This window comes from Aliivibrio fischeri (assembly GCF_009727955.1).
GTDB lineage: Bacteria > Pseudomonadota > Gammaproteobacteria > Enterobacterales > Vibrionaceae > Aliivibrio > Aliivibrio fischeri_A.
On the sequence record NZ_WOBR01000013.1, the window covers coordinates 1 to 57,671 of the forward strand.

At 36.7% G+C, this 57,671-nt stretch carries 49 protein-coding genes and 1 riboswitch (1 of these 50 running past the window's edge); of the genes, 26 read left to right on the plus strand and 23 right to left on the minus strand.

Annotation, left to right across the window (positions count from 1 at the left end; all coding sequences use genetic code 11):
- Positions 1–170: 170 nt before the first annotated feature.
- The 5 genes from GNP81_RS16975 to yjjG are packed head-to-tail and all read left to right on the plus strand — an operon-like array spanning position 171 to position 4,882.
- Complete coding sequence (locus GNP81_RS16975; protein ID WP_155670060.1) at positions 171–1,658, plus strand: cobyric acid synthase; 1,488 nt, start codon at positions 171–173, stop codon at positions 1,656–1,658.
- A gap of 11 nt (positions 1,659–1,669) precedes the next feature.
- A complete protein-coding gene (gene modA / locus GNP81_RS16980) occupies positions 1,670–2,404 on the plus strand; it encodes a molybdate ABC transporter substrate-binding protein (RefSeq protein ID WP_155670049.1) in 735 nt (244 codons plus the stop codon).
- Positions 2,404–3,093, plus strand: coding sequence for a molybdate ABC transporter permease subunit (gene modB, locus GNP81_RS16985; RefSeq protein ID WP_005422234.1), 690 nt, complete (start codon positions 2,404–2,406; stop codon positions 3,091–3,093). The genes modA and modB overlap by 1 nt, the downstream gene beginning before the upstream one ends.
- A gap of 3 nt (positions 3,094–3,096) precedes the next feature.
- Positions 3,097–4,191, plus strand: a complete 1,095-nt coding sequence (modC, locus tag GNP81_RS16990; protein WP_155670047.1) for a molybdenum ABC transporter ATP-binding protein ModC — start codon at positions 3,097–3,099, stop codon at positions 4,189–4,191.
- A gap of 10 nt (positions 4,192–4,201) precedes the next feature.
- Complete coding sequence (yjjG, locus tag GNP81_RS16995) at positions 4,202–4,882, plus strand: pyrimidine 5'-nucleotidase (RefSeq protein WP_155670045.1); 681 nt, start codon at positions 4,202–4,204, stop codon at positions 4,880–4,882.
- 82 nt (positions 4,883–4,964) lie between these two features.
- On the opposite strand, the gene GNP81_RS17000 is transcribed toward yjjG, so the two are convergent.
- Together GNP81_RS17000 and GNP81_RS17005 are read right to left on the minus strand one after the other, a co-directional pair.
- Complete coding sequence (locus GNP81_RS17000) at positions 4,965–5,141, minus strand: DUF2986 domain-containing protein (protein WP_155670043.1); 177 nt, start codon at positions 5,139–5,141, stop codon at positions 4,965–4,967.
- Positions 5,142–5,145: 4 nt separating this feature from the next.
- The gene (locus tag GNP81_RS17005; RefSeq protein WP_012535642.1) at positions 5,146–5,664 is read right to left on the minus strand and encodes a DUF2058 domain-containing protein; all 519 of its coding nucleotides are present in this window, start codon (positions 5,662–5,664) and stop codon (positions 5,146–5,148) included.
- An 83-nt stretch (positions 5,665–5,747) separates the two neighbouring features.
- Between GNP81_RS17005 and GNP81_RS17010 the strand changes: the two genes are divergently transcribed.
- The 8 genes from GNP81_RS17010 (at position 5,748) to GNP81_RS17045 (ending at position 16,982) form a co-directional block, all read left to right on the plus strand.
- The gene (locus GNP81_RS17010) at positions 5,748–6,056 is read left to right on the plus strand and encodes a cysteine-rich CWC family protein (protein ID WP_196584515.1); all 309 of its coding nucleotides are present in this window, start codon (positions 5,748–5,750) and stop codon (positions 6,054–6,056) included.
- 331 nt (positions 6,057–6,387) lie between these two features.
- Entirely contained in the window at positions 6,388–6,564 is a 177-nt protein-coding gene (gene torE / locus GNP81_RS17015; RefSeq protein WP_005422244.1) for a trimethylamine N-oxide reductase system protein TorE, read from the plus strand.
- Positions 6,565–6,621: 57 nt separating this feature from the next.
- Positions 6,622–7,800 carry a pentaheme c-type cytochrome TorC gene (gene torC / locus GNP81_RS17020; RefSeq protein WP_005422246.1) on the plus strand — a complete coding sequence of 393 codons (1,179 nt, stop codon included), beginning with the start codon at positions 6,622–6,624 and terminating at the stop codon, positions 7,798–7,800.
- Positions 7,801–7,822: 22 nt separating this feature from the next.
- Positions 7,823–10,285 carry a trimethylamine-N-oxide reductase TorA gene (gene torA, locus GNP81_RS17025; protein WP_065594864.1) on the plus strand — a complete coding sequence of 821 codons (2,463 nt, stop codon included), beginning with the start codon at positions 7,823–7,825 and terminating at the stop codon, positions 10,283–10,285.
- 237 nt (positions 10,286–10,522) lie between these two features.
- Positions 10,523–12,508: a methyl-accepting chemotaxis protein gene (locus GNP81_RS17030; RefSeq protein ID WP_155674038.1), complete on the plus strand. Its 1,986-nt coding sequence runs from the start codon at positions 10,523–10,525 to the stop codon at positions 12,506–12,508.
- Between the two features lie 402 nt (positions 12,509–12,910).
- Positions 12,911–14,647: a glycoside hydrolase family 36 protein gene (locus tag GNP81_RS17035; protein ID WP_419465709.1), complete on the plus strand. Its 1,737-nt coding sequence runs from the start codon at positions 12,911–12,913 to the stop codon at positions 14,645–14,647.
- Between the two features lie 219 nt (positions 14,648–14,866).
- Positions 14,867–16,846, plus strand: a complete 1,980-nt coding sequence (locus GNP81_RS17040) for a methyl-accepting chemotaxis protein (RefSeq protein ID WP_155674036.1) — start codon at positions 14,867–14,869, stop codon at positions 16,844–16,846.
- A complete protein-coding gene (locus GNP81_RS17045) occupies positions 16,836–16,982 on the plus strand; it encodes a hypothetical protein (protein WP_155674035.1) in 147 nt (48 codons plus the stop codon). The genes GNP81_RS17040 and GNP81_RS17045 overlap by 11 nt, the downstream gene beginning before the upstream one ends.
- A gap of 47 nt (positions 16,983–17,029) precedes the next feature.
- Here the strand turns inward: GNP81_RS17045 and GNP81_RS17050 are convergent, their stop codons facing one another.
- From GNP81_RS17050 to pspF, 7 genes are all read right to left on the minus strand, one after another.
- Positions 17,030–18,157 carry a winged helix-turn-helix domain-containing protein gene (locus GNP81_RS17050; RefSeq protein WP_155674034.1) on the minus strand — a complete coding sequence of 376 codons (1,128 nt, stop codon included), beginning with the start codon at positions 18,155–18,157 and terminating at the stop codon, positions 17,030–17,032.
- Between the two features lie 9 nt (positions 18,158–18,166).
- Positions 18,167–18,991 (minus strand): peptide ABC transporter ATP-binding protein, encoded by an 825-nt coding sequence (locus tag GNP81_RS17055; protein WP_005422269.1) that lies wholly within the window; start codon positions 18,989–18,991, stop codon positions 18,167–18,169.
- Positions 18,975–19,988 (minus strand): peptide ABC transporter ATP-binding protein, encoded by a 1,014-nt coding sequence (locus GNP81_RS17060; RefSeq protein ID WP_005422271.1) that lies wholly within the window; start codon positions 19,986–19,988, stop codon positions 18,975–18,977. Before GNP81_RS17060 ends, GNP81_RS17055 begins: the two co-directional genes overlap by 17 nt.
- Positions 19,988–20,875, minus strand: a complete 888-nt coding sequence (gene sapC / locus GNP81_RS17065) for a putrescine export ABC transporter permease SapC (protein ID WP_155674033.1) — start codon at positions 20,873–20,875, stop codon at positions 19,988–19,990. The genes GNP81_RS17060 and sapC overlap by 1 nt, the downstream gene beginning before the upstream one ends.
- On the minus strand, positions 20,862–21,824 hold the full coding sequence (locus tag GNP81_RS17070; RefSeq protein ID WP_155670023.1) for an ABC transporter permease: 963 nt from the start codon (positions 21,822–21,824) through the stop codon (positions 20,862–20,864). The genes sapC and GNP81_RS17070 overlap by 14 nt, the downstream gene beginning before the upstream one ends.
- Positions 21,824–23,449, minus strand: a complete 1,626-nt coding sequence (gene sapA, locus GNP81_RS17075) for an ABC transporter substrate-binding protein SapA (RefSeq protein WP_155674032.1) — start codon at positions 23,447–23,449, stop codon at positions 21,824–21,826. The genes GNP81_RS17070 and sapA overlap by 1 nt, the downstream gene beginning before the upstream one ends.
- 77 nt (positions 23,450–23,526) lie before the next feature.
- A complete protein-coding gene (pspF, locus tag GNP81_RS17080) occupies positions 23,527–24,546 on the minus strand; it encodes a phage shock protein operon transcriptional activator (protein WP_155670019.1) in 1,020 nt (339 codons plus the stop codon).
- Positions 24,547–24,721: 175 nt separating this feature from the next.
- On the opposite strand from pspF, the gene pspA reads away from it, so the two are divergent.
- From pspA to thiD, 6 genes are all read left to right on the plus strand, one after another.
- Positions 24,722–25,387: a phage shock protein PspA gene (pspA, locus tag GNP81_RS17085; RefSeq protein ID WP_155674031.1), complete on the plus strand. Its 666-nt coding sequence runs from the start codon at positions 24,722–24,724 to the stop codon at positions 25,385–25,387.
- Positions 25,388–25,450: 63 nt separating this feature from the next.
- Positions 25,451–25,675 (plus strand): envelope stress response membrane protein PspB, encoded by a 225-nt coding sequence (gene pspB / locus GNP81_RS17090; RefSeq protein ID WP_005422281.1) that lies wholly within the window; start codon positions 25,451–25,453, stop codon positions 25,673–25,675.
- On the plus strand, positions 25,675–26,061 hold the full coding sequence (pspC, locus tag GNP81_RS17095) for an envelope stress response membrane protein PspC (protein WP_155670015.1): 387 nt from the start codon (positions 25,675–25,677) through the stop codon (positions 26,059–26,061). The genes pspB and pspC overlap by 1 nt, the downstream gene beginning before the upstream one ends.
- A 95-nt stretch (positions 26,062–26,156) precedes the next feature.
- On the plus strand, positions 26,157–27,554 hold the full coding sequence (locus tag GNP81_RS17100; RefSeq protein ID WP_155674030.1) for a YcjX family GTP-binding protein: 1,398 nt from the start codon (positions 26,157–26,159) through the stop codon (positions 27,552–27,554).
- Positions 27,551–28,582 (plus strand): YcjF family protein, encoded by a 1,032-nt coding sequence (locus GNP81_RS17105; protein WP_155674029.1) that lies wholly within the window; start codon positions 27,551–27,553, stop codon positions 28,580–28,582. The genes GNP81_RS17100 and GNP81_RS17105 overlap by 4 nt, the downstream gene beginning before the upstream one ends.
- A 53-nt stretch (positions 28,583–28,635) precedes the next feature.
- A riboswitch (TPP riboswitch) is annotated at positions 28,636–28,733 on the plus strand.
- 101 nt (positions 28,734–28,834) lie between these two features.
- The gene (gene thiD, locus GNP81_RS17110; RefSeq protein ID WP_155674028.1) at positions 28,835–29,689 is read left to right on the plus strand and encodes a bifunctional hydroxymethylpyrimidine kinase/phosphomethylpyrimidine kinase; all 855 of its coding nucleotides are present in this window, start codon (positions 28,835–28,837) and stop codon (positions 29,687–29,689) included.
- Here thiD and GNP81_RS17115 read toward each other — a convergent pair.
- Positions 29,682–30,473: a GGDEF domain-containing protein gene (locus GNP81_RS17115; protein ID WP_155674027.1), complete on the minus strand. Its 792-nt coding sequence runs from the start codon at positions 30,471–30,473 to the stop codon at positions 29,682–29,684. The genes thiD and GNP81_RS17115 overlap by 8 nt on opposite strands.
- Positions 30,474–30,849: 376 nt before the next feature.
- Between GNP81_RS17115 and GNP81_RS17120 the strand changes: the two genes are divergently transcribed.
- Positions 30,850–32,511 carry a methyl-accepting chemotaxis protein gene (locus GNP81_RS17120; RefSeq protein ID WP_196587384.1) on the plus strand — a complete coding sequence of 554 codons (1,662 nt, stop codon included), beginning with the start codon at positions 30,850–30,852 and terminating at the stop codon, positions 32,509–32,511.
- Positions 32,512–32,568: 57 nt separating this feature from the next.
- Here GNP81_RS17120 and GNP81_RS17125 read toward each other — a convergent pair whose 3' ends face one another.
- The gene (locus GNP81_RS17125) at positions 32,569–33,267 is read right to left on the minus strand and encodes a metal-dependent hydrolase (RefSeq protein WP_155674025.1); all 699 of its coding nucleotides are present in this window, start codon (positions 33,265–33,267) and stop codon (positions 32,569–32,571) included.
- A 56-nt stretch (positions 33,268–33,323) separates the two neighbouring features.
- On the opposite strand from GNP81_RS17125, the gene GNP81_RS17130 reads away from it, so the two are divergent.
- A complete protein-coding gene (locus GNP81_RS17130) occupies positions 33,324–33,494 on the plus strand; it encodes a hypothetical protein (RefSeq protein WP_005422305.1) in 171 nt (56 codons plus the stop codon).
- A gap of 165 nt (positions 33,495–33,659) precedes the next feature.
- Here GNP81_RS17130 and GNP81_RS17135 read toward each other — a convergent pair whose 3' ends face one another.
- Together GNP81_RS17135 and ohrR are read right to left on the minus strand one after the other, a co-directional pair.
- A complete protein-coding gene (locus GNP81_RS17135) occupies positions 33,660–34,328 on the minus strand; it encodes a YiaD family glycine zipper/OmpA-like lipoprotein (protein WP_005422307.1) in 669 nt (222 codons plus the stop codon).
- Positions 34,329–34,470: 142 nt separating this feature from the next.
- Positions 34,471–34,938 (minus strand): transcriptional regulator OhrR, encoded by a 468-nt coding sequence (gene ohrR, locus GNP81_RS17140; RefSeq protein ID WP_196587383.1) that lies wholly within the window; start codon positions 34,936–34,938, stop codon positions 34,471–34,473.
- Between the two features lie 150 nt (positions 34,939–35,088).
- Between ohrR and ohr the strand changes: the two genes are divergently transcribed.
- Positions 35,089–35,511 carry an organic hydroperoxide reductase Ohr gene (ohr, locus tag GNP81_RS17145; RefSeq protein WP_155674023.1) on the plus strand — a complete coding sequence of 141 codons (423 nt, stop codon included), beginning with the start codon at positions 35,089–35,091 and terminating at the stop codon, positions 35,509–35,511.
- A gap of 18 nt (positions 35,512–35,529) precedes the next feature.
- Positions 35,530–35,925: a DoxX family protein gene (locus GNP81_RS17150; RefSeq protein WP_155674022.1), complete on the plus strand. Its 396-nt coding sequence runs from the start codon at positions 35,530–35,532 to the stop codon at positions 35,923–35,925.
- Between the two features lie 80 nt (positions 35,926–36,005).
- Here GNP81_RS17150 and ygjK read toward each other — a convergent pair whose 3' ends face one another.
- The 3 genes from ygjK to GNP81_RS17165 form a co-directional block, all read right to left on the minus strand.
- Complete coding sequence (gene ygjK / locus GNP81_RS17155) at positions 36,006–38,384, minus strand: alpha-glucosidase (RefSeq protein ID WP_155674021.1); 2,379 nt, start codon at positions 38,382–38,384, stop codon at positions 36,006–36,008.
- Positions 38,385–38,514: 130 nt separating this feature from the next.
- A complete protein-coding gene (gene ygjJ, locus GNP81_RS17160; RefSeq protein WP_155674020.1) occupies positions 38,515–39,510 on the minus strand; it encodes a protein YgjJ in 996 nt (331 codons plus the stop codon).
- Positions 39,511–39,873: 363 nt separating this feature from the next.
- Positions 39,874–41,298, minus strand: a complete 1,425-nt coding sequence (locus GNP81_RS17165; protein ID WP_155674019.1) for an amino acid permease — start codon at positions 41,296–41,298, stop codon at positions 39,874–39,876.
- A 601-nt stretch (positions 41,299–41,899) separates the two neighbouring features.
- Between GNP81_RS17165 and GNP81_RS17170 the strand changes: the two genes are divergently transcribed.
- Genes GNP81_RS17170 through GNP81_RS17180 form a run of 3 tightly spaced genes read left to right on the plus strand, consistent with a single transcriptional unit; the run spans position 41,900 to position 46,024 of the window.
- On the plus strand, positions 41,900–43,270 hold the full coding sequence (locus tag GNP81_RS17170) for a GGDEF domain-containing protein (protein WP_336495468.1): 1,371 nt from the start codon (positions 41,900–41,902) through the stop codon (positions 43,268–43,270).
- Positions 43,260–44,588 carry a diguanylate cyclase gene (locus tag GNP81_RS17175; RefSeq protein WP_155674018.1) on the plus strand — a complete coding sequence of 443 codons (1,329 nt, stop codon included), beginning with the start codon at positions 43,260–43,262 and terminating at the stop codon, positions 44,586–44,588. The genes GNP81_RS17170 and GNP81_RS17175 overlap by 11 nt, the downstream gene beginning before the upstream one ends.
- 5 nt (positions 44,589–44,593) lie before the next feature.
- Complete coding sequence (locus GNP81_RS17180; protein WP_155674017.1) at positions 44,594–46,024, plus strand: EAL domain-containing protein; 1,431 nt, start codon at positions 44,594–44,596, stop codon at positions 46,022–46,024.
- A 75-nt stretch (positions 46,025–46,099) separates the two neighbouring features.
- Here the strand turns inward: GNP81_RS17180 and GNP81_RS19485 are convergent, their stop codons facing one another.
- The 7 genes from GNP81_RS19485 to GNP81_RS17215 all read right to left on the minus strand — a co-directional run.
- Entirely contained in the window at positions 46,100–48,922 is a 2,823-nt protein-coding gene (locus GNP81_RS19485; protein WP_272870225.1) for an HD domain-containing phosphohydrolase, read from the minus strand.
- A 177-nt stretch (positions 48,923–49,099) separates the two neighbouring features.
- On the minus strand, positions 49,100–50,530 hold the full coding sequence (locus tag GNP81_RS17190) for an amino acid permease (protein ID WP_005422337.1): 1,431 nt from the start codon (positions 50,528–50,530) through the stop codon (positions 49,100–49,102).
- Between the two features lie 174 nt (positions 50,531–50,704).
- Entirely contained in the window at positions 50,705–51,157 is a 453-nt protein-coding gene (locus GNP81_RS17195) for a beta-galactosidase subunit beta (RefSeq protein WP_155674016.1), read from the minus strand.
- Positions 51,157–54,258 carry a beta-galactosidase subunit alpha gene (ebgA, locus tag GNP81_RS17200; protein WP_336495469.1) on the minus strand — a complete coding sequence of 1,034 codons (3,102 nt, stop codon included), beginning with the start codon at positions 54,256–54,258 and terminating at the stop codon, positions 51,157–51,159. Before ebgA ends, GNP81_RS17195 begins: the two co-directional genes overlap by 1 nt.
- 351 nt (positions 54,259–54,609) lie before the next feature.
- The gene (gene ebgR, locus GNP81_RS17205) at positions 54,610–55,605 is read right to left on the minus strand and encodes a transcriptional regulator EbgR (RefSeq protein ID WP_005422344.1); all 996 of its coding nucleotides are present in this window, start codon (positions 55,603–55,605) and stop codon (positions 54,610–54,612) included.
- Between the two features lie 102 nt (positions 55,606–55,707).
- Positions 55,708–56,487 (minus strand): 3'-5' exonuclease, encoded by a 780-nt coding sequence (locus tag GNP81_RS17210; protein ID WP_155674015.1) that lies wholly within the window; start codon positions 56,485–56,487, stop codon positions 55,708–55,710.
- Between the two features lie 3 nt (positions 56,488–56,490).
- Positions 56,491–57,671 carry the 3' portion of a putative nucleotidyltransferase substrate binding domain-containing protein gene (locus tag GNP81_RS17215; protein WP_155674014.1) on the minus strand. The gene runs 679 nt beyond the window's last position, so the window shows 1,181 of its 1,860 coding nt (coding positions 680–1,860); its start codon lies beyond the right edge, outside the window; the stop codon is at positions 56,491–56,493.

Sequence of the window (57,671 nt, forward strand, 5' to 3'; positions counted from 1 at the left end):
AGTACCTAGTACCTAGTACTTGTCTCGTTTAGATGCCTCTATTAAAGCAAAGACAGTTTGAATCTAGCGTGAGGGAGATGTTCATATTCCATTCATTTTTAAACAAGAAGCGATAATCGATTGATGTTATTATTCTTGTTCTCAAAAATTTTGTGATTTTAGATGGAATTATGCGTAAATATTCTCCTTTGATGGTTCAAGGAACCACGTCAGATGCTGGAAAAACAGTTCTAGTGGCAGGCTTATGCCGATTACTTGCCAATAAAGGGATCCAAGTTGCCCCTTTTAAACCACAAAATATGGCGCTAAATAGCGCGGTAACAGAAGATGGAGGTGAAATTGGTCGTGCTCAAGCTCTTCAAGCTGATGCTGCAAGGGTTAAAGCGCATGTTCATATGAACCCTATCTTATTAAAACCAAATACAGATATTGGTGCTCAAGTTATTGTCCAAGGTAAAGCCATAGAGACCATGGATGCATGGGGGTTTCACGATTATAAAAAGTTAGCAATGCCATATGTATTAGAGTCATTTTCTTATTTATCTAATAATTACCAATGTGTAGTAGTTGAGGGGGCAGGAAGCCCAGCTGAAATAAATTTACGTGAAAATGATATTGCGAATATGGGATTTGCGGAAGCGGCAGATGTTCCTGTCATTATTGTTGCTGATATTGATCGCGGTGGAGTATTTGCTCACCTTTATGGCACGTTAGCCTTGTTGTCTGAATCAGAGCAAGCTCGGGTAAAAGGTTTCGTGATTAACCGTTTTCGAGGTGATATTTCGCTTCTGGTTCCGGGTCTTGAATGGTTGGAAGAAAAAACGGGTAAACCTGTACTGGGGGTCATTCCTTATTTACATGGTTTAAATTTAGAAGCTGAAGATGCGATAAAAAGTGAACAACTGGATAAAGGTAAGTTTGTAGTTAAAGTGCCAGTCGTTACTCGTATCAGTAATCATACCGATTTTGATCCATTACGTTTGCATCCAGATATTGATTTGCAATTTATCGGAAAAGGAGATTCTTTATCTGGCGCTGACTTTATTATTCTGCCAGGCAGTAAATCGGTTCAGGCCGACTTAGATTACCTAAAGTCACAAGGTTGGGATAAAGATATTGAGCGTCATTTGCGTTATGGCGGAAAAGTAATGGGAATTTGTGGCGGTTATCAAATGCTTGGTGAGCATCTTGCTGATCCACTTGGTATTGAAGGTGCTCCTTGTAGTATCAAAGGGTTAGGGTATTTATCCATTTCGACAGAATTGCAAAAACAGAAGCAACTTACTTTAGTGGAAGGAATATTAGCACTGCCTAATCAAGAATCTGTAAAAGTAAAAGGATATGAGATACACGCAGGAGTAAGCACTAACTTAGGAAACGAGCACATACCAATCAGTATTCATACAAAAGATGCGATGAGATATGATGGTACTATTAATAATGAAAACTCTATTTTTGGTACGTATTTACATGGTGTTTTTGATGAACCAGAAGCATTTGAGGCGATTTTAACGTGGGCTGGATTAGAAAAATGCCAAGCAATTAATATGCATGATATCCAAGAAGAGGCCATTGAACGTATTGCAAAATCAATGGAAGAAAGTTTAGATTTATCATTAATTTGGCCTGATGTTTTTGAAAAGAATAAAGCTTATTAAAGGGAACCCTAATGTTACGAATAACGCTGTTTTTAATTTTAACGATGAGTGCATTTTTTGCTTCTGCAAATGTGACGGTTTATGCAGCATCATCACTAACGAATGTAATGGATGATATTGTTTATGCTTACCAACGACAAACTGGAAATAAAATCCGTGTAAGTTATGCCGGTTCATCTTCTCTTGCTCGCCAGATAGCAAATGGGGCTCCTGCTGATATTTATTTATCCGCTAACACTAAGTGGATGGATTATTTAGTGGATCAAGGTCAAATAGAGCCGAACACAAATCGAGACTTATTAAAAAATAGCTTAGTACTCGTTGCTTCAAAAAGCACACCAAAAGTGGATTCATGGCAGTGGTTTGTTCAACAAAAAGATTTGCGTCTTTCTATGGCAGATCCAAGGCATGTTCCAGCAGGTATTTATGGTAAGCAGAGTTTAGAAAATCAAAAACGTTGGGACTCGGTCAGTCATCGGATTGCATCAGGAAATAATGTTCGTTCAGCATTGCTGTTTGTAGAGCGAGATGAAGCGCCATTAGGTATTGTTTATAAAACGGATGCACTTTCTTCAAAAGGCGTCACGATTGTTGAGGAATTTCCTAATGAATCGCATGATCCGATTGTTTATCCTGTCGCCATTGTTAAAGATAAATCATCGAAAGATGTGTTAGATTTTTATCATTACTTATTGTCTGAAAATGCAAAAGGACGATTTATGAAATACGGATTTACCCCTTTCTAATGATATTGACAGATTATGAAATAGAAGCGCTATTATTAAGCTTAAAAATCGCAGGGATTGCGGTGAGCTTTTCATTGCCTATCGGGATCTTACTTGCTTGGCTGTTAGCGCGTTGTGACTTTAAAGGAAAGTCCATACTAGACGGTATCATTCATTTACCTTTGGTGTTACCTCCTGTCGTTATTGGGTATTTATTGCTTATCTCAATGGGGCGACAGGGTATTATTGGTAAATGGTTATATGAGTGGTTTGGGTTAACCTTTAGCTTTAATTGGAAAGGTGCCGCTTTAGCTTCTGCTATTGTCGCTTTGCCTCTAATGGTTCGTGCAATTCGTTTAGCGTTAGAATCTGTTGATCAAAAACTGGAACAGGCGGCAAGAACACTTGGTGCCTCACGTTTTAAAGTCTTTTCTACTATCACGCTTCCCTTGATGCTACCGGGTATCCTTACTGGAGCCGTTTTAGCTTTCGCACGTAGTTTGGGAGAGTTTGGGGCAACAATCAGTTTTGTATCTAATATTGAGGGTGAAACACGTACTTTACCCCTTGCGATGTTCAGTTATATTGAGATCCCAGGAGCAGAGATGGAAGCGGCACGTTTGTGTGTTATTTCAATCATTGTTGCTTTGATCTCATTGCTGCTGTCTGAATTTTTAGCTCGTGCAAGCAAAAAGAAGTTGATGGGTTAAGTCATGTTAGTGATTGATATAAAAAAACAACTTGGTGATTTGTTATTAGACGTTAAGTTATCACTTCCTTCTTCTGGTATCAGTGCAATCTTTGGACGTTCTGGCGCAGGGAAGTCTTCACTTGCTAATGTAATCAGTGGATTAACCTCTCCAGAAGAGGGTCGTATTACATTAAATAATCGTGTTTTATTTGATTCTGAATCAAAAGTCTCGATGCCGCCAGAAAAACGTAATATCGGTTACGTTTTTCAAGATGCGCGTTTATTTCCTCACTATAAAGTGGAAGGTAACTTGTTGTATGGGTGTGGCGGAAAAAGAACACCTCATTTTAACGATGTAGTGAAGCTATTAGATATAGAGTCATTATTGACTCGTTATCCACATTCTTTATCAGGTGGTGAAAAACAACGTGTGGCCATTGGACGAGCAATCTTGTCTGAACCAGCATTGTTAATTATGGATGAGCCACTAGCGTCGCTAGATCTACCAAGAAAACACGAGGTTATGCCTTATCTAGAGCGCCTTGCAAAAGAGATTAAAATTCCAATCCTTTATGTTTCACACAGCTTAGATGAAATTTTACGATTAGCCGATAATATGGTGCTGTTAAACCAAGGAAGCGTCAGTTTATCAGGTGATATAACCTCCGTCTGGGGCTCTCCGTTAATGAGACCGTGGTTAAATGCTTCGGAGCATTCTGCATTATTGGAAGGTAGGATTTCTGAATTACATTCCGATCATCCCATGACAAAAGTGACACTCAATCATAGTCAACAAGGTATTTGGGTTAAATCTCCTTGTGACTGCGTAGAAAAAGGAAAAAAGATTCGTCTACGCATCCGTGCTAATGATGTTTCGCTCATTAAACAACAGCCCCAACATAGCTCAATTCGTAATATTTTACCGGTTGTTATTGAAGGGTTGTCCGAAGATAAAGAGAATGATGTTGTAGCGGTAAAGTTGAATTTATCAGGTCATGTTTTATGGGCAAATATTACGCCTTGGGCACGTGATGAGTTGCAGTTAGATATAGGACAATCTTGGTTCGCTCAAATTAAAGGGGTCAGTGTGACACAGTCTGATCTATGTTCAAAATAAGGAAAACATAATGAAGTACCAATGGATCTTATTTGATGCAGATGAAACCTTGTTTCACTTTGATGCCTTTGCTGGCTTGCAACGAATGTTTGCTGGTTATGGTGTTGAATTTGGTAAAGAAGAGTTTATTGAATATCAGTTAGTGAATAAGCCACTGTGGGTGGATTATCAAAATAATGAAATTACGGCTCAGCAGTTGCAAGAAACACGTTTTGAAGAGTGGGCAAAAAAAGTAGGCGTTACGCCAAAAGCCATGAATAGTGCATTTATGATGGCAATGGCAGAGATTTGTACACCATTGGATGGTGCAAGAGAATTACTTGATTCATTGTTAGCAAGTAATGTGAAGATGGGGATCATTACTAATGGATTTACAGAGCTACAAAAAATTCGTTTAGAAAAAACCGAATTTAGTCATTACTTTGAGCTTATCGTTATTTCAGAACAAGTTGGAATAGCAAAACCAGATAAGCGCATTTTTGAACATACGTTTTCTATGATAGGTAATGTTGATTTGTCTACTGTACTGATGGTAGGGGATAATCCTGACTCTGACGTATTAGGAGGGATGAATGCAGGCATAGATACATGTTGGCTTAATGTTGATGGTAAAGCCTGTCCTGAGGGCGTTGAGCCAACCTATGAAGTGGCCTCCTTATTTGATTTGAAAACGACACTTATATCGTTATAAGCACAACATGAAAAAAGCCCTTAGGAACTTTGTTCTAAGGGCTTTTTTATATAGTAAAGCGAATTAGTAGTAATGGTGTTGCTTACTCTGCAGACGTTGCTGAATCCATCAAATTATCAGACGTTTGTTCTGCTTCAAGTTCCATTTTTTCTCTATCTGCTTTCGAGATATATTTTGGCTTGTTTGCGCGACTCTGCTTGGTCTGATTTTTACGGTGTTTCTTTAAAATCGCGTCTTTAACTTTCTTTTTACGACTCATCAAATTACCACATTAAATCATCAGGAATAACAAACTCTGCGTATGGGTCATCTTCGTCTTTTTCTTCTTCAGAGATAACGTTATTTAACACTACGATAGACTCATCACGAAGTGTGATTTTGTCTGCAACACCAGCAGGAACGACTTCGTAATCATCGTTATAGTTCACGATAGCAAGGCGACCTGCAACGAGTTGATCTTGCATTGCTTTATCAACATAAATTTTCTTCACTAACGTACCATCAGTAAAGTTATAACCGATATCACCATGTGTACGGTCAATTTTGTTTACGCTAATTAATTGTTTAATTTGAGCGGCTAATTCTTTTTGCTCTTTTTCTTGTTTCTGTTGCAGGCTTAATTCTTTGTCTCTTTCTGCTTGAGCAAGTTTATTTGCTTCAACTGCAGCTTTTGCTTCGCGATTTTGAACTCTCGATTTTTTCGATGCTTTTTTTGCTTTCGCTGCTTTCTTTTGGTTCACTAACCCAGCTTTTAGCATTTGCTCTTGTAAGCTCAGTGCCATATGTTGTTCCTAATTAATATTTGCAGAATTAAACTGATTATCCCATGAGTTGTATGGGATTTAAAGATATAGAGAGAAGTAAGATGAAAAGCCCTTGCCGTGCAGCGTGTAAAAATGAAGGTGGTATCTGCAGTGGATGCAAACGAACCATGAAAGAAATCCTAGAATGGCGCGATTTAGGAGAAGATGACAGAGAGCAAGTTATGGGAGCTTTGAGTGGTGAAATTACAACTCATTTATGCCCAGAGTGTGGTGGTTCTGCTCAATGTGATATTGCTATGGGTAAAGCCACATGTTGGTGTTTTGAGCTTGAACCTCGTTCAGTAAATCTTACATCTGACACATCAACATGCCTTTGCCGACATTGCTTAGTAAAAAAGCCTGTATCCTAATTTTTATGTGCTAGTTTGTATGGATTAACTTATAATGATTGATCTAAGTCAATTTTTAAGGGCTTTTTATCCGGCTACTCTTTAGGGGTAATTAACATTATTAACAATTACTACATAAAATTAATTTGTCACATCTATTAATATTTTTATATTTAATTTTTCAATTAAATACATCTCTGGATGAGCTCAAAAAAGTAGTGGATAAAAGGACTTATCTTCAAAATTTAATTGAAGCACTATTTGTGAGGGATTAAAATTTACGGCAAATAGGTTCGACAAGTTGTTAACATTTTCTATATTTAACAGTAGAAAAATAACTAGGAATATAATTATGAGCAATGTAGTAAAGCAAAGCGATGAAAATAAACGCTCTTCTGAATGGAAAGCATTTTTCTTCATCACAGTTGTTCTTTTCCCAATTTTAAGTGTGGGTGTGGTTGGTGCTTACGGTTTCTCTGTATGGTTCATGCAGATGCTGTTTTTTGGAATGCCTGGTCACGGCGGTTAATTCTTGAATAAAGAATGCTGTTACTAACGATTTAGAATTATTAGAAGAGATACAATTATGATGTCATTTATTAAAAAAGCTTGGGCTGTTTTTGCACGTCCGAGTGTTCATATCAGCTTGGGTGTTTTAACCCTTGGTGGTTTCGTTGCCGGGGTGATTTTCTGGGGTGGTTTTAACACTGCTTTAGAAGCAACAAATACAGAAGAATTCTGTGTAAGCTGTCACGCAGACAACATTGCACCAGAATACGCTGGTACTATTCACGATAAAAACCGTTCAGGTGTACGTGCGACATGTCCAGACTGTCACGTTCCACATGATTGGACTTCAAAAATTGCTCGTAAAATGCAAGCAAGTAAAGAAGTATTTGCACACGTATTCGGCTTTATTGATACTCCAGAGAAATTTGAAGAGCGTCGTATCATCTTAGCCCAACACGAGTGGGATCGCTTTAGCGCAAACAAATCTCTAGAATGTCGTAACTGTCACGACTACGACGGCATGGATTTCTCAAAAATGCAGCCAACGGCTCGTATTCAAATGCAAGGTGCAAAAGAACGAGATCAAAGCTGTGTTGACTGTCACAAAGGTATCGCACACAAACTTCCAGCAAATATGGATAGCTCTGGTGGCATGATCAGCGAGTTGACTCAACTTGCAGGTAATACTAAGTATGAAGATGGTCAAACTTACGTTTCTGTTCGTCACTTACCAATGTATGAAGATGAAAAACTAACTGTTGAAGCGGGTCTATTAAATCCTGCATCTCAAGTAACTGTACTTGAAGAGAAAGGCGATGCGATGAAAGTTGCTATCGACGGTTGGCGTAAAGTTAAAGGCTTCGGTCGTGTTATCCAAGAAGATTTTGGTATGAACATCGCTGTAGGTTCTTTACTTAAGAGCGTATCTCAAAACGACAAATTTGTTCAGAAATTTGAAACGAAAGAAGATGAATTAACAGGTCTACCTTGGCAGCGTGTTACTGTGAATCTATGGATGAAGAAAGAAGACTTCATGCCTGATTACACAACAGTTTGGCAGAAAGCTGAAGAATCATACAAAACGAACTGTTCTGTATGTCACACACAGCCAGCAGAAGCACACTTCGATTCAAACACATGGCCTGGTATGTTTGACGGTATGATGGCATTCGTTAACTTCGATACAGACAGTAAATCACTTGTATTGAAATACCTACAAAAACACTCTTCAGATTTTTCTGACGAAAAACACTAAGAATTAATGGAGTAGATAGAATATGTCTATTAGCAGAAGAAGTTTTCTAAAAGGTGTTGCAACAACAAGTGCAGTATCTTTAGTAGGTCCAAGCCTACTAATGTCTTCAAAAGCAAATGCAGCTGAAACTACAGGTACATGGCGTACGTCTGGTTCACACTGGGGTGCATTCCGTGCACACATCTACGGTGGTAAAGTTCAAGAGCTTAAAGCAATTGAATTAGATAAATACCCAACAGATATGTTAAATGGTATCAAAGGTATTATCTACAGCCCAAGCCGTGTACGTTACCCAATGGTTCGTCTTGATTGGTTGAAAAAACACAAGTACTCAGCTGAGACTCGTGGTAACAACCGTTTTATCCGTGTAACTTGGGATGAAGCACTAGACCTTTTCTACCGTGAATTAGAGCGCGTTCAAAAAGACTACGGTCCATGGGCTCTACACGCAGGTCAAACTGGTTGGAACCAAACAGGTTCTTTCCACAACTGTACAGCTCAAATGCAACGTGCGGTTGGTATGCACGGTAACTTCATCAAGAAAGTAGGTGACTACTCGACTGGTGCTGGTCAAACTATCATGCCATACGTACTGGGTTCTACAGAAGTTTACGCACAAGGTACATCTTGGTCTGAGATCCTAAAACACTCAGACAACATTATCTTATGGGCAACGGATCCAGTTAAAAACTTACAAGTAGGTTGGAACTGTGAAACTCATGAATCTTACGCATACCTTGAGCAACTTAAAGAAAAAGTAGCGAAAGGTGAGATCAACGTACTTTCTGTTGACCCGGTTAAGAACAAAACACAGCGTTACCTACAGAATGACCACATGTACATTAACCCACAATCTGATGTGGCGTTCATGCTGGCTGTAGCTTACACGCTATACACAGAAGACATGTACGATAAGAAGTTCATTGAAACTTACTGTTTAGGTTTTGATGAGTTCATGCAATACGTACTAGGTGAGACTAAAGATAAAGTAGTTAAAACTCCTGAGTGGGCTGCTGAAATCTGTGGTGTATCACCAGAGCAAATTCGTGAATTCGCGAAAATGATGTCTACTGGCCGTACACAGATCCTATTTGGCTGGTGTATTCAACGTCAACAACACGGTGAACAACCATACTGGATGGGTACAGTTCTATCTGCAATGACTGGTCAAATCGGTCTAGCTGGCGGTGGTGTATCTTACAGTCACCACTACTCAAGTGTTGGTGTTCCATCAACAGGATTCTCTGGTCCTGGTGGTTTCCCACGTAACGTGGATCAAGGTCATGAGCCTAAGTGGAATAACAATGACTACAACGGTTACAGCAGCACAATTCCTGTTGCTCGTTGGATCGACTGTCTATTAGAACCAGGTAAAGAGATCCGTTACAACGGCTCTAAAGTTGTACTACCTGATTTCAAAATGATGGTTATCTCTGGTAACAACCCTTGGCATCACCACCAAGATCGTAACCGTATGAAGAAAGCGTTCCAAAAACTTCAAACGGTTGTGACAATTGATTTCACTTGGACAGCAACATGTCGTTTCTCAGACATCGTGCTACCAGCGTGTACGCAATGGGAACGTAATGATATTGACCAATACGGTTCATACTCTGCTCGTGGTCTAATTGCAATGCATAAACTGGTTGATCCTCTGTATCAATCAAAATCAGACTTCGAGATCATGACAGAGCTAACACGTCGTTTTGGCCGTCATAAAGAATATACTCGTGGTATGGATGAAATGGAGTGGATCCGTTCACTTTATGCAGAATGTCGCACAGCGAACGAAGGCAAATTTGAAATGCCTGAGTTTGATGAGTTCTGGGAAAAAGGTGTACTAGACTTCGGTGAAGGTAAGCCATGGGTACGTCATGCTGCGTTCCGTGAAGATCCAGAAGTTAACGCATTAGGTACACCATCAGGTTTCATCGAAATTTCAAGTCGTAAGATTGAACGTTTCGGTTATGAGCACTGTCAAGGTCACCCAATGTGGTTCGAAAAATCAGAACGTTCACACGGTGGTCCTGGTTCTAAGAAACACCCATTCTGGATGCAATCTTGTCACCCAGACAAGCGTCTGCACTCACAAATGTGTGATTCAGAAGAGTTCCGTGCAACTTACACAGTTCAAGGTCGTGAGCCGGTATACTTAAACCCACAAGATGCTAAAGAAAAAGGCATCAAAGATGGTGATTTAGTACGCGTATTTAATGACCGTGGCCAACTGCTAGCTGGTGCTGTTCTAACTGATAGCTACCCACGTGGTGTTATTCGTATTGAAGAAGGCGCATGGTACGGTCCATTGAACGAAAAAGTAGGTGCTATTTGTACTTACGGCGATCCAAACACATTAACGCAAGATATCCCATCATCTGAGTTAGCTCAGGCGACATCTGCAAATACATGTTTGGTTGATTACGAGAAGTTCAAAGGTAAGGTTCCACCAGTAACATCATTTGGCGGCCCAATTATTGTTGAATAATCATAATAATTATTAATATTAAAAAGCACCTAATTTAGGTGCTTTTTTTATATATATAATTCATGATTTATAATATATATATTCAAATTAAATTGATAATCAAACAATATATTCACAGATCTTATCTAATGCCGTTTTTTTTCTAAACTCGCGTTATTTCTCTATGAGAAATCATAAACTTGTATTATTCTCTCGCCGAAATTTCACATTGCGTGAAATGTGCAGGATATAGCAAGAATGTCACACAAATTATTAACTAATCTAAAAACAAAATATCAAATATTACTCCCTGTGTTTGCAACTATTATCGTTATGATAGTTGCCATTTATTTAGTTAACTCTAAATTAGAATCTACGAACAGAAATGTTCAAATATCAGATCATCGTAGTCTTCAATTAAGCAATGTTTCAATTGCTGAATCACGTCTTCTCTTTTTACGATTAAGTGTATCGTCAGGTTTTACAAATTATGAGTTATTGAAATCTATTGATTTTGATGGCATTACTACAGAGCTTAATGTTAATTTCAAAAGCATGGTAGAGGAACAACGTAAATTACAAAAAATGAAGGCAGCGGTTAAAACCCCGGAGCAACTTCAATCTGAGGTTAATTTATTGATTTCTCAGTTAAATAGTTATAAAAAACATGCTGAAAACATTTCTAAATCTAATGATGCAAAAATAGAAGAGTGGGGGAATTCACTTTATTTAACAACGCCTATTCAACAGGCAAGTGAATTAATATTTGCAGCCTCTCAAAGTGAAGAATCAAAGCAGTATTGGAGTAAGGTCGTTCCTGAGGTTTACAATAAAGCTGGCAGCATCGAAATTCAAATGACGTCTTTATTTAATGATGATTTATATACATCAGTAAGTAAAACGCCAAGAATTGACATTGTTAAACGAGATTTTGACGCATTAGCTAAATTAATTGCACCGCTAGAAAATAAAAAGGCGAAAGAGATTCTAGTTTCAGCATTTAAGGTTCAATCAGAATTAAATATGTCTTTATGGAATGCAACTGCTGATATTAATAAAAATAAGAGTGAATTAGTTGATCTTGGTAATATGATTTATCAAGAGTTGAATGACGAGAAAAACCGTTTAACTGAAATGAATGGAAAAATTTCAGAGCATAATATGCAATTAATAGCAGAAAGTCAGAACCTATTATTAATGGCAATTACGATTACAGTTATTCTTTCATTGATTATTGGTGTTTTTATCGCTCAAATTGTTACAAAACCAATTTTAGTTTTGCAAAAACAAATGTCTGATATTTCAGAAGGTCGCTTAGATTCATTAAATGAACAATCAAGTGATAATGAAATTGGTGAGTTATGTAAAAATACAGACGGTACTGTCATTCGTTTGCAAGAAATGATTAGTAACTTACGAAATGTCGGAGAGGAAGTTTCTTCTTCATCAACAGAACTTGCAGCAATAATGGTGCAAAGTGAAGCTAATGCCTCTGATCAAAAATCTCAGGTTGATTTGATTGCAACAGCAATTACGCAATTGGCAGCATCAGCAAATCAAGTTGATGAGTCAGCTAACCAAGCTGATGCAAAAGCAAAAGAAGTGCTGAACATGAGCCGTGATGGTGCGCGTTCTGCTTCTGAAGGCGTAAAATTAAGTCAAGACTTAGCATCTCAAATGGATGCAACCTCTGGTGAGGTAATGATACTTAAAGATCAAACTGACCGTATTAGCGAAGTTATTACTGTTATTGATTCAATCTCTGAGCAAACGAACTTACTTGCGTTGAATGCGGCCATAGAGGCGGCACGAGCAGGAGAAAGTGGTCGTGGATTCGCGGTTGTTGCCGATGAAGTTCGTGTATTAGCGGCGAAGACGCAGCAATCAACGCAGAACATTCAAAACATTATTAATGAGCTACAACAGAAATCATTGAATGTTGTTGAATCAGTAAATCAATCGATAGAGATGATTCATCAAACCGCTCAAATGAGCATTGATACCAACAATCAATTGCTTAATATTTCAGAGTCAATTGAACTCATTTCTGTAACGAATTCTGAGATGGCAACAGCGGCTAATGAGCAGAATCGTGCAATTGAATCGATTAGTGAAAATGTAAATATGATCACTGAAACCATCAGTCAAAACGTTGAAGGGATCAAAGAGTCAACTCAAGCAAGCCAACACTTGTCTGAGCTATCAGAGAATCAAAGAGAGCAATTATTGTTCTTCAAATTATAACGCGAAAACCGAGCAGGCAACTAAGGTTGTCTGCTCCTCACCTTATTGATTAACATTCTTTGGAATCATTATGAATAATATAAACAACGATTATATTACGACTGTTAGCAAAGAATCATTGCTGGCTTTAGGGCTTACAGACGAAGAAATCGAATATATATTAATTATATTTGAGCTTGAACTGTAATAATTAGCGCTAAATTTGATGGGGCAAGGCTACCTAAAAAAGTAAAATAACCACTACCAATTGTTGATGTAATTCATATATTTAATACTAATAATCAGTAAGACTTTTCACTTTCATTTGTTCTTGTTGATTGTATTCTTAATAGTAGTATTCTATGTAAATTACAGAATTATCTGATTTTAGTTAATGCAGCAGTCAACACTAGGAAGTGAATGATGAACCCACTATTTTTCTTATGTGGACAAGAAAGTATCCCGGTACAAACCGATTTAATTTATGAATTCCAAAATGATCAAATATCGATGCATTTTTCAGGTATTCATAATCTTCCAATTAATGATCATTATCTTATTCTGCAATTTCCAACCCAATTAGAGCACGATGCAAAAATTTTGGGAGATGGTTTTCAAATGCTGGCTCAGACTGGCGGAAAAGTAGACTCACCACAAGAGATCGGCCGCTGTCCTGATAATAGTCCTAGTTATCGAATTTATTCAGATCGCGTAAAGAAAAGATTTTATAATTATTTAGTGATTGAACAATCAGATGGATTTACTCTCTTTGGTTTTACTTCTTGTTATCGATTTGCTGGTTATTTCGAGATACATGAATATCAAGGTTCAATGAATGTAATGGCATTTCTTGATGGTGAATTTACTCATCCGCAAGATTGGGCTAGCAATCGAATGGAATCACTAACAGTTATTAAGGCTGAGTCTTTAGCTGAGTTGTATGAGCTTTATGCAGCTAAAGTTCAGCAGCAACACCCAATTAGACCAGGAGTAAAACAAGACGCTCCAATTGGCTGGTGCTCGTGGTATGCCTACTATGCAGACGTGACAGAGAAAAATGTCTTAGATAATGTTGAGGTCATGTGCCAAAAAGACTCTGAATTTGAGTGGGTACTCCTTGATGATGGATATCAAGCCTTCATGGGAGACTGGTTAACACCGTCAGATAAGTTTCCTAATGGTATAAAAGCACTTCTACAAGATATTAAAGCGAAAGGAAAGAAACCAGCCATTTGGATAGCTCCGTTTATTGCACAACCTGAATCAGACATTTTTAAAAATCACCCAGACTGGTTTGTTCATCATGAGAATGGTGAATTATTAAAAGCGGAAGATATTACTTATGGCGGTTGGCGTTGTACACCTTGGTATATTCTTGATACTTCAAAACAAGAAGTTCAAATTCATTTAACAGAAGTCATTCACACCATGAAAGAAGAGTGGGGAGTAGAACTGTTTAAATTGGATGCGAACTATTGGGGAACGTTAAAAGGCAAGCGAACCCAATCTGGGATTACGGGTATTGAGGCGTATCGATTAGGTATGCAAGCGATTACAAACGGGGCTGGTGACGCATTAATTCTTGGTTGTAATGCACCAATGTGGCCATCGCTGGGGTTAGTTGATGCAATGCGAGTCTCTGATGATGTCGAACGTAATCCTCAACGTTTTGAACAGATAGCAAAAGAGACATTTTACCGTAGTTGGCAGCACCGTAAATTGTGGCAAATTGATCCCGATTGCGTCACGTTGATCTCATTGTCTAATCAAGGGACTGAACGAAAATATTATGAATTTCATCGAAATGTAATTTTAGCTGCTGGAGGGCTTACTTTGTCTGGTGATCCGTTGCCTGATTTGAATAAGTTCGCAAAGAAAACATGGAAAAATATTTTGTCTCGTCTTCGTTTAACTCAAGAGGCGGCTCAGTTTACTTCATTGAGTAATAAGCATTGCACATTAACACTCAATCATCAGCATGAACTGCATTGTCTATTTAATTATGATGATGAAGCAATGGAACATACCCTTGTTGCAGATCAGCCATCTATTTGGCGAGATTTCTGGACGGGGGAGCAGCTAAATGAAGAACCAACACTGATGTTAATTTTAACTTTAGATAGTGGATTGAACAGTAAAGCTATTTTAGTTTCAAATTAAAATCCTAGTTAAAAATCAGAAATTAGACAGGTGTAATCTTTAAATTTACACTTGTCTTTTTTTATGCCTAAAAACTTCTAAAATATACAAGAATAACTAGATTTAACTCTTTGATTTAAATTAATTAACTACTTTTCCCTCTGTTTTTGTTCATTTGAAGACGGTTACTGGTATCCATATAATCCGACTCCCATTTTAAATCATAAATAGAGTTATTATATGAATGCTATTAATCGTTTCTTACTGAATATCCCCTTACGATATCAAATACTCTTTCCTCCACTTTTCGCTATTATGGTTATGATCATATCTATGTTGATCATTTCATCAGCGATGAATCAATCGGTTAAGAACTCGGAAGTGCTAAATGTTCGTTTACAAGAAATGACTCATTTATCTAGCAGTGAAACAAAAATATTACAGATATTCAGTGAAATTAATCGTTCTTTATCCAATCCTGAAACACTACAAAATGTGGACGATTATGTTGTTGAACAAATTGAATTGATTAATTATGACTTCAACTATATTGAAGAGGAGCACCATAAGATAAAAGATCAAAAGCATACAACACAGCAATTGATCACTGACTTAAATAAAGTGTCTGTTTTATTAGAAAATATGAAAGACATTATTGGATCGAATCAAATCATTTCAAAAAAGATGCAAACAGAATGGGCTAAGTTACCTTATTTAAGTGACTCAATAGAGCTTTTAAGTAAAGAGGTTCAGGATAATGAGCAGCACCATTGGATTGAAATGGAAGAGGCGTTGTACTCTTCATCTGAAATATTACAAATAAAATTAAATTCGTTATATAACTTTAATATAGATAAGCAAGATGTTGAGATTATTGATGCTGAATTCATAAAAATAAATCAAGTAATTGATGCTCTTCATGACAGTGATGCAAAAAGTAAAATACAATTAAACATTAGTAATTTACAATCAATTTATCATCAATTTTCTGAGTTAATTACTAATCTAAATAACAATAAATCGGAACTTTTCAAAATTGAAAATAGTATTAATTACTTGATAAAAAATCAAAGTTCAAGAATTAATGAGATTAGTAGTACTTTATCAAAAGATAGTATCGAGCTTGTTTTTTCTAGCAAGCAAATGATTATTATCTCTATGATTTGTTTTACATTATTAACAATGCTGATCACATGGATTACGATTCGAACGATTGTTATGCCGATAAGAATCTTGAAGGATCAGATTGAGTTTCTTTCTGAAGGAAAACTGAATGAGTTGAATAACCTTATTGGCAGCAATGAAGTCGCTGAGCTTTGTCAAAATACAGATAAAACGGCACATCATTTACATCAGATCGTGAATGCTCTACGTGATATTGCCTCAGAGGTGTCTACGTCCTCATTAAGCCTTAATGTGTTAATGAATACGAATGAAAAAAATATATTAGAAGAAAAGTCTCAGATTGAATTAATCGCAGCGGCTGTTACTGAATTATCGGCAGCGGCAACTCAAGTTGATCACGTTGCTATGAATGCAGATGAAAGAGCAAAAGAGGCATTGAACTTGAGCCGATCTGGCTCAGATACGGCTTCAGTAAGCAGTCAGTTAAGCCAAGAGCTGGTGAAACAAATGGGATTAACCGCTAAAGAAGTTGAGTCACTAAAGGTTCAATCAGAGCAAATTAGTGAGGTTATTACGGTTATAGACTCAATATCAGACCAAACTAATTTATTAGCATTAAATGCAGCAATTGAAGCGGCAAGAGCGGGTGAAAGTGGACGAGGCTTTGCTGTGGTTGCTGATGAAGTAAGAATGCTGGCTGCAAAAACACAGCAATCAACGTTAACTATTCAAGAGGTTATCGATCGTTTGCAAAGTACATCTAATGATGTGGTTGAATCTGTTTCGAAATCAATCAAGATAATTAATGAAACTCAAGAAATGACAGAGAAAACGAACTCACAATTACTTGATATATCAAAAGAAATAGAAGAAATAACTTGTTCAAATACGGAAGTGGCGACTGCTGCAAATGAGCAAAATCAAGCCATTTTATCTATAAGCGAAAGCATTAATTTAATGACTGAGAACATTAATAAAAATATTGATGAAATGAATAACATCAGCTCTAACGCCGATAAGTTATCCGAGTTATCGACATCACAAGTAGAGCAACTTAAATTTTTCACTTTAATAGATAAAGATCATGAAAAGTAATACAAAAAAAACAGGATATCCTCAGAAAGAAGCGTTGATTTCTAATGGTCTAACGGCGGAAGAGAGGGATTTCCTTTATAAAGTGTTTTGTTTTCCATTTAATCAAACGTCAAAAAAAGAAGATACAGAGAAATAAATAAACCAAATACCATAGCAGCGAAGGTATGCTGCTATGGTGTATTTTTAATAAAACTCTTTAACGATAAATGAAATATCTTGTTGCTCACTATAAGTAAGACTGAAACCTTTATCTATAATATAAAAGTGTAGGTAGTTATATTTATTATCGTTTTTGAATGTTTTGGGAAACATTTTTAGCTTCGTCTGATCTTCAATGTGCCCATGCTGAATTAAACTACTTTGTTCATCTTCATTAATAACATTTGATATTAAGGTGTCTTTATCAAATTGAGCTTTAAAATCGCTAAAATAAGTATATTTCCCGTTATATCCAGTTTCAGAGATGTTAATTGACATATCTAAGTCATAGCTTTTATCTTTTTGATGATTAAAGTAGAAATTATATGTCGCAAATGCAATGTAATCTTTATCATTATTTGATGTAAATTGAACATTAGTATGAAGATTAAAATTACCATCCTGATCGTTGTCTTTTTGAATGATAGGATGATTATCTTGTTCTAAGTCACTAGTAAGGTTTTGATTTATTAGTGTTTCAATATAATCTTCATTTGCTTCAAGAAAAATAATTTTGTTCGTAACATCATTACATTTATGTTCGATAAATAGACACTGAGATAAAGATAACTTATCTTCACCAAGATGCAAAAAGTATAAGTAATTAGATTGAATATTTAATTTGTCTATATCAATAGGTTTAGAAGTGGATAACATATATATGTTATCTGATACTTTATTAAGGTTTTGTGTTATTGAACTAGGTGCAACTTGTTTGAAAATAGGGAAGATAAAGAAAAGAGAAACAAGAATAAGCACTGAAGATAAGAGCAAATATAACCTTTTAATTGGTTTTGCGATTAGACGGTCTCCTGATTTATAACCTTTGTTTTTTATTGTATCGATGATTGAGATGTTATGAGTTAAGAATTTTTTCCTCAGCAATGATATTGTCTGGGTTACGACACTATTTGCAACGGAACCATCTTCCCAACATTGAGTGTATATTTCCTCCTTTGTATAAATCCTATTCGGATTACTATAAAGAAGAAATAATAAGTTAGCTTCGTTAAAGCTTATTTTTATTTCTTCTTTAGTACTATTGATCACAACAGTTAAACTGCTGTAATCAATAGTTATATTTTGGGTTTTAACTATCTCTTTTTTATTCATTATTATCCTTTAGCATTCAATTTTTGGTGTCGCAGCACTGATGCGTTGTTTTCTATCGTGAGTCGGAGCATCAAAATGGCTTTCTAAAAGACGTTGTGTGATTGAATGTTGAGGATTAGAAAAGATCTCTTGTGTTGGACCTTTTTCAACAACTTCTCCTTCATGCATTACCATTACTTTGTCGGTAATGTGTTTCACTACACCAATGTGTTGTGATACGTAAATAAATGAAATGGCCATTTCTTGTTGCAGTTCCAAAAATAAATTAATGATTTGAGAACGCATCGCCATATCTAAGCCGTTTAAAGCTTCATCAGCAACGATAATTGATGGCTGAAGAATTAATGCACGAGCCAAACAAACACGTTGTTTTTGACCTGTAGCAAGCATTTGTGGGTAAAAATAAGCATGCTCAGGTAATAAGCCTACACGAAGCAAGGTGTCTTTTACTCGTTGTTGACGTGCTTCTGGTGGCATGCTGGTATTACGTTTTAACGGACCTTCTAAAATTCGGCCAATTTGAATTCTAGGATTTAATGAGGAATTTGGATCCTGAAAAATCATTCGAATTAGCTTACAGCGAGTTTGAAAGTCTTTGTAATCTAATACTTCGCCATTAACTTTGATTATCCCTGATGTTGGTTCAACAACCCCAGCTAACATACGAGCAAGTGTGGATTTACCAGAACCATTCGCTCCAATAAAACCAAGAGTCTGTCCCGCTTCTAAAGAAAAGCTAACAGGTTTAACTGCTTCGCGTACTTGCTTACGGAATAATCCAGTACGAAATACATAGTCTTTTTTAAGATCAGTAACCTCAAGAAGCGCAGTCATTCTTCTTCTCCTCAAAATTTAATGGGAAATGGCAGCTAAATTTGTGATCTTTCACTTTTTGTCTTTCTGGTACTTGAACACATTTACGTTGTGCATATGGACAACGGGGTCCAAGACGACAACCAATGGGTAAATGTTGTAGAGGCGGAATTGTACCAGGTAGTGATTCCAACTTAGCTTTGTGTGGGATCCCATCTTTACTAAAATCAGGCATAGCACGAAGCAGAGCATTGGTATATGGGTGCTTTGGCGCTTCAAGGATATCTTTACGACAAGCCGACTCTACTGATTGACCACAATACATAACCGTGATTCTATCTACCCATTGAGTGAGGGTGATTAAGTCGTGGCTGATTAATAAAATTGTCGTGTTGTTAACCTGATTCATTCGACTTAGTAAGCGGAATATTTGTGACTGTGTCACAGCATCCAATTCATCGGTCGGTTCATCAGCAATTAAGATCCGTGGTTTGTTGGCAATTGCCATTGCGATCATTACTTTTTGGCACTCACCATCTGTCAGTTCGTATGGGTAGCACTTCATAATACGTTTATGATCTTTGATACCAACTTTGTGGAGTAGGGCTATTGCGCCTTTCGTACGCCAATTCCACCGTTGCCACCAACTACCTGTAAAATATTTAGAAGGGATAGCTTCTTTTAATTGATTACCCACTTGTTCTGATGGATCAAGACAGGTTGATGGCTCTTGGAAAATCATTGCCATTTCACGCCCGATAACACGACGTCGCTCTTTAGGAGATAGCGCTAATAAATCAATATTACCTAAGCGCATGCGGTCTGCACTGATTTTCCAGTTATCTTTAGTAATACCTAAAATAGCTTTAGCTACAAGAGATTTCCCTGAACCAGATTCCCCTACTAAACCACGAATTTCACCTTCATTTAAGGTTAAACTCATGCGGTCTACCGCTTTCACCATGCCTTGTGGTGTTTCTAGCTCAATGGTTAAATGACGAATATCTAATAACGGCATTATTCTGTCCCCGCATTTAACGCTCGTTGAATACCATCACCAACTAGGTTAATGATAATAACGGTAAAGGTAATCACAATACCGGGTAATGTTACTGTCCATGGAGCGGTATAAATTAATTCAATAGAATCACCTAACATGGCCCCCCATTCAGGACTCGGTGCTTGCGCCCCTAAACCAAGGAAACCTAATGCGGTGATATCTAAAATTGCAACAGAGATCGCCAGTGTCATTTCAGCAACCATTACAACCAGAATATTAGGTAATATGGAATTCCATAAAAGATAGAAGTTGTTTGCACCATCTAATCGAGCTGCGAGAATATAATCTTTTTCAACTTCACTATGAACAGCCGTATAAACAGCTCGAACAAAGCGTGGGATAAGCGCGAGCCAAATAGCTAATAAAATATTAAACTCACCAAATCCTAAAAATGCCACGAAAATGATCGCAAGCAATAGAGATGGGATAGATAAAATGGTATCGAGTAGGTGGTTTAACGTACTGGATAACAATCCTTTTGTCATACCTGCAAAAATACCAATTACACAGCCAACAAAACCCGATAGTAAGGCAACGATAACCGCATAACCAAAGGTTAATTGTGAACCCATGAGTAATCGTGACAAGATGTCTCTACCTAGATCATCTGTACCTAAGAAAAAGATAACATCCCCTTCAGAGCTCCATGATGGAGGCATCAGTAAATAATCTGATTGCCATTGTGGGTCATATGGACTTAACCATGGGGAAGTGAGTGTGATAATTACAATCAGTAATAAGCACCAAAAACCAAACATAGCGAGTGAATTCGCTCGATAACTCAACCAGAAACGCTCCATTTGAGTAGGGATATGTTCTTCTTGATATACACTATTTGAGAGCATAGAACTCTTTCCTTACTAACGGGTTAACTGCTGCACCCAGTAAATCAGATAAAATATTGGCTAATAAAATGAATGACGCAACGGTAATAACGCCAGCCTGAATAGCGACAAAGTCTTGATTAATGATGGCATCAAGTAGCCAACGCCCAACACCCGGCCAATTAAAAATGGATTCAGTTAAGATCGCCGCGGTAAACAAGCCAGATAACTGAACACCTAATTTGGGAATAATTGGAGGTAAGGCATTACGGATAATGTGTTTGACCATTATTTCAAATTTAGATAAGCCTTTAGTATGAGCAACTTTGATGTAGTTTTGTGTAATAACCGTAGCAACAGACGATCGCATCAAGCGTACAACTTCGGTCATTGGTGCAATAGAAAGCACCAATGTTGGTAAAATTAAATGCTGAATAATGTTCTCAAGCATTTCTGCTCGATAAGGCGACTTTGAAGCAAGCACATCAATGAAGGCAAATCCTGTTTTAGCATCGAATTCATACAATAAGCTGTAACGACCTGAAACAGGAGTAACGCCTAGCTGTAAACTGAAAAACATTAATACTAATAATGCAATCCAGAATAAAGGCATTGAATAACCAACTAATGCGATGGATGATATTAGTGTGTCTAAAGGTTTTCCTCTACGCATTCCGGCAATAGTACCAATCGGTGTACCTATTATCAGAGCAATAAAGAAAGCAAAGAAACAAAGTTCGATAGTGGCAGGAAACACTCGAAGTATTTCATCAAGCATATTTACGCCATATTGATTTACACCTAAATTACCATTTAATAGTTGGCCAAGATAAGTTAACCAACCAGATAGAAAAGGTGTTTGTGCCCAAGCTGATGCCTCATCTAGACGTAAAATATTAAAACCAATCAGAGTTAAAATGAGTAGGGTAATAATAAATAAATTAAAGCGTCTAATGGTATAAATCCACATTAGTTCAACTCCTTAACTCTAACAACATTATGGAAAGAGTAAGTATTAAAAGGGCTTAATGTGAAGCCTGTTAAAGACGATTGATTTGCTTGGTATTTCACTCCGTGAGCCAGAGGAATAACAGGTAACTCTTCACTTAATAAGTTTTGAATTTGACGGTAAATATTAATGCGATATCTTGGTTGATTTGTTTCTTTAGCTAAATCTAATAACAAATCAAATTCTTCGTTACACCAGTTTGCGACACCAAAGCCAGCTTGTTTTGCATCACACGAAAGCAACGGTCTAAGTAATGAATCAGGATCTGAGCTGTTTGCATTCCAGCCAGTAAGCACCAAATCGACATCAGCATCTTTTAGTTCATTTGGATTTAAAATATCAGAGGTGATCAGTTTTAAATCTATGCCTAATTTTGCAAAGTCACTTTGAATAATCTCTGCAGATTTTTTCGGACTTGGATTGTATGAGTTATTATCCAGAGGGACCCACATAGTTAGTTCTTGTCCATCTTTAACACCAGCCTCTCGTAACAAGCCTTTAGCGTAATTGAGATCATAGCGAATGTGTGAATTGTCGTTACCATAAGCCCATGATGCCGGAGGTAAAATGGATTTTGCTTCAATCCCTGAATTGTAATAAACCGAATTAATTAGACTAGAACGGTCGATAGCAAAGCTGAGCGCTTTTCGAACTCGTTGATCTTGTAAGATAGGCTCTTGCATATTAATTGCGATATACGCTACGTTCATTGCGGTCTGAGAGTACAAAGTCAATGCGTCATTATCAATAATGATTGGTAGTTGGCTTGATATTGGATTAGCAACAACATCGCACTCTTGGCGCAGCAGTTTTGCTAAAGAGCCTGTTCCTCTGCTCGAAATATCAAAAACAACTTGAGACATGTTAGCAGGACCTTGCCAATATTCATCATGACGTTTTAAACGCACTAATTCACTTTTTTGGAATTGAACTAACTTAAATGGACCTGTACCTACTGGTTCAACATCAATTAATGCTTTTTCGTCTATTGCAGCTAATTGTTGTGCGTATTCTTCTGAATGAATAACGGCATAGCTTGCAGCGAGAACCGATAAAAAGGTGTTATCTGGTGTTGATAAAATGAATCGCACCTGATGAGGTGTGATTGCTTCAACAGACGTAACCATTTGAGAAAAGTTTATACTGTTAAACCAAGGATAGTCTCCTGAGTTAACGTTATGAAATGCGTTACTTTTATCTAAGATTCGATTAAAACTGAATACCACATCATTAGCTGTTAAAGCTCGAGTTGGAGTAAACCATTCGGTTGTATGAAACTGAACATTCTGCTTTAAATCAAATGTGTAAACGGTACCCGTATCATCAACCTGCCAAGAAGTAGCGAGGTTAGCTGAAGGTTTTTGCGTTACAGGATCGATGATAAGCAAACGGTCATAAATTTGAGCGCTTATGGCCTCAAGAATGCTGTTGCCGTCAGAAATCTGTGGGTTAAAAAAATCCACATTTCCAGATTCACAATAAATGAACCCTGTGTCATGAATCGTTTGTTTGATCCCCGCATCATAACAAGCTGTTAGATTAAATAATCCAGTAGCAGCTATGAGTAGGCGCGCAATAATCTTCATAATGACCGTAGTTTTATCGATTTAAATTAATGAACCTGCCATTTTATACCCAAGTGACTGGTTCTGCACTCAAATATCTAAGAATATCCCTTGATTGTGGTCAAGAGTTGATGTTTTTTTAATAATCCACGAAATTGATGATAAGTAATGCCTAATTCTTCAGCAGCTTTTCGTTGGTGGTACTGTGTTTCAGTTAATGCTTGTTGCAGTAATTCTTTTTCTTGTTCTAATTGAAATTGCTTTAGATTCAAAGGTAAAGATGGATTGTTATCTTGCTTTATCGTCTTGTTGATTATAGTTGAAGAATCTTTTGTTGGCGCATTTTCCCAAGGTGCAATAAATGGGTTTATTTGAATTGATTCTATCTGAGCTTCTTGGTGATTATGTTTAAATACCGCTCGTTCAATACAATTACGAAGTTCGCGAACATTACCAGGCCAGTCATAATCTAAAATTTGATGCTTAGCTTGGTGAGAGAAACCCGCGAAGTAGGTCAGGTTCATTTCCTGGCACATTTTGATTGCAAAGTGTTCTGCAAGTAATAAAACATCGTTTTCACGGTATCGTAGTGGTGGCAGGTGAATGACATCAAACGAGAGCCTATCTAATAAATCAGCTCGAAACTTTTTCTCACTAACCATCTCCTGAGGATTTTGATTGGTAGCACAAATTAGACGAACATTTGCTTTTAATGTTTGTGAGCCACCAACGCGTTCATATTCTCCATACTCAATCACTCTGAGTAGTTTTTCTTGTACAGTAAGAGGAGCGGTAGTGAGTTCATCGAGAAATAAAGAGCCGCCATCGGCACGTTCAAATCGACCTTGATGACGTTGCTTTGCACCCGTAAAAGATCCTGCATCGTGGCCGAAAAGTTCAGAATCGAGCGTTCCAGAGTTTAGAGCTGCGCAATTTAAACTAACTAATGGCTCATTCCAGCGCTTAGATAAAAAATGTAAACGTTGGGCAATTAACTCTTTACCTGTTCCTCTTTCACCAAGGATCAGTATCGGTCTATCAATTGTCGCTAATTGCGAAGCATGGTCTAGCGCAGATAAGAATGCATCAGACTCCCCAACTAAGCTGTCTTTTCTCATTACGCCTCCATTTATGTGGCTATTTTGACTAAAAAATAGTGTTTTTAATCATGGCTTATTTATTGTGCGTGGTCAATATTAAATAACTTATTGATTTATATAGAGTGAAAAAGTGGCATACATTGTGTAATAGCTATATTAAAAGCAAAATCGTTTATTTAGTGAGGATTCAATTATGGGTATTTTTTCACGTTTTGCAGATATCGTTAATTCTAATGTAACTTCTTTATTGGATAAGGCTGAAAATCCGGAAAAGATGATCCGTTTGATCATTCAAGAAATGGAAGATACGTTAGTTGAGGTACGTACAGCATCGGCAAAAGCGTTGGCAGATAAAAAAGAGTTAACTCGAAAAATCAGCTCTATTGAAGCACAAATTGCAGATTGGCAAGATAAAGCCAGTTTAGCATTGCTTAAACAAAGAGAAGATCTTGCGCGTTCAGCTTTAATTGAAAAACAAAAAGTTCAGGATATTCTTTCTAGCTTAAAAACCGAATTTATTTTGGTAGAAGAGAGTATTGAGAAGCTGAGCGCAGAATTAATTGAGTTAGAAACTAAACTGACAGAAACAAGAGCAAGACAGCAAGCATTAGTGATTCGTCAACAAACTGCACAACATAGAAATGACATTAAATCACATACACATTCAGGTAAGACTGAACGTGCTATGGCTAAATTTGAGCAATATGAACGCCGAATTGATGAGTTAGATGCTAAAGCTGACAGTTACTCTATTGGAAAAGCAAATTCATTAGAACAAGAGTTTGCTGAACTGCAAGCGCAAGATGAAATTGATAAAGAAATTGAGCGTCTCAAAGAACAAATGAAGAAAGACGCATAGTCATCTACTTAAACAAGAATTGTCTGAATGGGTAGAGAGTTAATAATTATTTAGGAGAAAACAATGAGTAGCTTTTTTGCTTTCCCATTGGCTGTATTTTTTATTTTTGTTGCACCTTTATGGTTGTTTTTGCATTACCGAAATAAGGGTAAAGCAGGACAAGGTTTGTCATACGAAGACGGCCAGTTACTGAAATCAATGACAGAACGTGCAGATAAAATGCAAAAACGCATTGAAACGTTAGAGAAAATTCTAGATTCGGAGTCCCCAAGTTGGAGGGAACGCTAATGTCAAGAGAGCTATATAGAGATACTCGAAACGGAAAAATTGGAGGAGTGTGCGCCGGTATTGCTCAATACTTTGGTGTCGAGCCTTGGATTGTTCGTATATTGGTGGTATCAGCTGCGCTATTCAGTGCTGGATTTCTAGTTATGCTTGCGTATTTTGCTGGTATGTTGTTTTTAGATAAAGCGCCTATTGAGATGTATTATCGTGCAGAAGAAAGTCGTGAGCATACCGTAAAAAATAAACCATGGCAGGCAGGGCAGTCTGCATCAGAGGTGATTAAGCGTGTTGATCGTGATATGGCGAGAATGGAAGAAAAAATTCGCCGTATGGAAGGTTATGTAACTTCTTCTGAATATAAAGTACGTAAAGAGTTTCATAACTTATAATCTTATTTATAACAAAGTAATACCTTGTTCATGGAGTGTTCAGATTAGGTTCTGTACACTCCACTTTGTATGAATGAATAAAGTGAGAACAATAAATGAGCAAATTAACTAAAGAAATGAACAGATGGGTTAGTCGTAGTATGGATCGTCATGTGAAATTGGCTGTCACAGGACTTTCTCGTGCAGGTAAGACTGCATTTATCACCTCTTTAGTTAATCAATGTTTGAATGCTTCTACAAGTGACAAACTTCCTTTATTGTCTGCGAGTCGTGAAGGGCGAATGGTTGGAGCCAAACGAGTTCCGCAAACTAACCTATCAATTCCAAGTTTTACTTATGATGAAGGAATGGATTCACTGTTATCTGATCCACCAACTTGGCCAGAACCAACAAGAGATGTCAGTGAGCTACGTTTAGCCATCAAATTTAAACCTAAATCTGGGGTGCTTAAGCATTTTCAGGACAGCGCAACTCTGTTTGTGGATATTGTTGATTACCCCGGTGAGTGGTTATTAGATCTGCCGTTGTTGGATATGGATTATTTGGCATGGTCAAAGCAACAGCAAGCTAATTTAACAGGGCACCGTAAAGTGCTTTCTGAGGCTTGGTTGCAAGAAGCAAAGCTGCTAGATCCACTTGCTCCTGTTGATGAAAAACAATTGGCACGTATTGCTGAAGCGTTTACGCATTATCTGCATACTTGTAAAGATGAAAAAGGACTTCACTGGGTACAACCTGGTCGCTTTGTATTACCTGGGGAGCTTGCGGGTGCTCCAGTTTTGCAATTTTTTCCGTTTATGTTTTTACATAAATACACAGAAGAAGAATTAGCAAAAGCAAAGAAAGGGTCAAATATTGCTGTGCTCAAGCAACGTTATAAACATTACCAACAAAATGTGGTTAAGAAGTTTTATAACGATCATTTCCGTCATTTTGATCGTCAGATTGTTTTAGTTGATTGTTTACAACCATTAAATGCAGGAGAAAATTCATTTAATGATATGCGCCAAGCAATAGATCAATTAATGCATAGCTTTCAATATGGAAAAAGTTCATTACTTAAGCGTTTGTTTTCACCAAAGATAGACAAGGTATTATTTGCCGCAACAAAAGCGGATCATGTTACTCCAGAACAACATCCAAATATGGTGTCGTTGTTGCAACAAATGATTTATCAAACATGGCAAGAAACCGCTTATGAAGGAATTAAGATGGAGTGCATGAGCATTGCTTCCATTCAAGCAACAAGCGCGGGAATGATTGATGAAGATGGTGAGATCTTTGCGGCAATTTCTGGAATAAATACAGCTCAACAGTCAATGATGATGTTTCCTGGAGAAGTACCAAAACGTATACCAAGTAAAGCGTACTGGGAAACAGAACCATTTAATTTTATGAGTTTTCAGCCATTAAAAAATGAGAATGATAGACCGTTACAGCATATTCGAATGGATAAAGCGATACAGTTCTTATTGGGAGATAAATTGATATGAGTGAGTTAAAAAAACAGCGTGTTTTTCAATCGCAGGAACTAAAACAACAAGATGTAGTTGAATCGCTGAACACTCAAAAATTGTTTAATGATAATGTGACATTCATTCCTCAGAAGACAGAGGATGAAGAGGAGGTAGATACCTCAGATATAGAAATGTCATTAATAAAAAAGAGAACACATTGGAGCATTAAGACTCTGGTTATTGGTTTTTTAGGGTTAACGCTTTGGCAGAGTGTTGACCATGTTATTACTGCTATTCAATCGGCCGATTTTCTTTCATTAGGATGGGCTGGATTAATCAGTTTTGCAGCATTAATGGGTGTAACGGCCATTGGTCGAGAATTATTGACACTTCGTAAGTTAAAAGATCGTGCTGAGCTTCAAGAGCAAGTTACAGAACTGATAGATGGTAATGGTATAGGGCAAGCAAAGGTTTTTTGTGAAGGTCTGGCTAGAAAAAACTTAAAACTTAACCCTATTGAATATACTCGTTGGCAGAACAGTATTGAAGCACATCACAGCAATGCTGAAGTATTTGAAATGTACGATAGTATGGTCATCTCTGTTCAAGATAAACGAGCAAAAGCTTTAATAAGTAAGCATGCTGGTGAATCTGCTCTAATGGTTGCATTAAGCCCATTAGCTGTCGTCGATATGTTATTAGTTGCATGGCGTAATATCCGATTAATAGAACAAGTATCAGAAGTTTATGGGGTTGAATTAGGCTATTGGGGCCGGTTGCGCCTATTTAAAATGGTTCTACAAAACATGGCTTTTGCTGGAGCAACGGAAATAGCAACGGATGTTGGTGTTGATATGATTTCTACTGGTTTAGCTGGAAAATTATCAACTCGTGCAGCTCAAGGTTTAGGTATTGGTTTAATTACGGCTCGTTTTGGTTTGAAAACCATGAACTTAATGCGTCCATTGCCTTGGATGAATGATGAAGCACCTAAATTATCAGATATGCGTAAAACGATTGTGGCTCAACTAGCATCAAAGTTAGGAACACAAAATTCAAACTAGTTAACATCTTCATAAAAATCATACTATTTACAAATCAATTAATGATAGTATGAGCTCATTAGTCGGGGAGCCAATAGGCTGAGATCGCAATAGCGAACCCGTTGAACCTGATTCAGTTAGTACTGACGTAGGGAACTAATGGTCCTTTGACACGATCTTTTTAGATCCGTTTCTTTTGATGAGAGCTTACGCTTATACGTAGGAGTAATCTCATTTGACTGTTTTTCCTAGACGTTAGTTAGGGAAATAAACATGTCTACATTAACAGCAATAACCTCTTCTAAATCATCTACTTTAAATAAAATAGCAGCAACTCCTATTGTATTAACCATTGCTGGCTCTGATAGTGGTGGTGGGGCTGGTATTCAAGCCGATATTAAAGCTATTTCAGCTACAGGAGGTTATGCTTGCTCTGTAATTACGGCATTAACCGCTCAAAATACTCAAGGGGTCACAGGAATTTATCCAATTAGCTGTGATTTTGTTGAACAACAACTTGATGCTGTTTTTTCTGATTTAAATGTGATTGCCGTTAAAATTGGAATGTTGAGTGACTCAGATATTATTCACTCTGTAGCTAAAAAAATTAAACAATATGCTCCTCAATTTTTAGTGGTTGACCCTGTTATGGTAGCAACTAGTGGAGATTTACTTCTTCAAGCATCTGCAATTGATAGCCTTAAGTCTGAATTACTTCCACTTGCTGATGTAATCACTCCGAACCTCCCAGAAGCGGCAGCATTAATTAATGCTAAAGTGCCAAAAAATGAAGTCGAAATGACAGCAATGATCAATCAACTTCGTCAATTAGGTGCTAAGTCGATTTTATTGAAAGGCGGGCATCTAGAAGATGATATAAATAGTACCGATTTACTTATTCTTTCTGATACCGTTGAGCGTTTATCAACGGCACGTATTGAAACTCGGAATACTCATGGAACGGGTTGTACTTTATCATCAGCAATAGCATCTTATCTAGCTCAAGGGTATAAATTGCAAGATGCAGTAAGCTTAGGGAAAGAATATATTACTCAAGCGATCATTTATGCTGATAAGTTAAATATAGGTAAGGGACATGGACCTGTGAATCATTTTTATTCTAGATAGTTATCTTTTGCTCTTTTTGTTCTTTTTTCATTTTATACATCGCTTTGTCTGCTGATATTAAAGCCGCTTCAACGTCATTTAGGTTAGTGGTTTTAATTCCATATGCAAAGCTCACCTGCTCATTTTCAAGTTGCTTATTGACGTGTTCTACAAACTCATTTGCTCTTCCTTTATGGGTAATAGCTATGAATTCATCTCCTCCGACACGTAAAGCCATTTCCTTTGGATGGCAGGCATATCTTAAAGCATGAGCAAATCTAATTAGCATAAGATCGCCAATCGGGTGGCCTTTTAGGTCATTAACAAGCTTTAGGCCATTTAAATCAAAATAGATTAAATCGAACTCGTCGAATGGAATTTCGGATAATTTCTTACGGTTATATAACTGAGTTAAATCATCTTTTTTATTTGCTTTGATAAGGCCGGACATCATGTGTGTAACACCAATAGCGATAAATACAAAAGCGACAAATAGAGATCCGTCGTCAAGTATTGTGTCGATAACTTCAAATCTATCGGCATATTCTTCAATTTGGGGAACTTCAGTTAAGAGATCGTAGGCTTTATTGAATAGCAATAACCAAGAACCAATAAGTAAAAATCGATGAGGTTTAAAAACAGAATAAGCGGTTTGGTATATATAAATTAAGAGAATGAGGGTGCTGCCTTCAAACCCGAGATCGGCTAATGACTCAAACCCAAGCTCTTGGTAGAAGGCAATACATAAAGATAGACCAAAAAGTAGTATAAAAGCGGTGATTAGGGGACTTTTTCTGTCTAACATGAAATGAACCATTCAATAATGTATTGATATACATACCATACTTCGTTTTCATTAAAAAATAAATGCTCACAAAGGATAAGTTTAAGTAAATTGGGGATAATAGAAACAAAGTTGAAGTTATTTGCGTAATTTAGCAATAAAAATGCGATAAGTGACGTTTGTTATCAACAAATATTATTTTGTGAAGTTAGAAAGCTATGTTTAAGGTAATTACTCTTTTCTTGTAGAAAAGTAAGGTAAATGTAAATGGCATGATGTGATGACATTTCTTTAGTGAATTATTGGCACGAAAATTGATAATAAAATGGAATAATAATTATGTTATCCGCTGCAACTTATAACAAAGAAGTAGATGGAGCTTCCAAAGAGAAAATTTATGAACTTATCAATAAAATCAAGATTGTATTTGCTTGCAATATTGCCAATCGTTTTAACCTCTTTGTTAATCATGTTAATGACATACAAAGAAACCAATGCGCTTAATCAAGCGCAAATGGATATGACGCGTACGCAAATGATGGAGATGAAGCGCGTAGAACTGAAATCGTATTTAGATATCGTTTCATCTGAGTTGGAACACCTTGAAAAACAAGGGAAATCAATAGATGAAGTGCTTGAAACACTAAAACCGATTCAATTTGCTGATACAGGTTATTTATTTGGTTTCAAATCCAATGGTGTACGAATTTTACAAGGTAATACCAATGATATTGGTAATAATATGTGGAATGCGAAAGATAAAAGAGGCAACTATTTAATTCAAGATATTATTACTGCCGCTAAAAATAAGTCTGGATATTCAACATATTACTACCCTAAATTAAATGAAACGGTTGCTTTACCTAAGTTAGCTTATAGCGTTTATTTTTCTACATGGGATTTGATTGTAGGTACTGGTTTTTACACTGATGATGTTGATGCCGTTATTGCTGATATGAAAGCATTAAGTGATGCACAACTTGCGCAGAGTATGAAAGCAATTGTTTTATTTACATTAATTATTGTTGCTGTTGTTGCTATGATTGGTTTTTACATCAATAGAAGCATTATGTCTCCGATTCAAAAGTTTGATGAATCTATTCGTTCATTTGCTTCGGGTGATGCTGATTTAACAGCGAGAATGCCCGAATTTACTGTTCCTGAGTTTAACCAATTGAGTCATAATTTTAACTTATTTGTTAGTTCTCTACATCAAATTATCAGTAATGTATCGCTAGTTAGTCAAGATGTTGTCGCTGAAACTACTCGAATGTCAGAACGTTCAGCACAAGTTAATGCTGTTGTGACAAATCAGCGTTCTGAAACTGAGCAAATTGCTACAGCAATGACTGAGTTAACGACGTCTTCTCATGAGATATCTGCTAATGCTGAGCAAGCAGCTAATTCAGCTCAAGATGCTGATAATAATGCACAAGTTGCAATGCAAACCGTAAATGAAGCATCAGAATCAGTGAAGACGTTAGCTGCAGAATTGGATGAAGCAAGTGATGTTATTTCAAAACTTGAAGGTGATGTACAAAATATCGCAAGTACGTTATCCGTTATTCAAGATATCGCTGAACAAACTAACTTGTTAGCTCTTAATGCGGCCATTGAAGCGGCAAGAGCTGGGGAGCAAGGGCGTGGTTTTGCCGTTGTTGCTGATGAAGTTCGTAAATTAGCGAGTCGTACTCAAGAGAGTACAGCACAAATTCATCAACGAATTGAAGCGCTTAAGTCAGGTTCTGATTCTGCGGTACAAGTGATGGCGGCAAGTAAAAACTTCAGTACATTGACCGTAACTAAAGCGGTTGCGGCATCTGAGTCGTTAAGCCAAATTTTAGTGTCTGTTAATACAATCATGGAAATGAACTCATTAATAGCGACAGCGACCCAAGAGCAGAGTTTGGTTGGTCAAGAGATCTCTGAGCGCATTGTATCAGTATCTGATCAGAGTTCAGAATCAGCAGATTTAGCGAGTCAAAACCGCTCTGGTGGTATTGTGTTAAACCAAAAAGCTAACGAACTATCAGAGTTAGTTGAGCGTTTTACACTTTAATCGATAAGTAAATTAATACATAAAAGCACAAGATTGATGAGATCTTGTGCTTTTTTATTACCATAATTTAAAGGTATCCCAATTACTTAATGCTTCAATACTTGAATCAGTTGGAGGTGCTAAAAAAGCTAAAATAACCGTAGCAATTACGAATATTGCAGATAGCGACAAGTTTGAAAAATCTGTCAGTTTTAATGCTGAACCAAATGAGCGTTTAATACGAACATTGGCCAAATCAACACTGTATATTTCGTCTAATAGAAGATGAATGACACCACCACAGAATACAAAGATGCCGGATAACCAAGCAAATAGATCCGCATTTTTAAATTTGTCATTGATAATAAAAGCGGTTGTGTTTGTGGTTAGTAAGCCGCAAAAGAGCAAAAATAACAGTGAATGACATATGCCTCTATGAATCGTTTGCCACTCGAACACGTTTCGGATCCCGTATTTTATAATTAGGTGTATTACCACGGGTAAACCAATTAAGAGCATAAATTGCCTTTCATTAATGGCATCACTCGTAAAATAGCGAATACTGAGTAAAACAATGCACACAGTAAAGAGGTTAAAAATAATATCGAGAGAGGTTGAATTGTCTGAGTCAATATCAGGCAGTAGGCCACCAATGGTACCTAAAAACCAAAGCCATAATGCAGTATCAAGATCGATATGATTAGCGGAAAGAAGTGCAGCAGATGCGACACCTGATGTTAATGCGGCGACATTTAAATGTGTGCTGAAATTTGCCATAGGTTTTCTAAGAATTCTTTTGTAATATGAAGGCTGATTAATTGAGATAAGAAATTATGTTTAAAATATTTGCATTACTGTTCATCGCGTTAGGTATCTATATCGGAATGAATTACGGCGATGAAGTTCAAAGTGTTATGGATTCAGATGCCTTTGAGCAAGTACAAGATACTTTGGTTGATGGAAAAGATCTTGTGATTGAAAAAATTGAAGATGCTGTTCAGTAATAATTAGCATGTTCGATGGATAAAATAAAAATCCCCCTTGATAGCAATATCGTGGGGGATTTTTGATTCTATACAAACGAATCATGAAAACAAGAGAATAACTGTTTTTATATACAGTTATTCTCTGTTTTGGTTAAATTCACGGCTAACGATGCGTGAATTAACTTATTTAAGCGGTAAAATTGTGATTTCTACACGGCGGTTACAAGCACGGCCTTGTTTTGTAGAGTTATCACAAACTGGGTAACGAGCACCGTAACCACGAGCATTAACTCGACCAGCAGCAACGTCTTGCTTAATTAGGTAAGTACGTACTGAATCAGCACGTTGCTCTGATAGTGTTTGGTTTTTAGTTGCATTACCTGAACTGTCAGTATGACCATCAATTTGAAGAGCTGTATCTGGGTACTCAACAAGGATACGCGCAACACCGTTTAATGTGTTGTAGATACTAGCATCTAATTGGTATGAGCTAGATTGGAAACCAATGCCGTTGTCCATTACGAGTTTAAGTTCGTTTTTGCCTACACGTTCAACTTGAACGCCAGAACTCTTAAGTTCATTACGTAGTGCTTTTTCTTGTTGGTCGAAGTAGTAACCTACACCACCACCCACAGCACCACCTGCAGCTGCACCAATTAATGCGTTTTTACGACGCTCTTTTGCGTTATCACCTGTTGCAAGACCAATTGCAACGCCTGCAAGTGCACCAGCAAGAACGCCTTTAGTTGCTGAGTTTGTTTCAGACTCACCAGTTGTTGCGTTTTGGCGTTGAGTTGCCTGACAGCCAGTTAATGAAATAAGTAATGCAAGCGCAATTGTGATTTTTTTCATGTTTTTCTCTAGTTATATACATCTGTGGCGCGCAGTTTACTCCTAGATGATCAAAAATCAATGCTTTATGTGAAAGGTTATTGACAAAAATACTGATAATAACGTGATAAATGTCACCTCTATGTTTAGAGAAATAGAGAGCTTATTTTTCTAGATTTGCTAATAGCTTTTCACAGGTCGCTTTTAACTGTTGCAGTTCTTCAAGCTGTAATTGGCTTTTACAAAAAATACCATCGGGTACAGATAGAGCTTTGTTTTTTAGTTCAATACCTTGTTTTGTAAGGAAAACCAAACGGATACGCTCGTCTTCTTTGCTGCGCTCTCTTGTGACTATTCCTTTTGATTCTAATCGCTTAAGTAAAGGGGTTAGGGTGCCAGAGTCAAGGTGTAGATCATGTCCTAGCTCTTTTACATTAATGCCATTTTTTTCCCAAATAACCATCATTGCGAGATATTGAGGATAGGTAAGATCCAATGCATTGAGCAATGGGCGATATGCTCTGATCATGGCATTAGATGCGCTGTATAAAGAGAAACACACTTGATTCTTAAGTAATAATTGAGGGGAATCAATATTATTTTTATCTTGGGTTTTGTGTTGTTTTTCCATTGATGCCTCTTTGAATAAAAATAGATTGTGCACAATATACTTGTATTTCATTTAAGAATCGACATATACTGAATGAAATTAAATTGTACGCAATCTAATTGTTGGCAATTTTTATAGATTAAATAGAATTTAGAATAAAGGGGCACCATCATGACAACATTGTATACAACAAAAGCAACGGCTTTGGCTGGACGTAGTGGTCAAGTAAAAACAGATGATAATATGCTTGAGCTTGCATTAAGTTATCCAAAAGAAATGGGCGGTACAGGGGAAGCAACGAACCCAGAGCAGTTGTTTGCAGCAGGCTATTCCGCATGTTTTTCAAATGCGATTCTTCATGTGGCTCGTGAAATGAAAATTAAGTTAACTCAAGCTCCAGTAACTGCTGAAGTTGGTATAGGCCCAAATAGTGCGGGTGGTTTTGCTTTAACGGTTGCGCTTGCTGTTGTACTTGATTTAGAAGACCAACAAGCACAACAATTAGTAAAAGCAGCGCATCAAGTTTGTCCATATTCAAATGCGGTTAAAGGGAATATTGATGTAAAACTCTCTGTAAATGACGTAGCACTTTAACTTGTAAGGAATGATTAAATGAACACGTTATTATTGACGGCAGGGCGTCTACTTCTTGCTTTGTATTTTTTGATCCCAGGTATCATGAAGTTTGTATCTTGGGATATGCACATCCAGTTGATGGAAAAGCATGAGATGCCGTTTATACCTGCTTTGCTAGGGCTCGCTGGTGTTTTCCAAATTGGTGCTGCGATTTTATTGATTGCAAACCGCTTTACGTGGATCGTTGCTTTGTTATTAGCCGGCTTAGTACTTGTGATTAATGTCTCTTTACATGATTTCTGGAATTATTCAGGGATGGAAGGGGCGCATGAAATGCAAAATTTCATTAAAAACTTAGGCATTTTTGCTGGTTTACTCGTACTTTCTGCTCACTCTATGCCTGAGTGTTGTAAGACAAAAAAGAAATCATAATAAAATGTGGGTTGTGTAATAAAGAAAGGGATATGAAGTGAACCATATCCCTTTTTTATTAATGAGTTAAATTGCTCTACTTACTTTTCAGCAGTAAAGAAATCATTATAAAGCATGTAAAGATGAGCAGAGCTCCAAGAGAAATTCGGTGCACCTTGCTGATCACCCGTTAATGGATTGTAGTTTTCACGGATAGGACCATCACCAACTAAGCCATCAGCATGGTCAAAGAAAGCACTCGCCATTTGTACCGCATCATCACGATAACCGTAACTTTCCATTCCTTTTAATCCGAAATAGAATTGATCAACCCAAACACGGCCACGCCAGTAGATATCAGGACCGAAAGCAGGACTTGTTAATGCTGCCGTTCCTAAAGGTACATACGTATTAAATTCTTTAGGATCTTTCATTACTTTAACAACGGCATCTGCATGAGATTGAGTTGCCGCTTTGTTGAAGAGAGGAGACCAACCTTCGGGCCCTTTTCCTCGCTCAACAATAGGTTTACCAGCACAACCATTAGCTAATGGTTTGTCTTCGATACGAATATCGTAGAAGAATCCAGTACTTTCATCAAACATACAGGTATTAATGTAGTTGGCTAACTTATCTGCTTTTTCTCTAAAATCTTTTGCTTCCGATTTTTTGCCTAATATATCGGCCATTTCCGCTAGGTATTGGTTATCACTATACATATAGCTTGCTTGGTCAACAGATTCTTGCAGTAATGAATATCCTAGTAGTGTGCCATTTTTATCTCGATTTTGAGCAAATTTAACTTCCCAATCAGAGCGTTTACCACCATTTTTAACATAAGCGTCCAGTTGCTCTTTATCGATAAACCCAAACGCTGCTGCATCATCACGACCTGATTCCCAAGAGGCCGCAGTTTGTGCAGGGATCTCAATATGGTCATAGTTACCAGATTTAATGATCTCTTGATATTTATCTAAACCAGCAAGTTCTTCTTTTTTATTACCACGTTCAACTGTAAATAGCATATCGCCATTATTGGTATTATGCGCTTTGTCGCGAGAAGCGCCATATTCAGGCACACCGTTACCGTTGTTATCACGGTTACGCAACCACCAATCATGATAAGCAACTAATTTAGGGTACATTTCTTCTAACCACGCTTTATCTTCAGTGGTTTTGTACACTTCCATTACTGCCCATGCAGCAAGACTTGGTTTGGTGTTTCTTTCATTCCAGTTACCACCGTCACCGCCTCGCTCTGGACTTGTGTTGTAGGCAACTAAGTCAGGTATAAAGCCTTTATCCCATGGACGAACAGCATCATCAGCTTGGATTTGATAAGCAAACATAGCTCGAATGTTGTCTTTAGCAACTTCAGGGTTGAAGTGTGCCATTGCATAGGCTTGCTTCCATGTATCCCAAGGCCATGTTTGATTTCCAGAGAACCAGCGAGCAGTAACTGATGGCGTTACTGAATCAAACTGCATAGCACCAGCTGCACCACGCCAGTTGGCGTTTAAGGTTTCCATTGCTTTTACTGCTACGCGCTCTTGAGCTGGAGTTGCATCTGGGTTTGTTAATCCTTTTTCTAGATAGTTTTCCCAACGTTGCTCGCTTGCCGCTAAGTATTGTTTTGGATGAGCGAAAATATCCAAGATCTTAATTTGTTCTTCTTGATTTTCTTCAGCAGTTAAGACGTGAGAATAAGTGGTGTAAATTGTGGTGGATTGTTCAATTTTTGCCGTAGAGTTAAAGCTTAATCCCTCAACTTTTGTCGTTGTAGGTATCGATTTGTGAATTTGATACTCTGATTCACCAGATGTCATCAGTGACCAAGTCGCTCGAACTTTACCAAAAGTCACCTTCAAACCATCATCTGTAGGAACAATGGTTCGATTATAATTTGGGTACTCTTCAGCAATTGTTTTTTCTGATTGGCTTTTTTCTTCTTTTGCGTGATTTCCCTCGATTAATTGGCCGTCCCAAACCAGTTCAACAGGAGTGTTTGTGATAATTTTGGTTTCAACTAACGAGGTACGGTTCGTTGCAAAGCGAAGTGTCATTTCAATAGTCACATCATCGGACGTTAATATTTGAACTAAAGCTCCTGGAAGGCTGTATGCCTCCATTCTGAATTTAACTTTTTTACCATCTTTATATACACTTAAGCGATCAAAATTATTCGCCATAAAGTTAATGTATTCTTCAGTTAGTAGCGCTGTACCTGGAAAACCTCCCATACCATCGTCATTGTCTGGCAGTAGGTGACCATGCCATGCACCCATATCAAAGAATGGATTAAAGCGTTGATGATCATCAAAATCATAATCACGCATATACTCAGGAGAGCCTGTACGATCGATGACGTTTTTATATTGAGTCGCTTTTAAATCAGAAGTATCGATCGTTGGTGTCGTTTGGGTACATCCAACAGCAAAAAGGGCAGTAGCAACAGCAAGTGCAGAAAGTTTTAAATTCATAATGGATTCTTATTCTCAGTTAAGTAAAGTTTTACTAAATTTAACTTATGCATGGTAGTTATAAATGTAGGCAGTTTCAGTGAAGCTTGTCTCACAAAATTCAACAAGCTTCATAAACAGTGTGATCTACTTACCAATAGTAATATTGCATGATGAATATTTCGTTGGATGAGTCAGTGGTGTCATTATTCATGAAAAACTTAGAATCAATGGCGGTAGCGAATTTACCATCAGCATATTCATACCAAACACCACCATTGATATATGAGGTAGTTTCATCTTCTGCTGTATCCATTTTTGTATTTGCATAGTTGTATGCGGCAGATAAGTAAACGCCTTTTGCTACTTCATAATAGGCACTGGTCATAATGCCTGTTTCTGTTCCTTCACTGTATTCATTACCTTGGTCTGTATGGTGCCAAACACGAGCTGCTAAGGTTTTATACTCAGCACCTAGTAAATACATTTCACCAGAACCGTCTGTAAATTCAGCACCACCAAGTAATGTCAAATCATCGGCAATATCGTATTGGATATAACCATTCACAAAAGCGTCATAGGTATATTTATTAGCGTATTCATCATATTTACCAAAATGAACAGGCGCATCATCTTCTGTAAAGTCAGATTCTGGTGCTGCTGAGATGCTATAGCGAAGTGCACCAACTTCATTACGGATCTTGATCCCTACGTGTACGTCACGAGTATTTGGTAGGGTATAACCATTTTCTGGTGTTGCATCTCCCCACCATTGAATATCATCGAGTGAAGAGTCAATGCGTCCAGCAATAAATTCGGTTCCAGCATCGGTTCGATACCCAGCATAAAATCGATTTATACCTCCTTCAAAACCACCCCAACCGTGGCCAGTAGCCCAAGCATTACCTTCGTCATCGGCTTGTACTGTCCAACCTTCACCATAAATTAGACCGAACCAGTTGCCTTCTTCAATAGCAAGGCCACCTTCAATATATGTTCCATCACTGTAACGGCCTTTGTCGTTACCATCAAAAAAAGTTCTTCCCCCAATTCCCATTTCACCGTAAAAATCAGTTTCAATGGCGTGAACGTTCGCTGTTAAAAGTAGAGTTGAAAGTAGTGACAGCTTCGCAAAAGTAGGTTTCATATGTAAATATTCTCACTGTAGTAGAATTCATTTTTATAGGTAAATATTGGAAAACAACGCTTCTGTAATTGTGTTTGTAGCGATGACCAATAAGAGAAAGAATATCGATGAGAAGGTTGAAATAGTAGGCTTTAAAGGGAAAAGTGTGAGTATGTTAAGACGATTTTTACTTATATTTACCTAAATTTTTACTTATGAAAAAATTACATGATTTGATTTTTAGAATCGCTATGATTATTGTTTTAGCAATGAAAATTAAGCGCTAATATAATCATGCATAGATTAATCGAATAAAAAAGGCACTGATAATATTCAGTGCCTTTTGTCATATCTAGGGGAAACTAAATGCTAATTTGTTTCGTGTTACTTGGTTGATGTTGCTGTTTTGAGTTCTTGACGCTTTGCTTGTTTTTTCTCGAAGCGAGATATCCACCAGTATGCAAGAGCTGAGAAGACCATCGTCATAAAGACATTAATAAAGAAGGCTTTCATCAAATCTACACCGCTTGGGAAGGCTGAAGCTGTCATACTTACAACAAAGATAAGAATAAGAACAGAGACAACACCCATACCGAAATGGCGAGAGCCCATACGGAAGTCACGAGGCGTGTCATCAAACTTTAGACGGAAAACAAAGTAGGCAACCATGATGAAAATAGGTGGTAACATTGCCGTACCTGCTGTTAGATTAATTGCAGTATTCATCATCTCTTGTACTGATTCAGAGCCAAATCCATTAACGACAAGCATGACAAATACAAAAGCAAATTGCCACCAAGCAGCGCGAACAGGAACACCATGCTCATTTAACTCAGTTGTTTTTTCACCATAGACACCTTTTGGAATTTCAGAAAAGTGGATTTTAACTGGTGCGGCAGTCCACATCATCATAGAACCAAACATAGCGATGAATAGTACAATACCAACAAAACGACCAACTAGAGCTTCAGAAATATTGAAGTACTGAGCCATACCCGTAAAAATTTCAACCATGCCACCAGCATACGTTAAGCTTTCACGTGGCACGAATACGTTTACGAGCAGAGAGCCAATTGCATACATCGCACCAATTAAAATACCCGCAGCAATAATGACTTTAATAAAGGTTTTTTGTCCACCTTTTACGTCTTTTAAGTAAGCTGCTGCGGTTTCTGCACCACCGGCAGCTTGGAAGATCCAACACATAATGCCAAGCGTTGCCCAGTTAATGGTTGGTGTCATTGCTTCCATTGTAATTGGTTGGGCTGGAGTGTGATCACCACCAAGAGCCATAAGTGCACCAATAACGTAAATACCAAATAATGCGAAAACACCATAAGCAACCATTTCGGATATTTTACCTAGCCATGATGCGCCTTTGGTTGAAATGTGTGTGGCTGCTGCAAATAAAACAATAGAGATGATGGATGTCACCATTGGTGAGAAAGAGTATTCATAACCTAGCATTGCGTATGAAGCATAAGCAATTACGTTTGGAAGTAGGGATACAAACCAAAATAGATTAACAAACCAGTATAAGAAAGAGCCTAAGTAGGCCATCTTTGTTCCCAGAGGTTGTTTTAACCAGTCATACATGCCTGATTCAGAGTTTTTATTTGCAGATACAAATTCGGCAATGATAAAAACGAATGGAATAAAGTAGATAATAGTCGCCAGCAAAAAGATAGGGGCTGAGCTTAATCCCAATTCAATGTTGTTGTTTACAATGTTACGCACGTTAAATACGGCGGCCATTGTCATAGACAGCAAGGCAAACTTACCTATTGTGCCTCGTACAGATTCAGACATAGTTATTGCATTCCTATATGTTTGCGTTAATGTTATTTTTGTATGTAAGGTAACTTTTAGTAAAATTATAGTAATTAATTTTACTAAAAGTTACTGTGAGATGTGTCATTAAATAATGAAGAAAAAACAAACAAAATGTGATGGTGATCTAGTCTAGTTGGATGAAGTTTATAAATGTGTTGTTGTATTCAGTTAGTCTTTACCTGCAATAAACGATTCATTGGTACACCTATAGATGTTTGATTTATTATTTAAACCTATAAAGTGCGACGTTGCTTAATGTAATGCTCATATAAATTAATAAATGTTTCAATAAGTATAATTATATGAAATTATTTGGAGTGAGAGATTAATTATTTATAATCAATTAAATATAAATATTGACCTTTTTGAAATTGCAGCATATAAGGTAGCAAAATTTAATGAATCTAATATAAGGTCTAAATATTAAATTTTAATTGTCTTTGATAGAACGAAAACATAAACCATATTCATTCAATACAAACAAAAGAAGGTTAAACTGATAGAGCTATTTTGAGTCTTTATTTATTAGTTTTATTGATATAGCAATTATTTTGTCATCATAAAATGATTCATTTTTGTGAATGAATTATATGTATTTGTAGTATGTAAATTTAAAATGATTAATGTTAAATTATTTGGGTTAGATAAGTTCTTCTTATTCGTTGTTTTGTTTTTAGGTGTTTTAGCATCGATAATTTATTATCATATATATTCCATATCCATTTTAGAAAAAAGCATTCACATTAACTATCAAAAGGTTGTTGACGTAACAAAACGTTTTCATGGATATTATATAAATTCGGATACGATATCTTTAAAAAAAGGTGTTCATGATAATGACGGCGTAGGCGTTATTGTTAATAAGTTAGGAGACGTTAAGGTCTTATCTCCAGCTATAAATCAGCTTTATAAGAGCTTATCTGAAGTGATAGAACCAAAATGTATCTGGACTGTTGCTGTTATAGATAAGTTACATCATGAAAATACAGAAAATTCATACTTTAAGCCTTTAAGAGATGGTTATCTTAGATTTAACAATAAGTCATTGCATGATTCTAATATATTAGAAAGCATAGTTAATTTAGAAAGCTTGAAAGTTAGTTATAAATCTTTTCATCATGACGATGTGAGAATTACTGAGATATATAAAGAGCAGTGGACAGGCGAAAACATATATTCAGTTATTTATCCGATTTATCTAAATACAAAATTAACATCAGTTATTATTGTTGATATTAAAAGGGGTTGGAACTCTTTTTTAATTGAAGACTTTAATCAGGAACGCTGGACTTATTTTTATTATGGAAAAGGTGCGAATTGGTTGACGTTTACCATTGCATTGCCATATACATCGGATAAATATTCACCAGATGTAAGTGTTGATATTCTTTCAATATTGATTGCGAGTTTTTATATCTCTTTCGTCATCTTTTTTGTAGCGCTATGTGGTTATTACTTCTACGTAAAAGTAACCATAATGAGAAGTTATGATCATATGACGGGATTTTATCGTCGCGATTTTTATGAGCCAAAGTTGAAAGCATTAGAGTCAGCTTCATTTTTAATGATAGATATCGACCATTTTAAGCGAGTAAATGATACTTACGGACATGATTTTGGAGATATTGTTATTCAACAAGTCTCTTATCGTATAAAAAACTGTATTAGAGTAAATGATATTGCGATTCGATGGGGAGGTGAAGAATTCATCGTCATCTTTCAAAAAATAAACCAAGATGATCTCATGAAGAAAGCGGAAGTTATCCGAGAAGCGATAGAAAATAAATCGATTGATGGAATAAATATTACTATCTCTATTGGCGGAGCCAAACAAAGAGATTTTGAATCAGTTAATGATGTAATAAAAAGGGCTGATGCAGCTCTCTATAATTCTAAGAATACAGGCCGTAATAGAGTTACATTAGATAAGAACAACTATGATTATTAGTAATTCGGATAAGAATAATATGTACATGAGATTTTTCTTATGCTCATTCATATTATCAGGATATATATTGTATCAATATAACAGATTAGAAATAGATTCGTTTAAAATGGAATTTCAAAGTAATATTAATAAACTTTATGATACGATCAGAAAGATAACACCATATTATTTAAATACCAATACGGTAGAATTGTATAAAGGAACGTATACTATTGATCAAGTTTCGGTAATGGTGAATGAAAATAGTAAGGTAAAGGAGTTATCTTTAGGCATAAATTTATTAGAAACTGAGATTAGAAAGTATATTGGTGATGACTATTGGAGTATTGCAATTATACAAAAGTCGGACACAAATACAGATTCAAATACAGCACATTTTAAGCCGTTACGAGATATCCATGTTAATTTAAATTCAGAAATGAAATATGATCGTAATTGGATAGATAGAATATTGATTAATGAAAAAATATCAAGTAGTTATCATGTTTTATCCTTATGTGATTTGAAATTAACAGAATCATACGTTGAGAAAATCTCGGAGCAAAAAGTCAGAAGCATATTTTATCCAATATATGTTAACAAAAACTTAACTGCAATGTTTTTGTTGGATATTAAAGATACCGTATTTAATAGTTGGTTAACTCAATTTAATGAAGATAGATTTAGTTTTTTATACTATATCAATGATGAAAATCCATTTTTTACTCTAGATAAGTCAATAGATATTCCTTGTTCTCCAATTGAAAATATATTGGGATTATCAATTAATGTAAATAAAGTATTGGTATGGAGTTTGTTATTTGCATCTGTTATTACTGGTGGGTTCGTTTTTATTGAAAAAACGTTACGTAAGTTTATTTTCTATTGCACACTTGATGACATGACTGGTCTTTATCGTCGTGATTTCTATGAAATAAAGCTTAATCATATGTCAGGAAAATCTATTGTCATTGTGGATATTGATAAGTTTAAAGACATTAATGATAAATATGGTCACTCTAAAGGGGATGAAGTCATAACTGAAGTATGTCGCCGTTTACGACAATGTATTAGAGGTGACGATTTAGCTATTCGATGGGGCGGTGAAGAGTTTGTTATTGTTTTAAGTAACGTTTCATGCGTTGATTTATTTAATCGGTCTGAAGCAATAAGAATATCGGTTTCAGAAAGTCCAATTGCTGGTATGAATGTGTCTGTATCTATAGGAGCAGCTATAGGGAAGAACTCATCTTTTAAACGAACGCTAAAAATGGCGGATACTGCATTATATCAATCAAAAAATGCAGGAAGAAACAAAGTAACGGTATTTGAAGGATAATATACATGAAATTTATTACTAATAAATATATTAGTTATTTGTTGATTCTTATTGCTTTTGTACAATTTTTCGTGGTTACAGATTACGAGAATTTTGTTGATAATAATGTTAGAAAAACGGTGGAGAGTATTGAATATAAACTTGATTCTGCTAAGGGAACAGTAGGTGAATTACAGAAGATTAAAGAAAAAAACTGTGATGAAATGATGCTACCTTTACAAAAAATTGTAGCTTTAAACCCAATGATAAATAGCATAGCGTTTATTCGTGATGGACAATATTATTGTAGCTCTATCGTTGGTAAGAAAATATCTTCTAAAGTGCCACCAAAAAAAGAAATTCACATTCATGAAAAGAACAAATTAACTGGAATGCCAAGTTTTTCTTATTATCATCAATATAATGATGATCATGGAATTCAGTTTTATATGAAAGGGATTTCGGTTGATTTAGGCGATAGTCCCGTTGGGCACTTATCTTTATCCAATAAGGAATATGTGATATCAAAAGATAATGTTTTCAGTGTATATGTTCCAAATGAAAAACAGACACATCAGTCGGATAAATATGATTTTGTTATTTTACTGGATTACAATGCGGGACTTTCAATAAAAAACTATCTTCTTAGTCATATACTTACGATTATTATCGTGATACTCCTCCTCATATTAATTAAAGTTATATCTTTTAAAGTTTCTTTACTTGATTTTGAACGAGTTAAGATTAAAAAGGCGATAAAAAACAATAGAGTAGTGCCTTTTATACAGCCAATTGTTGATGCCGATGAAAATATCATTGGAGGGGAGATTTTAGCTCGATGGGTTACCTCTTCAGGTGAGATTATTCCACCGCTGTCATTTATTCCTAAAATAGAAAAGTTTGGTTTAATTAATGCGATGACGAAATCCTTATTAAATCAACTTAAAGGGTATGTAAATGAGCAGTACGTTCATAGGTTAAAGGTAAGCGTAAACTTTACAGAAAGCTGTCTTTATGATGAAGAAATGTACGAATTGTGTAAAGAGTTGTCGGGACATTTTATATTGATTTTAGAATTCACAGAATCTATGGAATTCGCGGATAAAAATAAAATAATTTCGTACATGGAAAAGTTTAGAAAGATTGGTGTTCAATTTTCTCTTGATGATTACGGAACAGGATATTCATCATTGAAATATCTAAACTACTACCAGTTTGATGTTATCAAAATTGATAAATCATTTATTGATGATATAGAAACGAATCAGCACTCGATCAAGATTATCGAGAACATTATTTTATTAGCTAATAATTTAAATATTCAATTGGTTGCAGAAGGCGTTGAGAATCATCGACAAAAGAAGATTCTTAATGATTTGAACATTTCAGCACAGCAAGGTTTTTATTATTTTAAACCAATGCCTTTGGATAATTTTCATTCAATAATGAATTCTTAGAGTAAGAGGAGGGGGATAAAAGATATCCCCCTCCTTTTTTGTGTTTTTAGTTCTCTATGAAGATCCATGTTCTAGTTAGTTTAAATAATCGTGTATATCAACATCATCGCACTGTTCTGGTTTTAAATAGGTATCTGCGTACTTTTTATATAGTCCTGAGGTTAAGAATAAATCAAATAGGTCACTATCAATATGTTTATCTTTGACCATAAAACGCATTATGTTGAGGGATTCCGTTAAGGTTTTGGCTTTTTTATATGGTCGGTCGTGACTGGTTAAGGCTTCAAAAATATCAGCTATTGCCATCATTTTTGCCGTTAATGACATTTCTTCAGATGTAAGGCCCATAGGATAGCCAGTTCCATCAATTTTCTCGTGATGTCCGCCAGCTATCTTTGCTATGTCCTTCATGGTTTTTGGAAAGGGAAGGGCTTCTAACATTTGAATTGTTTGAATTATATGGTTGTTTATTATAAATCGTTCTTCGTTATTCAGTGTTCCTCGTTGAATTAACAAATTGTAGACTTCACCGAGATTATTTTCATATTGAGTCGGTTGTAATGTGAATCGCTCATCATGCGGTAGATTAATTTCTCTTGGAATTAAGTGAGATAGGTTATCTTGTAATAGATTTACAGTTAATGGTACTTGTTGGCCATCAGAGTTATTTAGACGTTCTTTTTCTTCCCAGGCAAGGCCAAGACTGGAGTCTAGAGTTTGTGTCCATGTTCGTTGGCTAATCTCTTGTATTTGTGTCGCGTCTTGCTCAGATAAAAATTCATTTCCGACATTCATTTTTGCAATGAAAGTAAATTCGTCATCAAGTTTCTGCCATTCTTTCTGTAATTTTTCTTTATTCTCTTGTGGGAGTTCTTGTTTGAACGCTTGCTTCCATTGTTCTATTTCAACATCACGCTTTAATACTTCAAATCGAGTTCTTATTTCATGGATACGGTTATAGATAGTCTCTAGTTTTGTCGCTTTATCAACAACGTGTTCTGGTGTTGTTATTTTGCCGCAGTCATGTAGCCATGATGCAATTCGTAATTCTTCCTTTTGTACGTTGTTTAATGTGAAATGTTTAAATTTGGGTGATGAAGATTGATCTGCAACTTCTGCTAACCATTGTGTTAATACCGGCACTTTTTGACAGTGGTTACCTGTATAAGGTGATTTAGTATCGATCGCACTGGCCATGACTTGAATGAATGATTCAAGTAAGTCTTTTTGGTTTTGTAACATTTTCCGACCATGAAGAGCAATAGCGGTAAAATTTATTAATGATTCGAAGTAATCAAGTTTATCATTACGTATGGCCTCACTATTTTTAATATCAAAAACTAATACCATAGCGCCAATAGTCTGCTTTCCTTTTGTAAATAATGGGAAGGTGAGTGACCATGTATCTTCATTTTTTAGTCCCAATTTTTCTTGTTCATTTATATCGAGTTTTTGAATGCTTAAATCTTCGAAAGGTTTCTTTTTAACTAGGATATATTCAAGATTTTTAGCTATCTCTTTATCGTCGAGAGAATAACGTTTTAATTCACTAATATCTTCGTTTTGGGTGTTTGCACGCCATGCAAAGTGAGGTTCTATGTGCGTTTCATCATCATTAATGAGATAAAGGTAGGCTCCTGCTGCTTGTGTAGCGTTAGCAGTATTTCGCCCAATAATTTGTATGAGCTCATCAATCTCATGTTCTTCTAATATGGTATTGGTTAAGTTGAAATAGTTCTCTATGGCGGATTTCATGCTAGTAACGGATTTATTCAGATTATCTATTTCTAATATTTTTGTTGGTGATTGCTTGAGTTGAGAAAAATCGAATTTTGATATTAATCGAGCTTGTTCAGTTGCTTGTTTGATAGGTTTGGAAATACGTTGTGACACAAAATAAACGCAAGGAATGGAAAGACAAAGTACTAAAAAGGACCATAAGATAGTTTGGTTGCGAATAACGGATGCACTAGATAAAAGCTCCGATGCTTTTACCGCCACTAATAAATTTAAAGTTCGTTTTTGGTTAATTGGAACAGAAAATATTTTTCCATACCAATCCTCATTGTTATGTTGGTATCGTTGTATTTCTTGGTCTAAATGAAGTTGTTTTAATGCCGCCATTGCACTTTGATTGAATATGTCTTTTAACATAACGGCTTGATTATTTATTTCAGTATGCGCGTTGTAATTGCTGGCATAAACAATGTTTTCTTCATCATAAAGTACTCTTACTGATGAGTTGTGATTTGAGGTGCTTTTTAATACTTCATCTACCTTGAACATGAGTAGATCGGCACTAACAACCACATCATTGTCCGCTTTTTGATGAATGGTTAAGCCAAATTGGTTAACAGCGTTGAAGTAACGAGGTTTAGATAGGATTGTTTTATTTATCGTTGAATTTTTAAACCAATCTTCATTTCTAGGATCATTTGTTTGAATCTCAAATAGTTGAGAATCAATGAGCTTGCTAGTCTCATCATAAAAATAGATGGTACTTGTTACTTTTTTTCCTAAGGCTGTATCTATAAAGTAAAAGCGAGCAGACAGAGGAGCATTTAATTCTTTTCTTAAAGATTGGTTTTCAATAATACCGACAGTAAACCAATCTCCGTTAGGGTAAGTGATTCGATAGGTTGATACGTGGTTATTCAATTCTAAAAGCATTAGTAATTCAGAAAAGTAAGCCTTACGCCCCTCTAATGTATTGGTTTTTATTATTTCTTTTTTGGATAGTTCTTTAACCGCGTTAAATGCTGGACGGTATTCATCTCGCATTGAAAAACGAGTTTCATTGGCTATTCTGTCAAAAATAGTTGAGTTAGCTTCAAGTAGAATGTCGTTCATACTTTTATTGGCTAACAGGATTTGTGCGGTACAAATGATGGCGATCATCAATATAAATAATGTTGATATATGAACGTGTAGTGGGAAGATGAGTTTAGTTCTTATTGTTTTTATTATATGTTTCATAATGCACCATTTATCATTTACCTATAACTAAACGTAGTTGAGAAATAGAAAAAGATCCGAGAATATTATTCACGGATCTTTAGGTGCTAAGTATATTAATTATTGTTGAACGGCTGCTTTTGATTCCTCAATTAGCTGTTCTTTAGTTAGCGATTTTTCATATTGGCTGTATTTCCACCATGCGAATCCAAGGAAGATTACGATGCCACCAACGTTGTAGAAAATGATAGTCATAATATCAGCACCGGTTGGGAAGGTTGAAGCAAAGAAACCAACCGTAAAGATACTAATAAGAATCGAAACAATCACAAGGCCAGTAAAACGAGAACCCATTCTGAAATCACGTTCTAGGTGATCCAGTTTTAAACGTAGGTTTAAGTAAGCAATCATTATGAACAGTGGTGGAAGCATAGACGCTGCCGCTGTCATGTTGATGATAGTGCTCATTAAATCTTGCACTGTATCTGACGCTAATGTTGGGATAAACATCAGTGGAATTACGATTAGGAATTGAATCCATGCCGCACGCTCAGGTACACCTTGTTTGTTTAGAGCTACTGTTTTCTCACCAAAAATACCTTTTGGAATTTCAGAGAAGAAGATTTTAACCGGTGTTGCAGTCCACATTAGTAGCGAGCCAAGCATTGCTGTGAATGACACCACACCAACAAAGCGGTTCATTAAGATTTCAGGTAGGCCAAAGTGTCTTGCTAAGCCTTCAAATACTTGTACTGATCCGCCCGTAAATTTTAAGACTTCACGAGGGACAAATACGTTCGCTAGGATAGAGCCTACTGAGTAAAGTGCACCAATGAAAATACCAGCAATGATGATAACTTTAACGAAAGACTTGTGACCGCCTTTGATGTCGTTAACGTAAACGGCTACCGATTCAGCACCACCAGCCGCCATGAAGATCCATGTAATTACACCAAGGAACGCCCAGTTAAATGATGGCGTCATAGCTTCAATGGTAATAGGGTCTGCAGGTTCAATACCACCAATTAATGCGCCGCCTGATAAGAGAATGTAAGACAGGGTAAGCAGAAGCATTAACGATGATGTTAAAGAGGTAATCGGGCCTAATAATTTCGCGCCATTGTTCGATACGTGAGTCGCTACAGCAAACAATAAGGTACTTAATACTGCGGTAGTAAATGGCGTAAATATGTATTCAAACCCTAAAAACGCATAAGACGCATAAGCAATGATTCTTGGTAGCAGCGAGGTGAAGAAAAATAGGTTAACAAACCAATAAGTATAAGCGGTAATGAAAGCCCAACGGCCTCCTAATGAACTTTTTACCCAAGCGTATACGCCGGCTTCTGAGTTTTTATTTAAAGATACAAATTCGGCAACGATTAAACAGAATGGAACAAAATAGAAGAGGGTAGCCAAGAAGAACATGGGTGCAGAAGATAGCCCGATTTCAATATTGTTGTTAATGATATTATTGAAGCTATAAACTGCAGCAAAAGTCATAGACAGTAAGGCGAATTTGCCTATCGTGCCACGAGTTGATGTAGACATAAGGTACTCCGATGAATCACATATTGTAGGGATACCAATCCATTTATTATATAAGTAATGGTATTGGTGTGGAGGGATTTGGTTATGGTTATAAACCAATCCCTCCTTATTTTTTGGTTCTGAATGTAGTTTCAGATACCGTTTTATTATTGTTTTATTACGGTGTTGCTTGGTTTACTTATTCAAGAAATAACCATCTTCGATTGTGACTTTTAATACCACTTTGCGAACACGATTATCACCATGGAATTTATAAGCTTTGGTGTTATCAAATACTGCGACTTGACCTTCGCACAGTTGGTGTATTTGACCATTACCGTTTAGGTGCTCACGATCGGTTTCATCTGAATACGCTTGCACATTTTCTAGTTCAGATTTACTCGCAACTTCAACCGTTTCACGACCTTCTAGGTAATAATGAATATCAAAGTATCGGCGGTTACCAACAAAGGTTTCTGTATTTTTAGCAATGCCATCTTCAATCATGTAGACCAGAGAATCGCCAATCGAATACATGATCCCATCTCTTAGGTTGCCAATATTTTCAATTGCTTCTACACAACGATTCCATTTGCGACCGTCGCGATATACCACTTTAAATTGCTCTAAGTTGTCTAAAATGATCATTATTTTTCTCCACCTTCAATTGTTGTTTTTGAAGTGAATGCTGAGTTTGATATGAATGTATGGTTTGCCAATGCTTTTGGTGAACAGCCACCTTGTTGGAATGGAACTAGCGTCAGTGCATATTGGAATGTATCCATGTAAACACGGTATGAATCTAATACTTCTGAACCCCATGAGTTTGAACCTAACCCCATTAACTTATGGTCAAGGTTTAAAGTGATATAACCACTCTTCTCAAGCTCAATGGTGTGCTGCGCTTCATGAATGTTTTGGTTAGTGTAGAACCAAGCACTGAAGTTGATTTCTTGCTCAGGTTTAACAAACAGACCACTACCATGACGGTTAGCAAGCGATGCCCAACGAACGTGTTGACGGTTGCCATTATTTTGTGGGAACGGGTAGTTCTCAAACATATCAGCAACGGTGGTTTGGTATACATCAATCATGTTTGCTTGTTGGCTGTCTTGATAGTTTTCTTCTGGACCACGACCATAGTATTGAACTTGGTCAAAGTCATTGTTGATACCAAGATCCAAACCAATTACAGGGATAACATGAGGGTAATCACCGTAACGCTCACCAGAGAGTTGAATGTTTAGCTGACCTTCTTTGTTAATTTCGTAAACGTAAGTACAACGCATGCCAAAATCAAACACAGGTGGGGCAATAATGCTGGTTACAGTGAAAGTGGCTTTACCGTTTGAGGCATCAAGTTCAATAGAGCGGAAATGCTCTTGCATGATTTGAAGATGCGCAGGCTCCCACAGACCTTCATGCTCTTGTTTATGGTTATCCACCATTGGTTTAAAGAAATTCAGTTTAGGTGCGCTTGCAATTAACTCATCACCGTCTACAACCCATGAGGTTAGTTTACCGTTCACTTTCGAGAAAGTAAGTGCGAAGTTCAGCCCTTTTACTACATAATCCAAACGAGACGCTGTAATATCAAGTGCGATTGCATTGCTGTTTGTGAAGACAGGCAGTTGCTCTGTTTTCTCTTTCAATTGAACTTGGTAAACCGCAATATCGTGATTCGCTTCGCTGTATAGAGTGCGAGAATCTTTACGTATTGTGAAATTAACGAATGTTTCGCGTCCATCCAGTTCAGGTAGTGTTATTTCAATATCTCGGCTTGAGTTTTCAGTTAAGCCTTCCACTTTGAATGTGGTGCTTTGCAGTGTTTCGCCTTCAGCACGGATCTCAGCAGTAATGGTGTAGTCATCAAGGTTTGAGAACCACAGCTTGTTATCAACAGTGAAAACACCGTTTGCTGCGTCTTTTGCATGGATTTTAACTGGCGCGATAACTTGCTTATATTCTTTTAAGCCTGGACCTGGAGTTTGATCTGAGTAAACCAAACCATCCATACAGAAATTGTAGTTGTTTGGATAATCGCCGTAATCACCACCGTATTTTAAGAACTCAGTGCCGTTTTCATCTTTAGCAAGAATACCGTGGTCACACCATTCCCAAACATAATGTCCTTGAATAGAGTCATGCTTGTAGAATACGTTTTGGTATTCAGTTAACCCACCAGGACCGTTACCCATAGCGTGTGCGTATTCACAAATGATGCGTGGTTTATTGTGTGGATGTTCACCAAACGCATTCATTAATTGAGCGCGAGAGTACATAGTACTGATGATATCAACCACTTCAGCATCACGATCTTCTTCATAATGAACCAAACGAGTATCATCGATCGCTTTCGCTGCATCGTACATAGATTTGATGTTACAGCCGTAGCCTGATTCGTTACCCAGTGACCACATGATGATGGATGCGTGGTTCTTTTGAGCGTGAATGTGACGCTCAATACGCTCTACAAATACATGCTCCCATGCAGGATCATTGGTAATGCGGCTTAAATCACCAACGTTAGCAAAGCCGTGCGTTTCTACATCGGTTTCACCCATAACAAACAGACCGTACACATCACACAGTTCATAAAAACGTGGGTCGTTAGGGTAGTGTGCAGTACGTACCGAGTTGATGTTGTGTTGCTTCATTAAAACAATGTCTTTCTCAACACGGTCCATACCCACAGCGCGACCTTTTAAATGGTCGTTATCGTGACGGTTTACACCATGAAGCATGACGTATTTGTTATTGATGTAGAACAGACCATCGCGCACTTTAATATCACGGAAGCCAACACGGTTCGGGATGATTTCTAGTGTTTTACCGTTTTCATCTTTAAGAGTCAGAACCAATTGGTATAGGTAAGGATTTTCGGCTGTCCAATGCGTCGGGTTTTCCATGTCAATTTTGATATCTACACTATGGTTTGCATCAAAAGTGAGTGAATTTACGGTACCTTCAGAAACAACAGACTTACCATCAAATAGTGCATAATCAAGTGAATAATTAGATGCTGAGTTATTTGTTAGGTTTTCTAACTCTGCCTTACAAGACAGTGTCGCACTTTGGTAATTCGCATCAAAATCAGTGCGAATGGTAATGTCTTGAACGTGTACTTGCTCTTTACCTACTAGGTAAACATCACGGAAGATACCGCCAGTCCACCACATGTCTTGGTCTTCAATGTAAGTTGAATCAGCCCATTGCATAACACGAACAGAAAGTAGGTTTTCACCTTGTTGTGCAAATTCAGATATATCAAATTCAGCAGTTAAACGACTGCCTTTACTAAAACCAACGTAGTTACCGTTTACGTAGACTTCAAAGTAGGTTTCAACGCCATCAAACTTGATGATAGTTTGTTTGTCGTTCCATGTTTCACCCAGAGTGAACGTACGTTGGTAAGCACCTGTTGGGTTATCACTTGGTACAAAAGGAACATCAATAGGGAAAGGAAAACCTTCATCAGTATATTGAAGATCACCATGACCTTCCATTTGCCACATGTTAGGAACGGTAATATTGCCCCAATCGCTCATGTGTTGTGAATAAAACTCTTCAGGAACAAGTAAAGGATTAGTAAAGAAATTGAATGTCCATTGTCCACTTAATAATTGGTAATGGCTGCTTAATTCACGCTGGAATGTACGAGCAGCTTGAACTGAGTCATATGAGAAGAAGTAAGCGCGTGGAGCCATGCGGTTCTCATTTAAGCGGAAGAAGTTTTCCCAATTGTTCACGTGTAGCCTCCCGGTCAGTGCCGATAGTTCTTATAAATAGGTAAATATACAAATCGTGGTAAATAACTCTCTGGTAAAAGATATTAACTAAAGTTTTAGTAAAACAAATCGGTAAATTCTTTTACTTTTAACTTGGTCACATAATGAACTGAGCTTTGTGAGCGTGGTAACGTTAATAGGAGTTAGAGAAACAATTTTTTAACCTAAATGGCAGCTTTTGAATGATATAAGAGCAAAGTGGTGAAGATATGTTCGAAAAAAGTAGATAAAGGAAGGGGATCTAGTTATTAATATAAAAAAAGCAACGCCATAAACGTTGCTTAATTTTGGTAGTAAACTTATTGGATTATTTTACTTTTTGGTCGTATCACGTAAGCGTAACTTACTTGGAATATAAACACGTACTGGAATAGCACGTTCATCACGACGACGCTCAAGCAATAAGTTAATGCCTTGGCTTCCCATTAGCTCTGAGTGAATTCGAACCGTAGAAAGAGAAGGGAAAGTAAATTTAGCTGTTGGAATATCATTAACACTGATTAAAGCAATGTCTTCAGGAATACGTAACCCTTTTTCATGAATAGCCCGTAAAACGCCAATAGCAATCGAATCTGATGCAATAAACCACGCATTTGGATAGTCAGTTTCTAGCATTTCTTTTGCAAGCTTATAACCTGATGAACTAGAGAAATCACCACGATAGAGATCCGATTCGGATACAACGCCTTTTAGCTGGCCATATTCTGCGAACACTTCTTCACGAATGTCTGAACAGTTTTCATCATCCTGACCACCAATAAAGCCAATACGTTGATAGCCTTGATTCATGAAGTAGTTGATGACTTCTTTACTGATACGAGCAAGATCAATATCAACAGAATCAAAGTTTTGTTCATGATCGGTATAATCAATATAAACAATGTTTTTGCTGATTTTTTGAATTGCTTTTAACTGTTCTTTCGTTTGACGACCTACAAGTAAAATACCATCAACTTTTGAATTCTTAATGTCTAAGCTGCTTTCATAGCTGTTAGTTAATGTGATATCAAACTTATCACATTGAGTCTCAATACCGTGGCGAATCGCAAGGTAATATGGATCATTGACTTCGGTTTCTTGTTTGTAATTGTATAGAGCAAGAAAGTGTAATTGTTCTTTTGCTAATTTTGGTAATGCACTGGCTAACTTACGAGTAGAGCTTGTTTTGTATTCGAGCTTTTCAGCTATCTCAAAAATACGTCGCTTTGTTTCTTCTTTTACGCTTAGCGTCGGGTCTTCATTCAAGACACGAGAAACCGTTGCCAATGAAACTTCAGCTTCGTTGGCTATTTCCTTTAACGTTGCCATTCATCCTCCAGCCTTTAATTTTATAATATTGGCTTTATGTTACTTAATAAATGATGATTTTGATACTTAAATATAGTTTTTACTAAAGTTTTACTCTAGTTGTTATTGGGATTTTTGATATAGGAAGCCTATTGGGGCAATCGCTTGATTAAATAAACGTTTTTTTTGGGCTAAAAAAAGCTCAGCAGTTGAAATAGCATCGACTAAAGCGTGATGAGCGGGGTAGTCTGGTAACTTGTATTGACGTCTGAGAGAGAATAAACGGAAATCTCTTTGATAACGGTTTTGTTGAATTGTATTTTGTTCAATTCTAAGGGTATCTAACCAAATTATAGGCAAATTTGGCAATTGCAGAGAAAGGAAAAATTGCTCTAAAAATCGCTGCTCAATGGTTGCGCCATGAACAACAAGGATATTGCTGGGTAAATTCGAAAAGAAACACTCCATTGCCTCTTTGAGTGAAATACCCATTTTTTGTTGCTCAGGTAAAATGTGATGCAATGATCGTGCAGTATGCTCTCTTTCTTCACGTCTATCTTTTGCACTTATTGAGGTTGGTTCATTGATGATATGGTGCTGGGCACTGTTGAGTTTTATTGCACCATCAATAATATGAACCCAACCAATACTCACGATATGATCGGTTTTCGGATTTAGCCCTGAGGTTTCAAAATCCACCACGGTGAATGCCATACCATTACTGTTTTCTTTAGGGCTTGGGTAAGGAGATTTAAGAAAACGGGCTAAATAAATAGGTAACTCTAAGTTTTGTTTAATTAATGCTTGTCTCTGCTCTTCTAAACGATGCAATGGATGACGATTAGAGAATAATTCCATCATATGAGTGATGATATTTTTGTTCGTTAACGATTTATCAGGCATGTGTTAGACACCAAATTTCATTTTCATTAATTCTTGAAAGTTTGAAACGATACGAAACGCATCTTTTAAATGCTGGCGTTCAAAACTTCCAAACAAATCAGGCTGTAGTTGACTATCAATTGGTGTCGAATTTTGAATCGCTTTTAATTGGTGTTGGAAACGCAAGCGATTTGCATAATGATAAGTTTCATTGAGATCTTGATATGTAGAATCGTTAAGAATACCTGCTTGGTGTAAGAACTCCATGCGCTCTGTGGTATTTAATGCAGTACCTTCTTGTAGTAGTGAATAAATACGGATGAAATCAACCATACAAGAAATGGCGGCTTTTTTGATATTCAACACTTTATTGTTATTACCATCTTTCTCTAATACCAAATGCTTAAAGATGCCCAGAGGTGGACGGGTTCTTAATGCATTACGTACAAGAGCAACGGTTAACTGCATATTATTGCTTACCAGTTCATGGCGACATGAATCAACCGATTCAAAGAGTGCTTCATCACCATAAATTGGACGAATTTCTAAAAATACATTGAGATTAAGCAATAACTCGTATTCAGGGTTATTACTCCATTTACGGTAGTATTCCTGCCAGATCTCTGCTTTTTGACACCACTTTGGCGTTGCTGCCATAAAGCGACCTTTACATAAGGTGTAATCTAATTCTGAGAGCGCTTTACACACGTACATAGAGAAATGATTAAAATAAATTCTATCTGATTCTGTCGCATCGTCAGCAAGGATAATCGCATTGTCTTGATCCGATGCTAAATGAACTTCGTTTCGAGCATGAGATCCTGCAACGATCCATGTAAATTTACAAGGTGGTTGCCCGAATTGTTCAATGGCTAGTTCGATTAACCGATACGTAAATGCATCATAAATCATACTCAATACTTGCCCAATAATACTTGGCGATGAATTGCTTTCCATCATCCCTTGAAACACAGCACTTCGTTGTTTGGATAAATCAATTAATGTCGAGATGGAATCAGCGTGACGAATTTTATCTAGCAAGAAAATAGATTGAACACTGTCATTTTGAATTAAATGTTGTGGGGTGATGAAGCCTGTAACTTGTTTTTGATGATTAAGTACAGGAATATTTTGAATATTATGTTTCATCATTAATTGAACAGCCGACATCACTAAATCATCTTCATACACGGTATGAATTTCTT

What these genes read in the sequence shown, in the direction of transcription:
- ohrR (WP_196587383.1), bottom strand. Translation starts at nt 34,938, where the DNA reads ATGGAAAAACAACACAAAACCCAAGATAAAAATAATATTGATTCCCCT.
- GNP81_RS16975 (WP_155670060.1), top strand. Translation starts at nt 171, where the DNA reads ATGCGTAAATATTCTCCTTTGATGGTTCAAGGAACCACGTCAGATGCT.
- torC (WP_005422246.1), top strand. Translation starts at nt 6,622, where the DNA reads ATGATGTCATTTATTAAAAAAGCTTGGGCTGTTTTTGCACGTCCGAGT.
- pspC (WP_155670015.1), top strand. Translation starts at nt 25,675, where the DNA reads ATGTCAAGAGAGCTATATAGAGATACTCGAAACGGAAAAATTGGAGGA.
- modB (WP_005422234.1), top strand. Translation starts at nt 2,404, where the DNA reads ATGATATTGACAGATTATGAAATAGAAGCGCTATTATTAAGCTTAAAA.
- modC (WP_155670047.1), top strand. Translation starts at nt 3,097, where the DNA reads ATGTTAGTGATTGATATAAAAAAACAACTTGGTGATTTGTTATTAGAC.
- GNP81_RS17150 (WP_155674022.1), top strand. Translation starts at nt 35,530, where the DNA reads ATGAACACGTTATTATTGACGGCAGGGCGTCTACTTCTTGCTTTGTAT.
- pspA (WP_155674031.1), top strand. Translation starts at nt 24,722, where the DNA reads ATGGGTATTTTTTCACGTTTTGCAGATATCGTTAATTCTAATGTAACT.
- torA (WP_065594864.1), top strand. Translation starts at nt 7,823, where the DNA reads ATGTCTATTAGCAGAAGAAGTTTTCTAAAAGGTGTTGCAACAACAAGT.
- GNP81_RS17105 (WP_155674029.1), top strand. Translation starts at nt 27,551, where the DNA reads ATGAGTGAGTTAAAAAAACAGCGTGTTTTTCAATCGCAGGAACTAAAA.
- GNP81_RS17000 (WP_155670043.1), bottom strand. Translation starts at nt 5,141, where the DNA reads ATGAGTCGTAAAAAGAAAGTTAAAGACGCGATTTTAAAGAAACACCGT.
- GNP81_RS17115 (WP_155674027.1), bottom strand. Translation starts at nt 30,473, where the DNA reads ATGTTAGACAGAAAAAGTCCCCTAATCACCGCTTTTATACTACTTTTT.
- GNP81_RS17070 (WP_155670023.1), bottom strand. Translation starts at nt 21,824, where the DNA reads ATGTGGATTTATACCATTAGACGCTTTAATTTATTTATTATTACCCTA.
- GNP81_RS17175 (WP_155674018.1), top strand. Translation starts at nt 43,260, where the DNA reads ATGATTATTAGTAATTCGGATAAGAATAATATGTACATGAGATTTTTC.
- GNP81_RS17130 (WP_005422305.1), top strand. Translation starts at nt 33,324, where the DNA reads ATGTTTAAAATATTTGCATTACTGTTCATCGCGTTAGGTATCTATATC.
- GNP81_RS17055 (WP_005422269.1), bottom strand. Translation starts at nt 18,991, where the DNA reads ATGACTGCGCTTCTTGAGGTTACTGATCTTAAAAAAGACTATGTATTT.
- thiD (WP_155674028.1), top strand. Translation starts at nt 28,835, where the DNA reads ATGTCTACATTAACAGCAATAACCTCTTCTAAATCATCTACTTTAAAT.
- ebgR (WP_005422344.1), bottom strand. Translation starts at nt 55,605, where the DNA reads ATGGCAACGTTAAAGGAAATAGCCAACGAAGCTGAAGTTTCATTGGCA.
- GNP81_RS17035 (WP_419465709.1), top strand. Translation starts at nt 12,911, where the DNA reads ATGAACCCACTATTTTTCTTATGTGGACAAGAAAGTATCCCGGTACAA.
- GNP81_RS17210 (WP_155674015.1), bottom strand. Translation starts at nt 56,487, where the DNA reads ATGCCTGATAAATCGTTAACGAACAAAAATATCATCACTCATATGATG.
- GNP81_RS17045 (WP_155674035.1), top strand. Translation starts at nt 16,836, where the DNA reads ATGAAAAGTAATACAAAAAAAACAGGATATCCTCAGAAAGAAGCGTTG.
- GNP81_RS17050 (WP_155674034.1), bottom strand. Translation starts at nt 18,157, where the DNA reads ATGAATAAAAAAGAGATAGTTAAAACCCAAAATATAACTATTGATTAC.
- GNP81_RS17120 (WP_196587384.1), top strand. Translation starts at nt 30,850, where the DNA reads ATGAACTTATCAATAAAATCAAGATTGTATTTGCTTGCAATATTGCCA.
- GNP81_RS17060 (WP_005422271.1), bottom strand. Translation starts at nt 19,988, where the DNA reads ATGCCGTTATTAGATATTCGTCATTTAACCATTGAGCTAGAAACACCA.
- GNP81_RS17040 (WP_155674036.1), top strand. Translation starts at nt 14,867, where the DNA reads ATGAATGCTATTAATCGTTTCTTACTGAATATCCCCTTACGATATCAA.
- GNP81_RS17030 (WP_155674038.1), top strand. Translation starts at nt 10,523, where the DNA reads ATGTCACACAAATTATTAACTAATCTAAAAACAAAATATCAAATATTA.
- GNP81_RS17005 (WP_012535642.1), bottom strand. Translation starts at nt 5,664, where the DNA reads ATGGCACTGAGCTTACAAGAGCAAATGCTAAAAGCTGGGTTAGTGAAC.
- sapA (WP_155674032.1), bottom strand. Translation starts at nt 23,449, where the DNA reads ATGAAGATTATTGCGCGCCTACTCATAGCTGCTACTGGATTATTTAAT.
- torE (WP_005422244.1), top strand. Translation starts at nt 6,388, where the DNA reads ATGAGCAATGTAGTAAAGCAAAGCGATGAAAATAAACGCTCTTCTGAA.
- GNP81_RS19485 (WP_272870225.1), bottom strand. Translation starts at nt 48,922, where the DNA reads ATGATCGCCATCATTTGTACCGCACAAATCCTGTTAGCCAATAAAAGT.
- GNP81_RS17165 (WP_155674019.1), bottom strand. Translation starts at nt 41,298, where the DNA reads ATGTCTGAATCTGTACGAGGCACAATAGGTAAGTTTGCCTTGCTGTCT.
- modA (WP_155670049.1), top strand. Translation starts at nt 1,670, where the DNA reads ATGTTACGAATAACGCTGTTTTTAATTTTAACGATGAGTGCATTTTTT.
- GNP81_RS17010 (WP_196584515.1), top strand. Translation starts at nt 5,748, where the DNA reads ATGAAAAGCCCTTGCCGTGCAGCGTGTAAAAATGAAGGTGGTATCTGC.
- GNP81_RS17125 (WP_155674025.1), bottom strand. Translation starts at nt 33,267, where the DNA reads ATGGCAAATTTCAGCACACATTTAAATGTCGCCGCATTAACATCAGGT.
- GNP81_RS17195 (WP_155674016.1), bottom strand. Translation starts at nt 51,157, where the DNA reads ATGATCATTTTAGACAACTTAGAGCAATTTAAAGTGGTATATCGCGAC.
- ygjK (WP_155674021.1), bottom strand. Translation starts at nt 38,384, where the DNA reads ATGAATTTAAAACTTTCTGCACTTGCTGTTGCTACTGCCCTTTTTGCT.
- sapC (WP_155674033.1), bottom strand. Translation starts at nt 20,875, where the DNA reads ATGCTCTCAAATAGTGTATATCAAGAAGAACATATCCCTACTCAAATG.
- GNP81_RS17135 (WP_005422307.1), bottom strand. Translation starts at nt 34,328, where the DNA reads ATGAAAAAAATCACAATTGCGCTTGCATTACTTATTTCATTAACTGGC.
- pspF (WP_155670019.1), bottom strand. Translation starts at nt 24,546, where the DNA reads ATGAGAAAAGACAGCTTAGTTGGGGAGTCTGATGCATTCTTATCTGCG.
- yjjG (WP_155670045.1), top strand. Translation starts at nt 4,202, where the DNA reads ATGAAGTACCAATGGATCTTATTTGATGCAGATGAAACCTTGTTTCAC.
- GNP81_RS17190 (WP_005422337.1), bottom strand. Translation starts at nt 50,530, where the DNA reads ATGTCTACATCAACTCGTGGCACGATAGGCAAATTCGCCTTACTGTCT.
- GNP81_RS17100 (WP_155674030.1), top strand. Translation starts at nt 26,157, where the DNA reads ATGAGCAAATTAACTAAAGAAATGAACAGATGGGTTAGTCGTAGTATG.
- GNP81_RS17180 (WP_155674017.1), top strand. Translation starts at nt 44,594, where the DNA reads ATGAAATTTATTACTAATAAATATATTAGTTATTTGTTGATTCTTATT.
- ygjJ (WP_155674020.1), bottom strand. Translation starts at nt 39,510, where the DNA reads ATGAAACCTACTTTTGCGAAGCTGTCACTACTTTCAACTCTACTTTTA.
- pspB (WP_005422281.1), top strand. Translation starts at nt 25,451, where the DNA reads ATGAGTAGCTTTTTTGCTTTCCCATTGGCTGTATTTTTTATTTTTGTT.
- ohr (WP_155674023.1), top strand. Translation starts at nt 35,089, where the DNA reads ATGACAACATTGTATACAACAAAAGCAACGGCTTTGGCTGGACGTAGT.